The sequence below is a fragment of the Streptomyces sp. NPDC016469 genome, assembly GCF_040632905.1.
GTDB lineage: Bacteria > Actinomycetota > Actinomycetes > Streptomycetales > Streptomycetaceae > Streptomyces.
On record NZ_JBEYCQ010000016.1, the window covers coordinates 154,677 to 200,568 of the forward strand.

At 69.6% G+C, this 45,892-nt stretch carries 40 protein-coding genes and 1 riboswitch; of the genes, 21 read left to right on the forward strand and 19 right to left on the reverse strand.

The genetic code is table 11. The features are described 5' to 3' along the window. The first annotated feature begins 19 nt into the window (after positions 1-19). Positions 20-904: a Cof-type HAD-IIB family hydrolase gene (locus tag ABZ565_RS20155; RefSeq protein ID WP_361028340.1), complete on the forward strand. Its 885-nt coding sequence runs from the start codon at positions 20-22 to the stop codon at positions 902-904. A gap of 64 nt (positions 905-968) precedes the next feature. On the opposite strand, the gene ABZ565_RS20160 is transcribed toward ABZ565_RS20155, so the two are convergent. The 5 genes from ABZ565_RS20160 to hisC all read right to left on the reverse strand — a co-directional run bounded on the left by ABZ565_RS20160 (position 969) and on the right by hisC (position 10,214). After that, entirely contained in the window at positions 969-2,645 is a 1,677-nt protein-coding gene (locus tag ABZ565_RS20160; RefSeq protein ID WP_361028343.1) for a GAF domain-containing protein, read from the reverse strand. Between the two features lie 88 nt (positions 2,646-2,733). Further along, a complete protein-coding gene (cydD, locus tag ABZ565_RS20165; RefSeq protein WP_361028346.1) occupies positions 2,734-6,324 on the reverse strand; it encodes a thiol reductant ABC exporter subunit CydD in 3,591 nt (1,196 codons plus the stop codon). Between the two features lie 45 nt (positions 6,325-6,369). Beyond that, positions 6,370-7,371, reverse strand: coding sequence for a cytochrome d ubiquinol oxidase subunit II (cydB, locus tag ABZ565_RS20170; RefSeq protein ID WP_361028349.1), 1,002 nt, complete (start codon positions 7,369-7,371; stop codon positions 6,370-6,372). A gap of 16 nt (positions 7,372-7,387) precedes the next feature. Beyond that, positions 7,388-8,896 (reverse strand): cytochrome ubiquinol oxidase subunit I, encoded by a 1,509-nt coding sequence (locus ABZ565_RS20175; RefSeq protein WP_361028352.1) that lies wholly within the window; start codon positions 8,894-8,896, stop codon positions 7,388-7,390. Positions 8,897-9,134: 238 nt separating this feature from the next. Further along, a complete protein-coding gene (gene hisC / locus ABZ565_RS20180) occupies positions 9,135-10,214 on the reverse strand; it encodes a histidinol-phosphate transaminase (RefSeq protein ID WP_361028356.1) in 1,080 nt (359 codons plus the stop codon). A gap of 371 nt (positions 10,215-10,585) precedes the next feature. On the opposite strand from hisC, the gene ABZ565_RS20185 reads away from it, so the two are divergent. The 3 genes from ABZ565_RS20185 to ABZ565_RS20195 all read left to right on the forward strand — a co-directional run bounded on the left by ABZ565_RS20185 (position 10,586) and on the right by ABZ565_RS20195 (position 13,927). Then, complete coding sequence (locus ABZ565_RS20185; protein ID WP_164399310.1) at positions 10,586-11,698, forward strand: LacI family DNA-binding transcriptional regulator; 1,113 nt, start codon at positions 10,586-10,588, stop codon at positions 11,696-11,698. 175 nt (positions 11,699-11,873) lie between these two features. After that, positions 11,874-12,932: a metallophosphoesterase gene (locus ABZ565_RS20190; protein WP_361028360.1), complete on the forward strand. Its 1,059-nt coding sequence runs from the start codon at positions 11,874-11,876 to the stop codon at positions 12,930-12,932. A gap of 182 nt (positions 12,933-13,114) precedes the next feature. Further along, entirely contained in the window at positions 13,115-13,927 is an 813-nt protein-coding gene (locus tag ABZ565_RS20195; RefSeq protein WP_361028363.1) for a hypothetical protein, read from the forward strand. 55 nt (positions 13,928-13,982) lie between these two features. On the opposite strand, the gene thiC is transcribed toward ABZ565_RS20195, so the two are convergent. Next, complete coding sequence (gene thiC, locus ABZ565_RS20200; RefSeq protein ID WP_361028366.1) at positions 13,983-15,776, reverse strand: phosphomethylpyrimidine synthase ThiC; 1,794 nt, start codon at positions 15,774-15,776, stop codon at positions 13,983-13,985. After that, positions 15,769-15,902, reverse strand: a riboswitch (TPP riboswitch). Its footprint overlaps the gene before it by 8 nt. 70 nt (positions 15,903-15,972) lie before the next feature. Between thiC and ABZ565_RS20205 the strand changes: the two genes are divergently transcribed. Next, positions 15,973-17,295: a YibE/F family protein gene (locus tag ABZ565_RS20205; RefSeq protein WP_361028369.1), complete on the forward strand. Its 1,323-nt coding sequence runs from the start codon at positions 15,973-15,975 to the stop codon at positions 17,293-17,295. A 79-nt stretch (positions 17,296-17,374) separates the two neighbouring features. On the opposite strand, the gene ABZ565_RS20210 is transcribed toward ABZ565_RS20205, so the two are convergent. The 4 genes from ABZ565_RS20210 to ABZ565_RS20225 form a co-directional block, all read right to left on the reverse strand. Further along, the gene (locus tag ABZ565_RS20210; RefSeq protein ID WP_018101854.1) at positions 17,375-17,812 is read right to left on the reverse strand and encodes an SsgA family sporulation/cell division regulator; all 438 of its coding nucleotides are present in this window, start codon (positions 17,810-17,812) and stop codon (positions 17,375-17,377) included. Positions 17,813-17,913: 101 nt separating this feature from the next. Continuing rightward, entirely contained in the window at positions 17,914-18,684 is a 771-nt protein-coding gene (locus ABZ565_RS20215) for a helix-turn-helix domain-containing protein (protein ID WP_361028372.1), read from the reverse strand. A gap of 240 nt (positions 18,685-18,924) precedes the next feature. Beyond that, positions 18,925-19,140, reverse strand: a complete 216-nt coding sequence (locus tag ABZ565_RS20220) for a DUF5326 family protein (protein ID WP_361028375.1) — start codon at positions 19,138-19,140, stop codon at positions 18,925-18,927. Positions 19,141-19,269: 129 nt separating this feature from the next. Beyond that, the gene (locus ABZ565_RS20225) at positions 19,270-19,587 is read right to left on the reverse strand and encodes a cupin domain-containing protein (protein WP_361028378.1); all 318 of its coding nucleotides are present in this window, start codon (positions 19,585-19,587) and stop codon (positions 19,270-19,272) included. Between the two features lie 68 nt (positions 19,588-19,655). Between ABZ565_RS20225 and ABZ565_RS20230 the strand changes: the two genes are divergently transcribed. The 5 genes from ABZ565_RS20230 (at position 19,656) to ABZ565_RS20250 (ending at position 24,022) form a co-directional block, all read left to right on the forward strand. Then, entirely contained in the window at positions 19,656-20,033 is a 378-nt protein-coding gene (locus tag ABZ565_RS20230) for a phage holin family protein (protein WP_143617536.1), read from the forward strand. An 86-nt stretch (positions 20,034-20,119) separates the two neighbouring features. Further along, the gene (locus tag ABZ565_RS20235) at positions 20,120-21,250 is read left to right on the forward strand and encodes a cystathionine gamma-lyase (protein ID WP_361028381.1); all 1,131 of its coding nucleotides are present in this window, start codon (positions 20,120-20,122) and stop codon (positions 21,248-21,250) included. Between the two features lie 220 nt (positions 21,251-21,470). Beyond that, the gene (locus ABZ565_RS20240; protein WP_361028384.1) at positions 21,471-22,367 is read left to right on the forward strand and encodes a LysR family transcriptional regulator; all 897 of its coding nucleotides are present in this window, start codon (positions 21,471-21,473) and stop codon (positions 22,365-22,367) included. 63 nt (positions 22,368-22,430) lie between these two features. Then, positions 22,431-22,910 carry an NUDIX hydrolase gene (locus tag ABZ565_RS20245; protein WP_073966680.1) on the forward strand — a complete coding sequence of 160 codons (480 nt, stop codon included), beginning with the start codon at positions 22,431-22,433 and terminating at the stop codon, positions 22,908-22,910. Positions 22,911-23,137: 227 nt separating this feature from the next. Beyond that, on the forward strand, positions 23,138-24,022 hold the full coding sequence (locus ABZ565_RS20250) for a GNAT family N-acetyltransferase (RefSeq protein ID WP_361028387.1): 885 nt from the start codon (positions 23,138-23,140) through the stop codon (positions 24,020-24,022). An 11-nt stretch (positions 24,023-24,033) separates the two neighbouring features. On the opposite strand, the gene ABZ565_RS20255 is transcribed toward ABZ565_RS20250, so the two are convergent. Continuing rightward, positions 24,034-25,245, reverse strand: coding sequence for an MFS transporter (locus ABZ565_RS20255; protein ID WP_361028390.1), 1,212 nt, complete (start codon positions 25,243-25,245; stop codon positions 24,034-24,036). Between the two features lie 137 nt (positions 25,246-25,382). Here ABZ565_RS20255 and ABZ565_RS20260 point away from each other — a divergent pair, with 137 nt between their 5' ends. The 3 genes from ABZ565_RS20260 to ABZ565_RS20270 are packed head-to-tail and all read left to right on the forward strand — an operon-like array spanning position 25,383 to position 27,539. Further along, positions 25,383-25,844 (forward strand): MarR family transcriptional regulator, encoded by a 462-nt coding sequence (locus ABZ565_RS20260; protein ID WP_361028393.1) that lies wholly within the window; start codon positions 25,383-25,385, stop codon positions 25,842-25,844. A gap of 49 nt (positions 25,845-25,893) precedes the next feature. Continuing rightward, positions 25,894-26,346, forward strand: coding sequence for a GNAT family N-acetyltransferase (locus ABZ565_RS20265; RefSeq protein ID WP_361028396.1), 453 nt, complete (start codon positions 25,894-25,896; stop codon positions 26,344-26,346). 29 nt (positions 26,347-26,375) lie between these two features. Further along, positions 26,376-27,539 (forward strand): winged helix DNA-binding domain-containing protein, encoded by a 1,164-nt coding sequence (locus ABZ565_RS20270; RefSeq protein ID WP_361028399.1) that lies wholly within the window; start codon positions 26,376-26,378, stop codon positions 27,537-27,539. 54 nt (positions 27,540-27,593) lie between these two features. Here ABZ565_RS20270 and ABZ565_RS20275 read toward each other — a convergent pair whose 3' ends face one another. Both ABZ565_RS20275 and dnaB read right to left on the reverse strand, forming a co-directional pair. Beyond that, entirely contained in the window at positions 27,594-28,976 is a 1,383-nt protein-coding gene (locus ABZ565_RS20275) for a serine hydrolase domain-containing protein (protein ID WP_361028402.1), read from the reverse strand. 58 nt (positions 28,977-29,034) lie between these two features. Further along, a complete protein-coding gene (dnaB, locus tag ABZ565_RS20280) occupies positions 29,035-30,495 on the reverse strand; it encodes a replicative DNA helicase (protein WP_361028469.1) in 1,461 nt (486 codons plus the stop codon). A gap of 477 nt (positions 30,496-30,972) precedes the next feature. On the opposite strand from dnaB, the gene ABZ565_RS20285 reads away from it, so the two are divergent. Continuing rightward, a complete protein-coding gene (locus ABZ565_RS20285; RefSeq protein ID WP_361028405.1) occupies positions 30,973-32,310 on the forward strand; it encodes an MATE family efflux transporter in 1,338 nt (445 codons plus the stop codon). 86 nt (positions 32,311-32,396) lie between these two features. Here the strand turns inward: ABZ565_RS20285 and rplI are convergent, their stop codons facing one another. The 4 genes from rplI to rpsF form a co-directional block, all read right to left on the reverse strand. Beyond that, on the reverse strand, positions 32,397-32,843 hold the full coding sequence (rplI, locus tag ABZ565_RS20290; RefSeq protein ID WP_143617560.1) for a 50S ribosomal protein L9: 447 nt from the start codon (positions 32,841-32,843) through the stop codon (positions 32,397-32,399). An 18-nt stretch (positions 32,844-32,861) separates the two neighbouring features. Further along, a complete protein-coding gene (rpsR, locus tag ABZ565_RS20295) occupies positions 32,862-33,098 on the reverse strand; it encodes a 30S ribosomal protein S18 (RefSeq protein ID WP_003967857.1) in 237 nt (78 codons plus the stop codon). A 43-nt stretch (positions 33,099-33,141) separates the two neighbouring features. Then, positions 33,142-33,738 (reverse strand): single-stranded DNA-binding protein, encoded by a 597-nt coding sequence (locus ABZ565_RS20300; RefSeq protein ID WP_361028408.1) that lies wholly within the window; start codon positions 33,736-33,738, stop codon positions 33,142-33,144. Between the two features lie 71 nt (positions 33,739-33,809). Continuing rightward, entirely contained in the window at positions 33,810-34,100 is a 291-nt protein-coding gene (gene rpsF, locus ABZ565_RS20305; protein ID WP_018101872.1) for a 30S ribosomal protein S6, read from the reverse strand. A gap of 278 nt (positions 34,101-34,378) precedes the next feature. On the opposite strand from rpsF, the gene ABZ565_RS20310 reads away from it, so the two are divergent. The 3 genes from ABZ565_RS20310 to ABZ565_RS20320 all read left to right on the forward strand — a co-directional run bounded on the left by ABZ565_RS20310 (position 34,379) and on the right by ABZ565_RS20320 (position 37,112). Next, complete coding sequence (locus tag ABZ565_RS20310; protein ID WP_361028411.1) at positions 34,379-34,693, forward strand: hypothetical protein; 315 nt, start codon at positions 34,379-34,381, stop codon at positions 34,691-34,693. A 162-nt stretch (positions 34,694-34,855) separates the two neighbouring features. Next, the gene (locus ABZ565_RS20315) at positions 34,856-35,974 is read left to right on the forward strand and encodes a peptidoglycan bridge formation glycyltransferase FemA/FemB family protein (RefSeq protein ID WP_361028414.1); all 1,119 of its coding nucleotides are present in this window, start codon (positions 34,856-34,858) and stop codon (positions 35,972-35,974) included. Between the two features lie 106 nt (positions 35,975-36,080). Next, positions 36,081-37,112, forward strand: coding sequence for an alanine racemase (locus ABZ565_RS20320; protein WP_361028417.1), 1,032 nt, complete (start codon positions 36,081-36,083; stop codon positions 37,110-37,112). Between the two features lie 20 nt (positions 37,113-37,132). Here ABZ565_RS20320 and ABZ565_RS20325 read toward each other — a convergent pair whose 3' ends face one another. Continuing rightward, positions 37,133-38,635, reverse strand: a complete 1,503-nt coding sequence (locus ABZ565_RS20325; RefSeq protein WP_361028420.1) for a glycosyltransferase 87 family protein — start codon at positions 38,633-38,635, stop codon at positions 37,133-37,135. A gap of 134 nt (positions 38,636-38,769) precedes the next feature. Next, positions 38,770-41,529, reverse strand: a complete 2,760-nt coding sequence (locus ABZ565_RS20330) for a transglycosylase domain-containing protein (protein ID WP_361028423.1) — start codon at positions 41,527-41,529, stop codon at positions 38,770-38,772. Positions 41,530-41,916: 387 nt separating this feature from the next. Between ABZ565_RS20330 and ABZ565_RS20335 the strand changes: the two genes are divergently transcribed. From ABZ565_RS20335 to ABZ565_RS20350, 4 genes are all read left to right on the forward strand, one after another. Next, the gene (locus ABZ565_RS20335) at positions 41,917-42,621 is read left to right on the forward strand and encodes a PadR family transcriptional regulator (RefSeq protein WP_361028426.1); all 705 of its coding nucleotides are present in this window, start codon (positions 41,917-41,919) and stop codon (positions 42,619-42,621) included. A 62-nt stretch (positions 42,622-42,683) separates the two neighbouring features. Next, on the forward strand, positions 42,684-43,766 hold the full coding sequence (locus ABZ565_RS20340; RefSeq protein WP_361028429.1) for an inositol-3-phosphate synthase: 1,083 nt from the start codon (positions 42,684-42,686) through the stop codon (positions 43,764-43,766). A 114-nt stretch (positions 43,767-43,880) separates the two neighbouring features. Continuing rightward, positions 43,881-45,146 (forward strand): MFS transporter, encoded by a 1,266-nt coding sequence (locus ABZ565_RS20345; RefSeq protein WP_361028432.1) that lies wholly within the window; start codon positions 43,881-43,883, stop codon positions 45,144-45,146. A 44-nt stretch (positions 45,147-45,190) separates the two neighbouring features. Further along, entirely contained in the window at positions 45,191-45,751 is a 561-nt protein-coding gene (locus tag ABZ565_RS20350) for a hypothetical protein (protein ID WP_361028435.1), read from the forward strand. Positions 45,752-45,892 lie beyond the last annotated feature (141 nt).

The window sequence follows — 45,892 nt, forward strand, 5'->3', positions numbered from 1 at the left end:
CGCACGCCCGTGCGTTCCCATGCGCGAGAATGTACGGGTGACCACCGTTATCGAGCAGTCCGCGCCTGTCGCTCCCCGGCTGATCGCCACGGATCTGGACGGCACTCTTCTGCGCGACGACAAGACCGTCTCGGACCGCACCGTCCGGGCGCTCGCCGCCGCCGAGGAGGCGGGGGTCGAGGTCTTCTTCGTCACCGGCCGCCCCGCCCGCTGGATGGACGTCGTCAGCGCCCACGTCCACGGACACGGTCTGGCGATCTGCGCCAACGGCGCGGCCGTCGCCGACCTGCATGCCGGTGGACGGCTGATGAAGGTCCGGGGACTCGAGCGCGAGACGGCCCTCGATGTCGTCCACACGCTGCGCGGCGCCGCGCCCGGCACGTCCTTCGCCGTCGAGCTGGCCACCGGCATCCACTACGAGCCGGCCTATCCGCCCTTCCACCTCGACCCGGGTGCCACCGTCGCGGTCGCGGAGAAACTGCTGCACGAGGAGGTCCCGGGCGACGGCGTGCCCGTGCTGAAGCTGCTCGCCCGGCACGGCGAGCTGGACCCGGACGAGTTCCTGGCGCTGGCCCGGGCAGCCGCCGGTGAGCGGGCCACCTTCACCCGGTCCAGCCCCACCGCGCTCATCGAGATCAGCGGGCCGGGCGTCTCCAAGGCCAGCACCCTGGAACTCTGCTGCGCCGAGCGCGGCATCACGGCCGCGGAGGTCGTCGCCTTCGGCGACATGCCCAACGACGTGGAGATGCTGAGCTGGGCCGGCACCTCGTACGCCATGGGCAACGCCCACCCGGCCGCCCTTGCCGCCGCGTCCGGCCGTACGGTCACCAACAACGAGGACGGCGTGGCCGTGGTCATCGAGCGCATCCTCGCCGAACGAGCGGGAAGCCTCGCAGGACGTTGAGCCCGGCCGGGGCTCGATCGAGGCCGGGCCCGAGGCCCGGCCTCGCGTGAAGCCTCGCAGCAGTTCACAGCGGTGCCTGCCACACCACCGTCGTACCGCCGCCGCCCTCCCCGATCCCCTGCTCGAACCAGCTGGCCCCGCCCAGCGACTCCGCCCGCCGGGCCAGGTTCCGCAGTCCGCTGCGGCGCCCGCCCTCCGGCATGCCCACCCCGTCGTCGGCTACCGAGAGCCGCACCGCGTCCCGCCCGTCGTCCAGCGTGACGGTCGCGTCCACGACCACCTCGATGCGCGCCGCGCCGGCGTGCCGGAAGGCGTTGGACAGCGCCTCCCGCAGCGCCGCGATCAGGTTCTTCGCCGTCAGCTCGCCGACCAGGGAGTCGACCGCCCCGAGGAAGCGGTGGGACGGCTTGAACCCCAGGGGCACGGCGGCCATGTTGATCTCGCGCAGGACCCGGGTGCGCAGGCCGGACGGCGCCTCCGCCGGTTCCTGCTGGAGCGCGAAGATCGCGGTCCTGATCTCCTGGATGGTCACGTCCAGCTCGTCCACCGCCCGGCCGACCCCGGTCCGCACCTCCGGCACGTCCGACCGCCGCTGCGCGCTTTCCAGCATCATCCCGGTCGCGAACAGCCGCTGGATGACCAGATCGTGCAGGTCGCGGGCGATGCGGTCGCGGTCCTCGTAGACCGCGAGGCGTTCCCGGTCGCGCTGGGCGTCGGCCATCATCAGGGCCAGCGCGGCCTGAGAGGCGAACTGGGTGGCCAGCGTCCGTTCCGTCTCCGTGAAGGGCCGGTCGCCCCTGGCCCTGGGCATGGCCAGCGCGCCCAGCACCCGGCCCCCGCTGTGCAGAGGCAGCAGCATGCTCGGCCCGAACGGATCCGCCAGCCTGGTGATCAGGCGGGTATCGGTGGCCGAGTCGTCCACGAAAACCGCCTCGCCGCTCAGGAGCATGCCCACCACAGGGCTCTGGGCCGGAATGATCACCCCGAGCGAATCGGTCGGATCGTCCGCCGAGACGGCGACGATCTCCAGGCCGCCGCCCTCGCTGGGCAGCAGCACGATGCCGGCGGCGGCACCCGCGAGACGGCGGGCCTGCTCCGCGACGACCGCGAGCGCGTCGTCGGCGTCGCTGCCGGAGAGGAGCGCGGTCGTCACGGCGACCGAGCCGTCGATCCACCGCTCGCGCTGCCGGGCCGCCTCGTACAGCCGCGCGTTGCCGATGGCGATCCCGGCCTCCGTCGCCAGTACCCGCACCAGGTGCAGGTCGTAGTCGCTGAACTCGCCGCCGCCGTCCTTCTCGGCGAGATACAGATTGCCGAAGATTTCGCCCTGGACCCTGATCGGAACGCCGAGGAACGTGCGCATCAGCGGATGGCCGGGCGGAAATCCGGCGAACCTCGGATCGGTGGTCAGGTCCGCGAGGCGCAGTGGGCGGGGGTCGTGGATGAGGGCGCCGAGCAGCCCCCGCTGCCCGTCGGGCCGTCGGCCGATCTCGTGCGCCACCGGGTCGGGGACCCCATAGGTGACGAAGTCGGAGAGCCCTTCACCCTCCTCGTCCACCACTCCGATCGCGGCGTAGCGGGCGTGGGCCAGCTCCGCCGCCGTCTCGCAGATCCGGTCGAGCGTGGAATGCAGTTCGAGGCCCGTCCCCACGGAGCGCATGGCTTCCAGCAGGCGCGGCACCTGGGCGGTGAGCTCGGTGGACAGGCCCTGCAGGCTCCTGGCGGGATCCTCCTCAGACATACCGCGAGCCTAATTAGTCACATTTGCCCTGGAAAGTCGGAATCGAGCGCACTCCGCCCGGAAGCGGAGGCCCATGGCCGGGCGATTCCTAGGAGCGGGCCCCCGCAACCGCTTCCGGTTGCCCGGCGACGCTCTCACGCTCCCGGGCCAGCATCCGGCGCAGCGGCCCGTCGACCGAGGCCAGTACGTCGTAAGGGCCCCGCTGCACGATCCCGCCCGCCTCCAGGACCACCACCTCGTCCACGGCGTCGAGACCGGCGAGCCGGTGCGTGATCAGGACCGTCGTACGCCCCAGGGTCGCCGCCAGCAGGTCCGCCGTCAGGGCGTCCGCGGTCGGCAGGTCCAGGTGCTCGGCGGGCTCGTCCAGCACGAGGACGGGGAAGTCGGCGAGCAGGGCCCGGGCCAGCGCGAGCCGCTGACGCTGTCCGCCGGAGAGGCGGGTGCCGTGCTCCCCGACAAGGGTGTCCAGCCCGTCCGGCAGTCCGTCCGCCCAGTCGAGCAGGCGGGCCCGGGCCAGGGCGTCGCGCAGTTCCGGCTCGGTCGCGGCGGGGCGGGCGAGCCGCAGGTTCTCCCGCAGCGAGCTGTCGAAGATGTGGGCGTCCTGGGCGCACAGCCCGACGGACCTCCGCACGGTGTCCCCGTCCAGCGCCGAGGCGTCCACGCCGCCGAGCCGGTAGGTGCCCGCCCGCGCGTCCAGGAAGCGCAGCAGCACCTGGGCCAGCGTGGTCTTGCCGGACCCGGAGGGTCCCACGACGGCGATCCGGCGGCCCGCCTCAAGCGTGAGGTCCACGGAGGCGAGCGCGTCGTGGGCCATGTCCGCGTACCGCGCCGACAGCCCGCGCACCTCCAGCGGGAACGGGCTCGTCGGCGTCGCGGCCGGTGCTTCGGGCTCCTGAACGGGCACGGGGGCGTCCAGCACCTCGTACACGCGCTCCGCGCTCCGCCTGACCCGCTGGCGGTACTGGGCGGCGAGCGGCAGACCGGTCACGGCCTCGAAGGCGGCCAGTGGGGTGAGGACGACGACGGCGAGTTCCACACCGGCGAGCCGGCCGTCCGCCACCGCCGGAAGCGCGACCAGGGCGGCGGCCACCACGGTCAGGCCGGCGATCAGAGCGGTGAGGCCGCCCCCGAGCGCGGTCGCGGTCGCCGCACGCGACGCGATCCGGGTGAGGACGGCATCGGCCGCGCGGGTGCGGGCCGCACGTCCCGGCAGAGCGCCCGCCACGGTCAGCTCCGCCGTTCCGCCCAGCAGATCGGTGATCCGGATGGCCAGATCGGCACGGGCGGGGGCCAGCCTCCCTTCCGCACGCCGCGCGCAGGCACCGCTGACGAGCGGGACCCCGACGCCCGCCAACAGCAGCCCCACAGCCAGGACCAGACCCGCCTGGGGGAGCAGCCAGCCGGTGAAGCCGACGGTCGCGGCGCCCACGAGGACGGCGGTGCCGACGGGCAGCAGCCACCGCAGCCAGTAGTCCTGGAGCGCGTCCACGTCCGCCACCAGCCGCGAGAGCAGATCCCCGCGCCGGGCGCCGCGCAGGCCGCCCGGCGCGATGCGCTCCAGGCCGCGGTACACGGCGACGCGCAGTTCGGCGAGCATCCGCAGGACCGCGTCGTGCGAGACGAGGCGCTCGGCGTAACGGAAGACCGCCCGGCCGATACCGAAGGCACGGGTGGCCGTCACCGCGACCATCAGATAGAGGACGGGCGGCTGCTCGGACGCCCGGGATATCAGCCAGCCGGAGACCGCCATGAGCCCGACGGCGGACCCCAGGGCGAGGCTCCCCAGCAGCAGCGCGAGCCCGAACCGGGCGCGTTGGGCGCCTGCGGCGTCCCGGACCCGGGTCAGCACGTGCCTGCGCGCCGACGAGGTCTCCGCGGGTGCTTCGGCTGCGGGCGCCGGCTCGATCGGCAGGACGTCGCTGGGCAGGCTCGCGGAACTGGGCGCACTCGCGCGGCTGGGCACGCTCGCGGGACTCGGCACGCTCGCAGGACTCGGCACGCTCGCAGGGCTCGGCAGCGCAACAGGGGCTTCCGACGCGAGGGCGGCCGGTGCCGTCAGCGTCACCACCCGGTCCGCGACCGACAGCAGCGCCGGCCGGTGCACCACCAGCAGCACGGTCCGGCCCGCGGCCAGCCTCCGTACGGCCTCGACGATGCCCGCCTCCGTCTCACCGTCCAGGCTCGCCGTCGGCTCGTCGAGGAGCAGCACCGGCCGGTCGGCGAGGAAAGCCCGGGCGAGCGCGATCCGCTGCCGCTGACCCGCGGAGAGGCCGGCGCCGTCCTCACCGAGCACCGTGCGGTCGCCGTCCGGGAGCGCTCGTACGAACTCGTAGGCCCCCGCGTCGCGCAGCGCCGCCGTCACCGCGCTGTCGTCGGCGGCGGGCCGGGCGAGCCTCACGTTCTCCGCGATGGTGCCCGCGAAGAGATGGGGGCGCTGCGGCACCCAGGCGATGCGCTCCCGCCAGCATTCGAGGGAGACGTCCGCCAGATCGGTGGAGTCGACCCGCACCCTGCCCTCGTCGGGGGCCGTGAAGCCCAGCACCACGTTCAGCAGGGTGGACTTGCCGACACCGCTCGGGCCGACCAGCGCAACTGTCTCCCCCTCCTCGACGGTGAGCCAGGTGGTGGCGAGCGAGGGCTCGGAGCGCCCCTCGTGCCGCACCGTCACCCCCTCCAGCTCCAGCCGCAGCGATGCGGGGACTTCCCCCGTACCGCTCGGTCGGGGTTCCGTCTCCAGGACCGCGAAGACCTCTTCCGCTGCCGAAAGACCCTCGGCGGCCGCGTGGAACTGCGCCCCCACCTGTCGGATGGGCAGGTATGCCTCGGGCGCGAGGATCAGCACCAGCAGCCCGGTGTAGAGGTCGAGTTCACCGTGCACGAGCCGCATGCCGATGGTGACCGCGACGAGCGCCACCGAGAGGGTGGCGAGGAGTTCGAGGGCGAAGGACGACAGGAAGGCGATCCGCAGGGTGCGCAGGGTTGCCTGGCGGTACTGCGAAGTGATCCGGCGGATGGATTCGGCCTGGGCCTTCGCCCGGCCGAACACCTTCAGCGTCGGCAGCCCGGCCACCACATCGAGGAAGTGACCGGAGAGCCGGGAGAGCAGCTGCCACTGACGGTCCATGCGCGACTGGGTAGCCCAGCCGATCAGGATCATGAAGAGCGGGATGAGCGGCAGCGTGACCACGATGATCGCCGCCGATACCCAGTCCTCGGTGACAACCCTGGCCAGCACGGCCGCCGGTACGACCACCGCGAGACCCAACTGCGGCAGATACCGCGCGAAGTAGTCGTCCAGCGCGTCGATCCCCCGGGTGGCCAGGGTCACCAGCGAGCCGGTGCGCTGCCCGCCCAGCCAGTCCGGCCCCAGCTCCGCGGCCCGGTCGAGCAACCGCCGACGCAGTTCGGACTTGACGGCCGCACCGGCCCGGTGGGCGGCCAGCTCGGTGAGCCAGGCGACCAGGGCCCGCCCGAGCGCGACCGCCGCGAGCAGCAGGAGCGGGGTGCGCAGCCCGCCCGTTGTGAGCCCGTCCTCGAAGCCGCCCACCACGATCTCGGCGATGAGCATGGCCTGCGCGATGACCAGCGCCGCCCCGGCCAGGCCGAGAACCACCACGGCCACCATGAACAGGCGTGTGGCGCGGGCGTGGCGGAGCAGGCGCGGGTCGATCGGTTTCACGTGAAACATCCCTTGCGGCTCGGCTCGGTCAGCGGACTCACTGCGTCAGTGCGCTTCGGCGATGTGCTGGGTGCCGATCCGCTTGCGAAACACCCAGTACGTCCACCCCTGGTAGAGCAGTACGACCGGGGTGGCGATGCCGGCGCACCAGGTCATGATCTTCAGCGTGTAGGGGCTGGACGAGGCGTTGGTCACCGTGAGGCTCCAGGCGTCGTTCAGCGAGGACGGCATGACGTTCGGGAAGAGCGTCAGGAACAACATCGCGACCGTCGCCGCGATGGCCACACCGGAGAGCGCGAACGACCACCCCTCACGGCCGGCCGCGATCATCGCTATCGCGCCGACCAGCGCCGCCGCGGCGACGACCATCGCGATCAGGCTCCGCCCGTCCCCGTTGTCGTTCTGGGTCCAGACGAGGAAGGCGAGCGCGAGCACGGCCGTGACGGCGCCCAGCTTCAGCGCCAGCCCGCGCGCCCGGGCCCGGATGTCACCGACCGTCTTCAGCCCGGCGAACACCGCGCCGTGGAAGGTGAAGAGGGTGAGGGTGACCAGACCGCCGAGGAGCGCGTAGGGGTTCAGCAGGTCCAGGACGCTGCCCGTGTACTCCATGTGCGCGTCGATCTTCACGCCGCGCACGATGTTGCCGAAGGCCACGCCCCACAGCACGGCGGGTATCAGCGAGGCCCAGAAGATCGCGTGCTCCCAGTTCGTCTGCCACTTCTCCTCGGGCCGCTTCGCCCGGTATTCGAAGGCGACGCCGCGCACGATCAGGCAGAGCAGGATGAGAAGCAGCGGCAGGTAGAAGCCGGAGAACAGGGTGGCGTACCACTCGGGGAACGCGGCGAAGGTCGCTCCGCCGGCGCTGAGCAGCCAGACCTCATTGCCGTCCCAGACCGGGCCGATGGTGTTGATCAGGACCCGCCGTTCCTTGCGGTCCCGGGCCAGCAGCTTGGTCAGGACGCCGATCCCGAAGTCGAAGCCCTCCAGGAAGAAGTAGCCGGTCCACAGGACGGCGATGAGCACGAACCAGACGTCGTGGAGTTCCATTTCTCGGCTCCCGCTCTCAGTAGGAGAAGGCCATGGGCCGGTCGGCGTCTTCGTGGTCGCCGCCGATCCGGGTGGGCGGGTTGAGGTCGTCGTCCGTGAGCTCCGGCGGTCCGGCCTTGATGTACTTCAGGAGGAGCCGGACCTCGATGACGGCGAGCACCGCGTACAGCACGGTGAAGACGATCAGCGAGGTCAGCACCTCGCCCTGGGAGACACCGGGGGAGACGGCGTCACGGGTTCGGAGGACGCCGTAGACGACCCAGGGCTGCCGGCCCATCTCGGTGAAGATCCAGCCCCAGGAGTTGGCGATCAGCGGGAAGAGCAGGGTCCACAGGGCGACGATCCAGTAGCACCGGGTGAGGCGCGGGCTCAGAGCCTTCGTCTTGAAGAGGACCAGATGCGGCACCTCGTCCTCACCCGTGCGCATCGCCTCGGGCAGCATGAACTTCTTCCGGGTGAGCCACAGGCCGAGGATGCCGAGGCCGAACGAGGCCATGCCGAAGCCGATCATCCACCGGAAGCTCCAGAAGGCGACCGGGATGTTGGGCCGGTAGTCACCAGGCCCAAAGCGTTCCTGCTCCGCCTTGTTGATGTCGTTGATGCCCGGCACGTACGAGTGGAAGTCGTCGTCGGCGAGGAAGGACAGCACCCCGGGTACGGATATCTCGACCGAGTTGTGGCCCTTGCTGACGTCTCCGTAGGCGAAGATCGAGAAGGGCGCGGCGTGCTGCCCGTCCCACAGCGCCTCGGCCGCCGCCATCTTCATCGGCTGCTGCTTGAACATCACCTTGCCGAGCTGGTCACCGCTGACGGCGGTGAGCAGGCCGGAGATCACCACGGTGATCAGGCCCAGCCGCAGCGAGGTCCGCATCACCGGGATGTGCTTCTTGCGGGCCAGGTGGAAGGCCGCGATGCCGACCATGAACGCGCCACCGACGAGGAAGGCGGCCGTGATGGTGTGGAAGAACTGGGTCAGCGCGGTGTTCTGCGTGAGCACGTGCCAGAAGTCGGTGAGCTCGGCACGTCCGCGTTCCTTGTTGATGCGGTAGCCGACCGGGTGCTGCATCCAGGAGTTGGCCGCCAGGATGAAGTAGGCGGAGAGGACGGTGCCGAGGGACACCATCCAGATGCAGGCGAGGTGGATCTTCTTCGGAAGCTTGTCCCAGCCGAAGATCCACAGGCCGATGAAGGTGGATTCGAAGAAGAACGCGATCAGGGCCTCGAACGCGAGCGGAGCCCCGAAGATGTCTCCGACGAACCGCGAGTAGTCGGACCAGTTCATCCCGAACTGGAACTCCTGGACGATGCCGGTGACGACACCCATGGCGATGTTGATCAGGAAGAGCTTTCCCCAGAACTTGGTGGCCCTGAGGTACTTCTCCTTGTTCGTTCGCACCCAGGCGGTCTGCAGGCCGGCGGTGAGCGCCGCGAGAGAGATCGTCAGAGGAACGAAGAGGAAGTGGTAGACGGTCGTCGTACCGAACTGCCATCGCGCCAGGGTCTCCGGCGCCAGAGCTAGCTCCACGTCGTCTTCTCCTTACGTCACCGCCGCCGCAGCGGCGATTTGTCCGTGAAATCCGAGGGATCACGGGAGGAAGCAGGACACGCTTGTGAACGCGTTCACATTCACAAGCAATTATGGCGCACACACTTTCGGGGCCTTCGCCCGGGGGTCCCCTGTCACCTGCCGGCCTCGCGCCGGGCATACGAAAGGGCCCCGCACCTCTCACGAGATACGGGGCCCGGTCGCCGGACGGTGCCGGCTACAGCTCCTGGCGGAACGACTCCGTCACCTTCAGGAACAGGTCGTTCGCCTCGCTCTCACCGATCGTCACGCGCACACCCTCGCCCGCGAACGGCCGGACCACCACACCGGCCTTCTCGCAGGCCGCCGCGAAGTCCAGAGTGCGGTCGCCCAGCCGCAGCCAGACGAAGTTCGCCTGCGACGCGGGCACCGTCCAGCCCTGCCGCGCCAGAGCCTCGGAGACCCGGTCCCGCTCGCACACCAGCGAGCCGACCCGGCCGAGCAGCTCGTCCTCGGCGCGCAGCGAGGCCACCGCCGCGTCCTGGGCGAGCTGGCTGACGCCGAACGGCACCGCCGTCTTGCGCAGCGCGGCCGCCACCGGCTCATGGGCCACCGCGAAGCCGACCCGCAGCCCCGCGAGCCCGTACGCCTTGGAGAACGTCCGCAGCACCGCCACGTTGGGGCGGTCCCGGTAGATCTCAATGCCGTCGGGGACCTCGGTGTCCCGGATGAACTCCTTGTACGCCTCGTCCAGCACCACGAGCACATCGCCCGGCACCCGGTCGAGGAATCGTTCCAGCTCGGCCCTGCGCACGACGGTGCCGGTCGGGTTGTTCGGGTTGCAGACGAAGATCAGCCGCGTCCGGTCGGTGATCGCCTCCGCCATCGCGTCCAGGTCGTGCACTTCACCGTCGGTCAGCGGCACCTTGACCGAGGTCGCGCCGCTGACCTGCGTGATGATCGGGTACGCCTCGAAGGAACGCCAGGCGTAGATCACCTCGTCGCCCGGGCCGGAGGTCGCCTGCAACAGCTGCTGGGCCACGCCGACCGAACCGGTGCCGGTGGCCAGATGCGACACGGGCACGCCGAACCGGTCGGACAGCTCGTTCATCAGACCGGTGCAGGCCATGTCCGGGTAGCGGTTGAAGTGCTCAGCGGCCGCGAGCGCGCTCTCCATCACCCCCGGAAGCGGCGGATACGGGTTCTCGTTGGAGGAGAGCTTGAAGGCGGCCGGTCCGTCCGCCGATGCCGGTTTGCCCGGAACATAGGCGGGAACGCCATCCAGCTCGGCGCGCAGCTTGGGGCTCGTCTCGCTCACCGCGGGTCCTCCTCGACCATCCGTACACATCAATACTGCTCACCTTATGAGGATTGAGCGCCGCTGCGAACGGGTGGACAGCGGATTCGTCCGGTGAACCCCGGAATGAGGGGGAGCGTGACCGGCAGTGGCGCGCGCCGGTGGCTCACTCCGTGGCGCGCGTCCCTCGAAAAGGTGAGTTGAGACCTCCTCGAGACCTCTGCCCCCCGGCAGGTCCATCCGGTCGGACACATGACACATGACGGTAGGCCCCACCAACAGCCTTGCTTCACAAGGCGTTTGGCGCCCAATGACCTTGCAGAAACGTGCCTGTCAACGCGTGAATATGCGACCGGGCCAATTCCCCGCCCGCCCCCTACTATCGGCTCGCCATGACAGCAGCAGGGAAGCACCAGGTGAGCCGGACGGAGACCCCCCGGCGCGGCGGCAGGCAGGGACGTGCCGGAATCCGGGATGTGGCCGCCGCAGCCGGCGTCTCCATCACGACCGTCTCCGACGCGCTCAACGGCAAGGGCAGGCTCCCGGACGCCACCCGCCGCCATGTCCGCGAGGTCGCAGAGCGCCTGGGCTATCGCCCTTCCGCGGCGGCCCGCACGCTCCGTACCGGCAAGTCCGGCCTCATCGGCCTGACCGTGACGACGTACGGGGATGAACCTTTCACCTTCACCGAGTTCGCGTACTTCGCGGAAATGGCGAGGGCGGCCACCTCCGCGGCCCTCGCCCGCGGCTACGCCCTGGTCATCCTGCCGGCCACTTCGCGCCACGACGTCTGGTCCAACGTGGCACTCGACGGCACCGTCGTCATCGATCCGTCGGACCAGGACCCGGTCGTCTCCGAACTGGTCCGCCAGGGGCTGCCCGTCGTCTCCGACGGCCGCCCCGCCGGGTCGCTGCCCGTCACCGCCTGGGTGGACAACGACCACCGGGCCGCCGTGCTCGACCTCCTCGACCATCTCGCCGCCGCCGGGGCCCGCCGCATCGGCCTGCTCACCGGCACCACCACCGACACGTACACCCGGCTCTCCACCACCGCCTACCTGCACTGGTGCGAGCGCGTGGGCCAGGATCCGGTCTACGAGTCCTATCCCGCCCACGACCCGTGCGCGGGAGCGGTGGCCGCCGACCGGCTGCTGGCCCGTCCGGACCGCCCCGACGCCGTCTACGGGCTCTTCGACCCCAACGGCACGGATCTGCTGGCGGCCGCCCGCCGCTACGGCCTGCGCGTTCCGGAGGACCTGCTCCTCGTCTGCTGCAGCGAATCCACGGTGTACGCGACGACCGAACCGCCCATCACGACGCTCTCGCTGAAGCCGCGGAGGATCGGCACGGCGGTCGTCCAGCTGCTCATCGACGCCATCGAGGGCATCGACCAGGACGGTCCGGTGGAACGGGTGGTGCCGACGGAGCTCATCGTCCGGACGTCCTCGCAACGCCGCCCGCCCCGCACCACGGTCAGTGCGCCGCGTTCCCCGGCAGGGGACTGATCATCCCAATTGGGACCAATCGACCGACGAACCTGGCATCCGGAAGGATTCACCACCCCGGGTGCGTCCCAGAGCACGATCTGCATTCCTATGATGGGCGCACGACACCGCGGACCAACCCGACCAGCAGGGCCCGTCAGGTGTACGGCGGCGCGACGGTGGTGTGGAGGGGTCGATGACACAGGGGGCCGGTCAGGAACCCGTGGTGCGGACGGCGACGTTGCGTGACTTCCGCGTGCCGCCCTATGCGCAGTCCCCCGCACCGCCCGCGTCTCCGCACCCGGGGAACGCCTTCCCCGAGGGCGAGACGCCGGAGGGGTACACCCCGACGGCGCGCGATCTTCCCGTCATCAGCGTCGACAAACCCGCCCAGGTGCAGCCCGTGCCCGAACCGCGCCCCGCCGCCGATCCGGGCCTCGGCCCCCTCTACGTGGTCGGTGACGTCCACGGCTACCTGGACGAGCTGCTCGCCGCCCTCGCCGAGCAGGGCCTGATCGACTCCGAAGGCCGATGGGCGGCGGGCAACGCGCGCCTCTGGTTCCTCGGCGACTTCACCGACCGGGGCCCCGACGGCATCGGCGTCATCGACCTCGTCATGCGGCTCTCCGCCGAGGCGGCGGCCGCCGGCGGCTACTGCAAGGCCCTGATGGGCAACCACGAACTGCTGCTCATCGGCGCCAAGCGGTTCGGCGACACCCCGGTGAACTCCGGCGCGGGAACCGCCACCTTCCAGGCCGCCTGGCTGCTCAACGGCGGGCAGAAGACGGACATGGAGCGCCTCCAGGACGTCCATCTCCAGTGGATGTCCCGGCTCGACGCCGTCGTCGAGGAGGACGGGCACCTCCTGATGCACTCGGACACCACGGCGTACCTCGACTACGGCTCCACCATCGAGGACGTCAACGACACGGTGCACGCCATCCTCACGCGTAACGACGCCGACGAGTGCTGGGACCTGTTCCGCAAGCTCACCAAGCGGTTCGCCTTCCGCGACGACTCGGGCGCCCAAGCCGTCCAGGAGCTGATGGCGGCCTACGGCGGCCGGCGCGTCGTCCATGGTCACAGCCCCATCCCGTACCTGACCGGCGAGGTCGGCTCCGAGGACGGCGAGGACGGCGCCGGGCCGCAGGTCGACGGGCCGCATGTGTACGCGGACGGGCTCGCCATCGCCATGGACGGCGGGGTGACCATGGCCGGAAAGCTACTGGTCGTCCAACTCCCCCTGCATGACTGACGCCCTGCGGGGAAGACGCGTCCCGGGCCGACCACGCCGAGTACGGGGGCTATTTCCGTAAACCCTCTGTCACCCCGTGCCGTGCGCGCTCTACCATCGGCGTATCAGTAGCAGGCTCTCCTCCGTTTCCGCCCGAACTGCCCGGACCCAGCGGGCACACAGGCCCGACGGAGCATCGGGGGATGCAGATGAACAGCGCTCCGCACCTGCTGACCGAGGACCGGCCCGAGTACGAACGGCTCCTCGACGACGCACTGCGTCACGCACACGAACGACCGGAGCTGGCCGCCGTCGGCGAACGCCTCAACGCCGCCCAGCTGCGCACCATGGCGCTGGCCGCCGTCGCCCTGATCACCGCCACGGCCACCGCCGAGTACGAGCAGTACGTGAAGGCCCGCGACGAAGCACGCGCCTCCGCCCGGGACGCGGCTTCCGGCACAGCCCCGGACGGCCTCGGCCAGTCGGGGGCCGGCATAGGAGCGGTCGTCACCGTCCTGGCGCCGATGCTGGCGGGCACGGCGGCGGCCATATTCCTGCTGGCCGGCTACCTCCTGAAGATGCTGGAACCACCACCGGCGTTCGCCGGCCCCATGGTGGACGCGGGCTGGTTCTTCGCCGCCGTCACGGCCGCCGCCATCCTCGTCGCGGCCATCGGCCTGCTCATCGCCGCCCTGCGCAACGGCTCGACGTCCCTGCCGGCCAGGGAAGCCCGCGAGCAACTGCCCGACGAGGTGACCCTCGCCAAGGACGCCTGGCGGCAGGCGCTGCTGGAGCGGGGCATCGTGCCCTTCCTGCGCGACGCCCTCACCGAACCCGGCACCGGCCCCGCGCTCCCCGCCCCGCAGCGCCCGACGGGCCGCCTCCCCAAGATCGGCTACAGCAGGCCCGACTTCGCCGGCCCGGCCGAGGGCCCGGCGGCAGCGCCCCGCCCCACGTACAGCAGCCCGGACTTCACCAGCCCCGACTTCGGCGGTCCCGAGCACGAGCTGGACTGACCGCCACGGCCCCGGCGGAAGGCGCCGGAGCCGTGCGCGACCGGTCCGTGCCGGGTCAGTCGGCCAGCGGCAGATAGACACGGTTCCCGCCCGCCGCGAATTCACGCGACTTGCGGAGCATCCCTTCGGCGACCTCCTCGGCCGTCGCCTCCGTGCCGTCCGCGCCGCCGAACTGCTCGGTGATGCTGTGACTGATCTTCATCGAACAGAACTTCGGACCGCACATCGAGCAGAAGTGCGCCGTCTTCGCGGGCTCGGCCGGCAGGGTCTCGTCGTGGAACTCCCGCGCCGTGTCCGGGTCGAGCGCCAGGTTGAACTGGTCCTCCCAGCGGAATTCGAACCGAGCATCGGAGAGCGCGTCGTCCCACTCCTGCGCGCCCGGATGCCCCTTGGCCAGATCGGCGGCATGGGCCGCGATCTTGTACGTGATGACCCCGGTCTTCACATCGTCCCGGTTCGGCAGCCCCAGGTGCTCCTTGGGCGTCACGTAGCAGAGCATCGCCGTGCCCCACCAGGCGATCATCGCGGCTCCGATGCCCGAGGTGATGTGGTCGTACGCCGGCGCGATGTCGGTGGTCAGCGGGCCGAGCGTGTAGAACGGCGCCTCCTCGCAGATCTCCTGCTGAAGGTCGATGTTCTCCTTGATCTTGTGCATCGGGACATGTCCCGGCCCCTCGATCATGGTCTGCACGCCGAACCGCTTGGCGACCGTGTTCAGTTCGCCCAATGTGCGCAGTTCGGCGAACTGGGCCTCGTCGTTGGCGTCCGCGATCGACCCTGGGCGCAGCCCGTCGCCCAGTGAGTACGTCACGTCGTACGCGGCGAGGATCTCGCAGAGCTCCTCGAAGTGCTCGTACAGGAACGACTCCTTGTGGTGCGCCAGGCACCACGCCGCCATGATCGAGCCGCCCCGGGAGACGATTCCGGTCTTGCGCCGGGCGGTCAGCGGCACGTACGGCAGGCGTACGCCGGCGTGCACCGTCATGTAGTCCACGCCCTGCTCGGCCTGCTCGATGACGGTGTCCTTGTAGATCTCCCAGGTCAGTTCCTCGGCCCGCCCGTCGACCTTCTCAAGGGCCTGGTAGAGAGGGACGGTTCCGATCGGTACGGGTGAATTGCGAAGAACCCACTCACGGGTGGTGTGGATGTTGCGGCCGGTGGAAAGGTCCATGACCGTGTCCGCGCCCCACCGGGTCGCCCACGTCATCTTGTCCACCTCCTCCTCGATGGAGGACGTCACCGCGGAGTTGCCGATGTTGGCATTGACCTTCACCAGGAACCGCTTGCCGATGATCATCGGCTCGGTCTCCGGGTGGTTGACGTTGGCGGGCAGCACCGCGCGGCCGGCCGCGATCTCCTCGCGCACCACCTCCGCCGCCACGTTCTCGCGGACGGCGACGTACTCCATCTCCGGGGTGATCTCTCCCCTGCGGGCGTACGCGAGCTGGGTGACGGGCCGGCCGTCCCGGCTCCGCCGCGGGCGGCGCGGCCGACCGGGGAACACCGCGTCCAGATTGCGCAGCCCGCCCCTCGGCGAGGTGTGCCTGAGCCCGTCGTCCTCGGGGCGGGCGGGGCGGCCCGCGTACTCCTCGGTATCGCTGCGGGCGATGATCCAGTTCTCCCGGAGCGGTGCGAGACCGCGCCGGACGTCCGTCTCGGCCGCGGGGTCGGTGTAGGGCCCGGACGTGTCGTACAGCGTCACGTCCTTGCCGTTGGTCAGGTGCACCTGGCGGACCGGCACCCGGAGGTCGGGGCGCGGCCCCTGGACGTATCCCTTGTGCCAGCCGATGGACTTCCCGGCCTCGTCGCTCTGATCGAAGGCAGGCGTGCGTGTGTCCGATGTGGTCATGAGACCTACTCCCTACGCCGGCATTACCCGGTAACAGGTTCGGCGGTCGGCGCAGCGTCTCCCGTACGGTCGTACGGCGGTCAGCGCCCTCTCAGCCCGGTGCTCCGAGCTCCCGCGTGTGCAAAGGTGCCACCACGCTAGCCCCCGGACGGGCGACCTGAACAGAGGGCCCCTTCCTTCTTGCGATGATCGGCCGGTGACGCCCCCTCATCACGACCCAGAACCGCAGGGCCATCAGCACACGCACAGCCATGGCCCGGCCGCACCCGTCTCCGCCCATCTGCGCAAGGTGATCGCCGCCGTACTGATCCCCTTCGCGACCGCCGTACTCGTCGGTCTCGTGGCGCTCTGGCCGGGTGGTGCGCCGGCGCACGAACGGACCGGTGTCGGCTTCGACCGGCAGACCCAGCAGGGAAAGGTGGTGAGCGTCGTCGAGGTCGACTGCAAGGATGTGAACGCCGCCCAGCTTCCCGTCAGCGGCGAGACCCAACCCCCCGAGGGGCGGCCGGCGTCCGGCGCCGTCTGCGAGAAGGCCACCGTCGAGGTCACCAGCGGCCCCGACACGGGGCGCCGGTTCGTCGAGGTCGTGCAGCCGGACGCACCGAGGCAACTGCGGGAGGGCCAGGGGGTGGTGGTGGCGTACGCCCCCGACGCGCCCCATGACCTCCAGTACTCCGTGACGGACGTGAACCGGAAGTTCCCCTTGTATCTGCTGGCCGGGATCTTCGCCCTCGCGGTGGTCCTCGTGGGCAGAATGCGCGGGGTCATGGCCCTGGTGGCGCTCGCCCTGTCATTCGCCGTACTGACCCTGTTCATCCTTCCGGCCATACTGCAGGGCTCGAATCCGCTGCTGGTGGCGGTCGTCGGGGCCGGAGCGATCATGCTGATCGCGCTCTACATCTGCCACGGGCCGACCGCCCGGACCTCCGTCGCCGTCATCGGCACCCTGATCTCACTGCTCCTGATCGGGCTGCTCGGCTCGCTCTTCATCGGCTGGGCGAGCCTGAGCGGGAACACCGACGACAACACCGGCCTCATCCACGGCCTGTATCCGCACATCGACATGAGCGGACTGCTGCTGGCCGGCGTCATCATCGGCTCCCTGGGAGTGCTCGACGACGTCACGGTCACCCAGACCTCGGCGGTGTGGGAGCTGCGCCGGGCGAACCCCACCATGAGTGCGAAGCAGCTCTACCGGGCAGGGATCAGAATCGGCCGCGATCACATCGCCTCCGTGGTCAATACCCTGGTACTCGCCTATGCGGGCGCCGCGCTGCCTCTCCTGCTGCTCTTCACGGTCGCGCAGAGCAGTGTGGGGACGGTCGCCAACAGCGAGCTGGTGGCGGAGGAGATCGTGCGCACCCTCGTCGGCTCGATCGGACTGGTCGCCTCGGTGCCGGTGACGACAGCGCTCGCGGCGCTGGTCGTCTCCGCGGACCGCACGGGGGTCGGCGCGGAAGCCGGGGCTTCGGCACCCGTGCGGAGCGGCCGGGGCCGACGACGGCGGGCGCGGTCGTGACCGGAGCACACAGCGTGATTCACCCGATCGGCAGGTGTCGTGTTCGAGTGGCAAGGCGCCCTCCGGGCCGCGGACCGCTTCAGCCCGCGTTCTGCTCTTCGGCCAGAATGCGCCCCAGCGCCTCCTCCAAGTTGCCGTCGAAGTCACCCAGCGTGCACTCCTGTCCGAGGGGCACCAGCTTGTCCGTACGGTCGAGGAAGGCGACAAGAGGTGCCGTGCCCGCCCGGAAGAGCGCACGGTCGGCGCCCACCTGCAGCCGGATGTGGACATCGCACAGCCCTTCCGGCTCGGTCGGCGCAATGTGGACATCGCCGTCACCACTGGGGCTGTTGAGGCCGTCGAGCAGCAGCTCACGGCCGAAGGCCCAGGTGACGGGGGCGTCGCCGGGCAGATGGAAGGTCATCCGGATCGCGTACGGATCGCACACTTCGTACCGGAGCTCCACCGGGATACGGAATGAGAGCTCCTCGGAGACGAGGAAGCTCATCATGACCTCAGCTTGAACCGACTCGCGCATCGTTCAACCCCGCAGTAGATGAATCTGGCCAGGAATGATCCCCCATGGCCCTATTGACGCCATCGTGGTGCACGCGATAGCAGATCACAAGGAGTGATTTTTCAGATACTGATAGAGAACACGAACGAACGCAAGAGGCTCGACACTTCACCGCGTAGTCGTTCGACTGCGGGCAGCAACCGATCTTCCTCGTGGAGGGGGACCGAAATGGCCATCGCGGCGGCGGTGAATCCGGCCGTGATCGGGATGGCCGCGCAGACGGTCCCGAGCGCGTACTCCTGTCGCTCGATGACCGGTTCCGTACGCTCCAGCGACCGCAGCCGGGTGAGGAACGCCGCACGATCGCGCACCGAGTACCGGGTCAGCGGGCGCACCGGGTGCCGGTCCAGGTGGTCCTCGCGGGCCTTCTCGTCCAGCCGGCTCAGCAGACACTGTCCGATCGCGTGCGCGTGCCCGGTCTCGCGAAACGCCGCCCACTCGTCGACCGCCGGCCGCTCGGGGGTGTCCGCCACGGCGAGGAGCTCGATCTCGCCCTCACGGTAGATGGCGCAGTACACCGGGGCTCCGACGATGTCCCGCCAGCGGCCCAGCGAACGGGCCATGATGCTGCGGCGGTTCTGAGCGGCGCGGTCGCCCATCAGCCGTTCGGCGGCGGCGCCGAAGTGGAAGACGCCGTTCTCCCGGCGCAGATACCCCTCATGGGTCAGGGTCCGCAGCAAGTGGTAGGCGGTGGGGAGGGGAAGCCCCGCTTCCCTCGCGAGCTGTTTGGCCGGGGCCCCGTCGCGATGGGTGCCCACAGCCTCCAGCAGCCTCAGCGCCCGCTGTACCGACCCGATGAGCGTCGGAACAGCCGTACTCGATGCCGTGGTCAACGGTCACCCCCAGGCGTGGTGACGGGCGGTCAGCCCGCCCGTGGGGGCCGCCCCCACAGGTCTGCCACGGACCTGGGGGTCCAGAGGCCGGATCCCGTACAAACCACTGGTCGGGGTGGTGACTTACGGTGTTTTCCCAGGCGGTGGCAGAGGACTGTCACTGTATCGGCCGCCCTGTGACCGGGTGCCGATTCGCCTTTCCCTTAGCTCAGCTGGGCTAATCCCCCGTCGGGCGTGCGGTCACCAGCCGTTTCGGGAGGAGGAGGACATGAACTTCCGTACGACGAAGACGAGCCCGCCGACCAGGATCACGAAGATCAGGATCTTGAAGAGCAGACCGACGACGAACGCGACCAGGCTGGCGATCAGACCACCGAACACGACGATCGCGACCACGGGCACCGCGATCCACTTCACCCACCAGGGCATCCCAGCGAATATCTCCCGCACGGCCATCGTCCTTACCTCGTCTCTGTGAGTTCCTGCTTCGATGCTAGAGGCGAAAGACGGCCGCCGGACCCCGGGAAGCCCTTGTCCTCCCCTGATCGATCCCTTAGGGAACCCTGGGAAACACCGGCTGCGGACTCATCCCTCGGGTGGCGAGAAGACCACCATCACGCGCAGGTCCTCAGTGATGTGGTGGAACTTGTGGGCCGTGCCTGCGGGTACGTACACGACACTCCCTCTTCCCACCTGTGTCGTTTCCATGCCGACGGTGATCGACGCGCGACCGCTGACCACGAAGTAGACCTCGTCCTGGCTGTGCGGCTGCTGCGGATCGAGGTCGCCGGCATCCAGGGCGTACAGACCCACCGACATGTTCCGCTCGCGGAGGAACTGCAGGTACGCGCCATCGTTGGCGGCCCGCTCCGCCTCCAGTTCGTCCAGCCTGAATGCCTTCATGGACCGTCCGCACCTCGCCTCTCCCCAGCCGGTGTCCGCCACCGATCATGTCTGCCACGATCAGACACATGAAGAATTTCGTAGTCAAGACGATCGCCAACGCGGGTGCGCTGGCCGTGGCCATCTGGCTGGTCCAGGACATCACGCTGACCGGCGGCAGCACCGGCCGCAAGGCCCTGACCCTGATCCTCGTCGCGCTGGTCTTCGGCCTGGTCAACGTCGTGGTCAAGCCGATCGTGAAGCTGCTCACCCTGCCCCTCTTCATCCTCACGCTGGGCCTGATCACCCTCGTGGTGAACGCTCTGATGCTGCTGCTCACCTCGTGGCTGGCCGGAGTGCTCGACCTGAGCTTCCACGTCGACGGCTTCTGGACCGCCGTCCTCGGCGGCCTGATCGTCTCCATCGTGTCCTGGGCGCTGAACGTCGTCCTCCCGGACGAGGACTGATCCGCCCGGCGGGAAGCGACCCGCGTCCACCTGAGACAGTGCGACCAGGACCGGTAGCCGGCCGGGGAGAGAAGCGAGGAGAAACCATGAGCACCAAGGGCGACGGAACGCGTGCGGTACGCGCGGGACTGCCGGAACCGCAGCAGTACGAGCCCACCCTCCCCGGGCCGGTCTTCGCCGCGCACTACCACCTGTCCGGTGAGCCGACCGGCCCCTACACCTACGGCCGGGACGGCAACCCCACGTGGACCCGTCTCGAACAGGCCATCGGGGAACTCGAAGCACCGGGCGAGGACGTGCAGACGACCGTCTTCGCCTCCGGAATGGCGGCGATCTCGGCCGTCCTGCTCTCCCAGGCGCGCAGTGGCGACGTCGTCGTCCTTCCCGACGACGGCTATCAGGCACTCCCCCTGCTGCGCGAGCAACTGGAGGCGTACGGGGTCGAGGTGCGGACCGCGCCGACCGGCGGCGACGCCCAGCTCGCCGTACTGGAGGGCGCGAAGCTCCTGTGGCTGGAGACGCCCTCCAACCCGGGCCTCGACGTCTGCGACGTGCGGCGCCTCGTCGAAGCCGCGCACGCCGGCGGCACGCTGGTCGCCGTCGACAACACCCTCGCGACCCCGCTCGGCCAGCGTCCCCTGGAGCTGGGTGCCGACTTCTCGGTGGCCAGTGACACCAAGGGCATGACGGGCCACGGCGACCTGCTGCTCGGCCATGTGACCTGCCGCGACGCCGAGCTCACGGCCGGAGTGCGGCGCTGGCGCAAGATCGCCGGCGCGATCCCCGGCCCGATGGAGGCATGGCTCGCGCACCGCTCGCTGGCCACGCTGGAGCTGCGGATCGAGCGGCAGTGCGGCAACGCCCTGGCGCTCGCCGAGGCTCTCTCCAAGCACCAGGCCGTGTCCGGGCTGCGCTACCCCGGCCTGCCCACCGACCCCTCGTACGCGAACGCGGTACGCCAGATGCGGCGCTTCGGCTCCGTGGTGTCGTTCGAGCTCGGCGACCGGGGGACCGCGGAGCGCTTCCTGGCCTCCCTGCGGCTGGTCGAGGACGCCACCAGCTTCGGAGGCGTACGCTCCACCGCCGAGCGGCGGGGCCGCTGGGGCGGCGACGCGGTACCGGAAGGCTTCATCCGCTTCTCCGTCGGCGCCGAGAACACCGCCGACCTGTTGGCCGATGTCGAACAGGCGCTGGGCGCGGCCACCGCCGGGAGCTGAGCCCGACGCCTCCGTCGTGCGGTACGGCGGTCCGAGCCTCCCCCCTCGTGGCTCGGACCGCCCGGCCCTTTGCGTTCTCCGCGTGAAGAACCGCCTCGACAAGGCTAGTTGACTCTGCGTCAGTGTCCAATCACAGTAGCGGCAGCGACCTATCGACATATTTATGGTTGTCCGGGGTCCAATCGGATGCGTCACTGCGTGAGGGTGAAAGGGACGAGACGTGGATCTGGCCCTGCTGCGCACCTTCGTCACTGTTCACCGAGCCGGCTCGTTCACTCGCGCCGCCGCTCTCCTCGGCCTCTCGCAGCCCGCCGTGACCTCCCAGATACGCACCCTGGAACGGCAGCTGGGCCGCCCGCTGTTCCTCCGCAGGGCCCGGGGAGTGACCCCGACGACGATCGGCGACGAACTCGCGCACCGGGCCGCTCCCCATCTGGACGCACTGATCGAGATCGCCGAGACCGACCTCGATGAGGAGTCGGGCGTACGGACCCTGCATCTGGCGGGCCCACCGGAGTTCCTCTCCCTGCGCCTCCTGCCCGCGCTCACACCATTGATCGCCCAGGGCCTCGCGCTGCGCGGTTCGTTCTCCGCCGACACGGACGAGACCCTGGAGGGGCTGGCCGCCGGTCACCACGACCTGGCCGTCGTGACGGCACGGCCGCGCGGGGAACTGCTCACCGCCACCCCGCTCTGCGACGAGGAGCACGTCCTGGTCGCCGCCCCGCGCTGGGCCGGACGGCTGGGGCCGGGCACACTTCGGCGCAACGGTCCCGTGGTCCTGGAGCAGCTGCCCGTGGTGGAGGTTCACGAGAGCCTGCCGCTGGTCTCCCGTTACTGGGCCGCCGTCTTCGACAGTGCGCCCGCGGCCGCCGGCGCCGTCATCGCCCCGGACCTGCGGGCGGTCCTGGAATGCGCGGCCGCCGGCGCCGGGCTTGCCGTGCTGCCGCGCTATCTGTGCGAGGGCGCGTTGGAACGCGGCGAGGTGGTGGCGCTTCTCGACCCCCCGGTCCCGCCCCTGCGCACCTACTTCCTGGCCGCGCGGACCGGCACGCTCGCGCTTCCGCATCTCGCCCGGGCGCACGAGTGGCTGCTGCGGGCGGCGGCCGACTGGTGACCTCAGGAGCGCCCGACAGCGCCCTGGTGTTTCAGAAGGGGTCCCGTGGGCCACGCTTCTGCCATGACCGAACGTCCTGTGGTCAAGCGCACCGCACGCGCCATCCTGCTCGACGGCGACGACCTCATCCTCATCAAGCGCACCAAGCCCGGGGTGGACCCGTACTGGCTCACGCCGGGTGGCGGGGTCGAGCCCGAGGACGCCACCGTTGTCGACGCCCTGCACCGTGAAGTGGACGAGGAGCTGGGCGCCAAGATCACCGATGTGGTGCCCTGCTTCGTCGACACCGTGGAACACATCGAGGAGGGCGGGGTGAAGGGCGTCAAGGTCCAGCATTTCTTCGTCTGCCGCCTCGACTCCATGGACCTGTCGCTGCGCCACGGCCCCGAGATCGACGCCCCCTGCGGCGAGTACGACGTCGTACGCGTGCCCTTCAGCCGGGTCGGCATCGCCGCGGTGCACCTCGTGCCGCTGTCGTTGCGGCACTATCTGGACGGCAATATCGAGGGGGTCCGGGCCTTGCACGCCGCCGACCTGGGCTGACGCGCCGACCGGCCGTGCGACGTAGGGCTCGCCCGGTACCGGCGGCTTCGGACCGTGCGGGCTCTCGCCCCGCGCAGGCGGGCTCGGGCGCTGCCGGCTCTCGCACTGCCGGTGTTTCACGTGAAACGGTGCGCGGCCAAGGCCCGGGCTCGCTATTTCGCTGCTTGGCCCGGCCAGTTCCGGTAAAGCGGTGGACGGGCGATCAACGGTCGGAGAGCCTGGCCCGTATGCCCAGCTCATTGCCCCGCCCGCTGTCCGATCTCCCCATCCGGCGCCTCACCCGGGACGACTTGGTCGCCTGCGCCGATCTCAGCGAGGACCGGGGCTGGCCGCGCGACGAGGAGCGCTGGACGCTGCTGCTCGCCGCCGGCACGGGCTACGGCATCGATGACCCCGGCAGCAAGGGCCTGATGGCGAGCTGCATGGTGGTCTCCTACGGCCCCGAGATGGCCGCCGTCGGCATGCTGCTGGTTGCCGGGCGCCATGCCCGACGCGGGGTCGGCCGGTATCTGATGCAGCGGGTGATCGAGGCCGCCGGGGATACCCCGCTGAGCCTCCACGCGACAGCATCGGGCCGCCCCCTCTACGAAGAGCTCGGATTCGCACCGATGGGACGCACCGTCCGCCTGAGTGGGGCCTTCCGGCCGACTGCGGCAGCTTGCCCGGAGCCCATCGGCGGCCCGGAGACCGTCATCCGGTCTGCCTCCGCCCATGATCTGCGGGCCGTGGTGGGGCTGGACTCGGCCGTCTTCGGACTCGACCGCACGCATCTGCTGACCCGGCTCCCGACGTTCGCCGATCACTTGCGGGTCGCCGAGGAGAACGGGGAACTGACCGGGTTCGCCGCGCTCTCCCCGAGCGCGGCGAACCATGCCGTCGGGCCGCTGATCGCCAAGGACACCTCGACGGCGAAGCTCCTCATGGCCTCGCTGGCCGAGGCGACGGACCGGCCGCTGCGCGTGGACGTGGACGCCCGTCATGAGGATCTGCTGGACTGGCTCGGGCGCTGTGGACTGACGTCGAGCTCGGAGACCACCGTCATGTCGCTCGGCGGGCGGCAGTACGCGGACTGGCCCCGGTACTTCGCGCCCTTCAGCCTGGCCACGGGCTGACCCCTCCGGAATCAGCCCCGAGGCTCGGGGACCGCTTCCGGCTCGGGGGCGTGGGTGGCGACGAGGCGGCTCGGTGCGGTCGTACGGCGCTCCAGCGCGCTGGAGACGAAGGCGAGGACCAGAGCTGACGCGGCGAGCGCTGCTCCGACCCAGTTGGGCGCGGTGTAGCCGAACCCGGCACCGATGACGATCCCCCCGAGCCAGGCCGCGAGCGCGTTGCCGAGGTTGAAGGCACCGATATTCATCGCGGAGGCCAGCGTCGGGGCGTCCACCGCCTGGTCGAGCACCCGCTTCTGGAGCGGAGGCACGGTCGCGAAGCCGAAGGCACCGATCAGGACGAGGGTGACCGCCGCCGCGACCTTGTTGTGGGCGGTCAGGGTGAAGAGGGCCAGGGCCAGGGCGAGGCCGCTCAGCGACACGGAGAGCATGAGCGTGGGGCGGCGGTCGGCGTACCTGCCGCCGGCCAGGTTCCCGCCGACCATGCCGAGGCCGAAGAGGACCAGTAGCCAGGTGACGGCGGAGGCCGAGTATCCGGCGGTGTCCGTCATCATCGGCGTGATGTAGGTGATCGCCGCGAAGACGCCGCCGAATCCGAGGACCGTCATCGCCATGGCGAGCAGGACCTGCACATTGCGGAAGGCTGCGATTTCCTGCCGCAGCCTGACACCCTCGGCGCGGGGCTGTTCCGGAACGAGCCGGGCAACGCCGAGCAGCCCGAGGACGCCCAGCGCGGCGACGAGCATGAACGTGACCCGCCAGCCGGCGTGCTGCCCGATGTAGGTGCCCACCGGCACCCCGACGACGTTGGCGACGGTGAGCCCGGTGAACATCAGGGCGATGGCGCCCGCCTTCTTCTGCGGGGCGACCAGATCGGCCGCCACGACCGCTCCGATACCGAAGAACGCACCGTGGGCGAGCGAGGCGATCACACGGCCGATGACCATCACTTCGAAGACGGGGGCGGCTGCGGTGACCACATTGCCGACGATGAACAGGCCCATGAGGATCATCAGCATCCGCTTGCGGCTGACCTTCGTACCGAGAGCGGTCATCAGCGGCGCCCCGAGCACGACGCCGAGCGCGTAGCCCGTGGCCAGGAAGCCCGCGGCCGGGATGGACACCTGGAACTCGGCGGCCACCTCGGGAAGCAGCCCCATGACTACGAACTCGGTGGTCCCGATACCGAATGCCCCGATGGCCAGGGCGAGAAGTGCGAGCGGCATGGGTTCCCTTCCCAGACGATTGCTACTGCGGCTTACAGGCGTAGACAATAATTGCAGACGCTCTTTAATTGCAAACGCCGACTATTGCAGCCGTCAGCTACTCTGGACGTAAGCAGCTCCGGCACGGAGGAGAGACCATGACAGCCACGGACCCGGCCCTGACCGCCCTCTCCCAGGGCTGGATCGCGCTGTCCCTGCTCCACGGCAAGATCGAGACCCGCATCGAACGGGCCTTGCAGAGTGGCCACGACCTGAGCGTGCGCGAGTACTCCCTGCTGGAGGTGCTCAGCCGACAGCACAGCGGCCCGGGTGGGCACCTTCAGATGAAGCAGGTAGCGGACGCCGTAGGGCTCAGCCAGAGCGCCACCACGCGCCTGGTCACCCGCCTCGAAGACCGGGGGCTGCTGACCCGGTATCTCTGCGACACCGACCGCCGCGGCATCTACACCGACGTCACCCCCGATGGGCTCACCCTGCTTGCCGAGGCCCGGCCCACCAATGACCGCGCCCTGCGTGTCGCGCTCGACGAGGCCGCCGAGGACCCCGAACTGGCCCCGCTCGTCCGGGCCGTCGAGGAACTGAAGGCAGTTCCCGCATAGGGCCCGAACGACCGGCCCCAGCCCCTGTCGACTGCGTAGGCTGCGGCGCATGAGTGATCTGGAGATACGCCGCGCGACGGCTGACGATCTGGCCGAGGTCGTGGCCCTGCTCGCCGACGACCCGCTGGGCGCCCTGCGCGAGTCACCGGATGATCTCGCGCCCTATCGGGCGGCGCTCCGGCGGCTGGCCGCCGATCCGCATCAGCACATGATGGTCGCCGTGCGCGAGGAGCGTGTCGTCGGGACCCTGCAGCTGACGGTGATTCCGGGGCTGTCCCGACGCGGTTCGACCCGGTCCGTGATCGAGGGCGTCCGCATCCACGCGGACGAACGGGGAAGCGGCCTCGGCACCCGGCTGATCCAGTGGGCGGTGGACGAGTCCCGCCGCCAGGGCTGCCAGCTGGTGCAGCTCACCTCCGACGTGTCCCGCACCGACGCGCATCGCTTCTACGAACGGCTGGGGTTCATCGCCAGCCATGTGGGCTTCAAGCTCGCCCTGTGACCTGCCTGCCGCGTTCCCGAGGAGCCGACGTGCAACGCATCAGTGACGAACAGCGGTGTATCCGCATCGCCCGCCGCCATTTACTGACCCCCGGTGAGCGGGTGTCATCACCCGTCGCTGTGGCCGACGCCCTCGTCGCGCTCCACGCGACCGACGCGGCCACCGTCTTCCTCTCGGCCTGCGCCAGGCTCGCCGAGCCCGCCATCGCCGAGGTGGAGCGGTCTCTCTACGAAGACGTCTCCCTGGTGCGGATGCTCTCCATGCGCAACACCCTCTTCGTCGTGTCCGGCGAGATGGCCCCGCACGTCGAGGCGGCGAACGCGCGCGCTGTGGCCGCCAAGGAGCGTCGCAATCTGCTCAAGCATCTCCGCGAGGACGGCAACGGCCTGGACGAGCGCTGGCTCGAAGAGACCGAGAGGAGCGCCCTCGCCTTTCTGGACGGCAGCGGCCCGGTCTCGGGCAGCGAACTCGCCGCCGGTGTGCCCGCCCTCCGCACCAAGATCACCGTCTTCCCCGGGAAGAAGCAGGAAACGGTCCAGGGCGTCGCGACCCGGGTGATCCGGGTGCTGGCCGCCGAGGGCAGGATCCGCAGGGACCGGCCTCGGGGCTCCTGGACCTCCAGCCAGTTCCGCTGGGCCCCGGCCCGCCCACGGCCGGTGGAGGAGACCGCTCCGGCCCAGGCGGAACTGGCCCTGCGCTGGCTCCGGGCGTACGGTCCGGGCACCGAGGCCGACCTGAAATGGTGGACCGGCTGGGGCACCCGCGAAGTCCGTACCGCCCTCTCGGCGATCGGAGCCGTGGAGGTACGGCTCGACAACGGGGCTTCGGCCTGGGTCGCCCCCGGAGACACGGAGCCCGAGCCCGTCCAAGCACCCTGGGCGGCCCTGCTGCCCGCGCTCGACCCGAGCGGCATGGGCTGGGCGGACCGCGGCTTCCATCTGCCGGCCGAGCACCGGGCAGCCCTCTTCGACCGCTCGGGCAACATCGGCCCCACGGTGTGGTGGGACGGCCGGATCGTGGGTGGCTGGGCCCAGCGTGGCGACGGTGAGCTGACCTGGCGGCTGCTGACCGATCCGGGCCGGGAGGCCACGGCTGCGATCGAGACCGAAGCGGCCCGGCTGACGGGCTGGGTGGGGGAAGCCCGGATCACCCCGCGCTTCCGGACCCCGCTGGAAAGGGAGTTGACGGCCTGAGCGGCTGTGCTGCCCGTTTCACGTGAAACGGGCAGCACCTCTTCCGGGCCGCGCTCAGTCCCCCAGACCGCGCCACCCCTCCTCGTCCACACCACCGGGCACAACTGCTGCGGGGTCGTAGGGCTCACGCGTGAAGACGAAGGACCCCAGATCGAGGTGGCTCACGCTGCCGTCCGCGTTCCGCACGATCCGCAGCGTCTCCCCCGCGTAGTAACCGTCCAGGCCCACCCAGGTGCCGTCGGGGCGCGCGCTGAAGCGGGCACCCCGGCCCTGTCCGTTCACCGGCCGCAGCTCCAGCCCGCGACCGGCGGTCAGCGTCAGGATGTTGGGGCGCGTGGCCCAATACCACGGCCCGGTCAGGGCGAGGAGTTCCGCGTCCACCTCGGGCAGCGGGCGCCATGGCTCAGGGATGCGCGGCTCGGCCTCGGCGACGATGTCCACAAGGTCGGCGGCGACCTCGCCGATCGCGACCCCGGAAGTCGCGTTGACGAGCACCACGGCAGCCACGTCATCCTCGGTGCTGACCCAGAGGGCTGCCAGGAATCCGGGAAGAGAGCCCGTGTGCCCGATGAAGGTACGGCCCTTGCGCCGGACCAGTTGCAGTCCCAGGCCGTAGTGATCGACCCACTCACCGGGCGCGGGGGCGGCCGACGGCTGCTTCATCTCCTCCACCGAAGCTGCGCCGAGCACCCGGTCGTCGCCCTCGGCGAGGAAGGCCGCGAAGCGGAGCAGATCCGCTGTCGTGGACCAGAGCTGTCCGGCGGGTGCCATGAGGCCCAGGTCCTCCGCCGGTTCGGGAAGCAGGGCGTCCGCCCAGGGATGCACCGCCCAGCCGCCGGCGTGCGGAGCCTGTGGAAGCGAACTGGTCCGACGCATACCGAGGGGTTCCAGCACCTCGCGGCGCAGCACCTCCTCCCAGGACGCCCCGCGCACGGCCTCGACCAGCGAACCGAGCAGCGTATAGCCCGGGTTGGAGTAGTGGTGCCGATTGCCGGGCGGGTGCATCGCGACCTGCTCATCGAGCACGTCCGCGAGCGTGGGCCGCAGGCTGCCGGGGGTCCGCTCCCACCAGGGCGCGGTCGTCTCGGCTCCGAGCCCCGCACTGTGGCCGAGCAGCTGATGAACGGTCACGTCGCCCGCACCGGTCCCGGGCAGGTGTTTCTCCAGCGGATCCGCCAGGTCGAGCAGCCCTTCGTCACGCAGCCGCATCACCAGGACGGCGGTGAAGGTCTTGGTCAGGGAACCAACCCTGAACTGCGTGTCGGAATCCGGGGCGTGACCGTCGACACAGCTGCGGGCTCCCTCCCAGACCACCTGCCCCTGCCGTTGTACGGCGGCGACCAGAGAGGGGGTACGCCCTTCGGCCTGAGCCGTGGCGACGCGGTGCAGCAAGGCTCGCCGGGTACCGGGAAGCAACTGTTCAGCTGGAGAAGTCATCGTCAACAACTACCGCCCGCACCGGCGTATGGCGACTCCATTTCCCGGTCTGTGCCGGTCAGGTCTGCGCCATGTCCACGAAGCGGGAGTAGTGGCCCTGGAAGGCGACGGTGATCGTCGCCGTGGGGCCGTTTCGGTGCTTGGCCACGATCAGGTCCGCCTCGCCGGCGCGCGGCGACTCCTTCTCGTAGGCGTCCTCGCGGTGCAGCAGGATCACCATGTCGGCGTCCTGCTCGATGGAGCCGGACTCACGGAGATCGGAGACCATTGGCTTCTTGTCCGTGCGCTGCTCGGGGCCACGGTTCAGCTGGGAGAGCGCGATGACCGGCAGCTGTAGCTCCTTGGCCAGAAGCTTGAGGTTTCGCGACATGTCGGAGACCTCCTGCTGGCGGCTCTCGGCGCGCTTCGAACCGCCGGACTGCATCAGCTGGAGGTAGTCGATGACCACCAGTTTGAGGTCGTTGCGCTGCTTGAGGCGACGGCACTTCGCCCGGATCTCCATCATGGAGAGGTTGGGGGAGTCGTCGATGTAGAGCGGGGCCGCGGAGACGTCCGGCATCCGCCGGGCCAGCCGCGTCCAGTCCTCGTCGGTCATCGTGCCGGAACGCATGTGGTGCAGGGCCACCCGTGCTTCGGCGGACAGCAGACGCATCGCGATCTCGTTCCGCCCCATTTCCAGGGAGAAGATCACGCTGGGCATGTTGCTCTTGATCGAGCAGGCACGGGCGAAGTCCAGCGCGAGGGTCGACTTACCCATCGCGGGACGGGCCGCGATGACGACCATCTGACCCGGGTGCAGACCGTTGGTCAGTGCGTCGAGGTCGGTGAACCCGGTGGGCACGCCCGTCATCTCGCCACTGCGGGAGCCGATCGCCTCGATCTCGTCCAGGGCGCCTTCCATGATGTCGCCGAGCGGCAGGTAGTCCTCACTGGTCCGCTGCTCGGTGACGGCGTAGATTTCCGCCTGGGCCGAGTTCACGATGTCGTCGACATCACCGTCGGCCGCGTATCCCATCTGCGTGATCTTCGTACCGGCTTCTACGAGCCGCCGCAGGACCGCGCGTTCGTGGACGATCTCCGCGTAGTACGAGGCGTTGGCAGCCGTCGGCACCGACTGGACCAGGGTGTGCAGATACGGGGGCCCGCCCACCTTGGTGATCTCGCCGCGCTTGACCAGCTCGGCTGCCACGGTGATCGGGTCGGCGGGCTCGCCCTTGGCGTAAAGGTCGAGGATCGCCTGATAGACGGTCTCGTGCGCGGGACGGTAGAAGTCGTGGCCCTTGATGATCTCCACGACGTCGGCGATGGCGTCCTTGGACAGGAGCATGCCTCCGAGCACGGACTGCTCCGCGTCCAGATCCTGGGGCGGGACCCGCTCGAAGCCCGCGGAACCGCCTTCCCAGTCGTGTGACTCCCGGCCGCGGTCGTGGCGGTCGCCCCGGTCCCGGTCCTCGCCCCTGCGCTGGCGGGATACGGGCAGCCGGTCACCGGGTCCGGTGTCCGCCCAGGGGTCGTCCAAGGGTTCGGGAATGCTCACCCGGCCACCTCCTCCCGTCCGCTCCGCGGACCTAGCCGTGCTCCTCTTTCTTACGGCACGGCACCGACAAACAAGACCCCCGACTCCGGTTCCGGTGTGTCGAGTTCTGCGGTGTCGCAGAGCCGAAACAGGGTGGGGGCGCCGGACTACGGTAGGCGGCGCGGCACCGTCAGCCAATCTGGTTATCCACAGGCCCTGTGGACGAGCGGGCAGATGCTGTGGAGAACCCCCCGGAACCTGTGCACGGACCGGGGGACAGCACTGTGGACAAACTCATAGAGCAGCTGCAAACACCCCCGTGACCTGGCCTTTTCCCGTCCACCGGCTGTGGGGGAGAAAAAGTTGGACGGCCGGGGCGAGATCATCGAGTGTCCGGCACAAGAGTTACCCACAGGCAAGCAAATGTAAGGACCCACCGCTGATTGCATCTGTTACCTGTGGAAGATTAGATTGGCTGCCATGATCCAGCCACCGGGTACCCCGTCTTCTCGCCGCCGACGGCACGACCGCGAGATCATCGCGCTCGCCGTCCCGGCCTTCGGCGCGCTCGTGGCCGAGCCGCTGTTCGTGATGGTCGACAGTGCGATCGTCGGTCATCTCGGCACCCCGCAGCTGGCCGGACTGGCGGTCGCCGCCGCCCTTCTGACGACCGCGGTGAGCATCTTCGTCTTCCTCGCGTACGCCACCACCGCTGCGGTCGCCCGACGAGTGGGCGCCGGCGATCTCGCCTCCGCGATCCGGCAGGGCATGGACGGCATCTGGCTGGCCCTCCTGCTCGGTGTCGCCGTCATCGCCCTGACGCTCCCCCTCGCCCCCTGGCTCACCGAGGTCTTCGGCGCCTCCTCCACCGCGGCGCCCCACGCGATCACCTATCTCCGGATCTCCAGCCTCGGCATCCCCGCGATGCTGGTGGTGATGGCCGCGACCGGCGTGCTCCGCGGTCTCCAGGACACCCGCACCCCGCTCTACGTCGCCATCGGCGGTTTCGCCGCCAACGCGGCCCTCAACGCCGGCCTCGTCTACGGCGCCGGTCTGGGCATTGCCGGATCGGCCTGGGGCACCGTCATCGCCCAGCTCGCGATGGCGGCCGCGTATCTGGTCGTCGTCGTCCGGGGCGCCCGACGCCACGGCGCGTCCCTGCGCCCCGACGCCGCAGGCATCAGAGCCTGCGCCCAGGCAGGTGCACCCCTCCTGATCCGGACGCTGTCGCTGCGGGCCGTTCTGCTCATCGCCACGGCGGTCGCCGCCCGGCTCGGCGACACCGATATCGCCGCCCACCAGATCATCCTCTCCCTGTGGAGCCTGATGGCCTTCGCCCTCGACGCCATCGCCATCGCCGGACAGGCCATCATCGGGCGCTACCTGGGCGCGGACAACGCGCAGGGCGCACGCGAGGCGTGCCGCCGGATGGTCGAGTGGGGAATCGCGTCCGGTGTGGTCCTGGGCGTGCTGATCGTCCTGGCCCGCCCCTTGTTCGTCCCCTTGTTCACCAGCGACACGGCGGTCCGGGACGCCCTGCTGCCCGCCCTCCTGGTCGTGGCGGCCACCCAGCCGATCGCCGGCGTCGTCTTCGTCCTGGACGGCGTACTGATGGGCGCCGGCGACGGGCCGTACCTGGCCTGGGCCATGCTCGTTACCCTGGCCGTCTTCGCCCCCGCGGCCCTCCTGGTGCCCACCCTGGGCGGCGGGCTCGGCGCCCTGTGGGGCGCGATGACGCTAATGATGATCGTGCGGATGGCGACGCTCTGGCTCCGTACCCGCTCCGGAAAGTGGCTGGTCACCGGCGCAACCCGCTGACCGACCCGCCATGTTTCACGTGAAACGGCGAAGGGCCGCACCCCGGAGGGTGCGGCCCTTCACTGTTCTGCTGAGGTGCGGCCCAATCAGGCAGCAACGACCTCGACGCCGAGCTTCGCAGCGACCTCGGGGTGCAGACGCACGGACACCTGGTGCCCGCCGAGCGTCTTGATCGGCGAACCGAGCTCGACGCGACGCTTGTCGACGTCCGGACCACCGGCAGCCTTGATCGCCGAGGCGATGTCGGCCGGGGTGACGGAGCCGAAGAGGCGGCCGGCGTCGCCGGAGCGAACGGCCAGACGGACCTTCACGGCCTCCAGCTTGGCCTTGACCTCGTTGGCCTGCTCGATCGTGGCGATCTCGTGGATCTTGCGGGCGCGGCGGATCTGCGCCACGTCCTTCTCGCCACCCTTGGTCCAGCGGATGGCAAAGCCACGCGGAACCAGGTAATTACGGGCGTACCCGTCCTTGACGTCCACGACGTCGCCCGCAGCACCGAGGCCGGTGACCTCGTGGGTGAGGATGATCTTCATGATTCGGTCACCCTTCCCTTATCGCGCGGTGGACGTGTAGGGCAGCAGCGCCATCTCACGGCTGTTCTTGACTGCCGTGGCGACGTCACGCTGGTGCTGCGTGCAGTTGCCGGTGACGCGGCGGGCACGGATCTTGCCGCGGTCGGAAATGAACTTCCGCAGCATGTTCGTGTCCTTGTAGTCCACGTACTGGGTCTTGTCCTTGCAGAACGCGCAGACCTTCTTCTTAGGCTTGCGCACAGGCGGCTTCGCCATGGTGTTTCTCCTGTGTGATCAAGAAGTGGGGGTACGAGCTTCCCTAGAAGGGGGGCTCGTCCGAGTAGCCGCCGCCGGAACCGCCGGAGCTTCCGCCCCAGCCGCCTCCGCCTTGCTGCTGGCCGCCCTGGCCGCCGGCCGGAGCGCTGGTGGCCCACGGGTCGTCGGCGGGAGCACCGCCGCCGCCCTGCTGGCCACCACCGGGACCGCCGCCCCAGTTGCCGCCGCCCTGCTGGCCGCCGCCGTATCCACCCTGACCGCCCTGGCCACCACGACCGGTGGTCTTGGTGACCTTGGCGGTGGCGTTCTTGAGACTGGGGCCGACTTCCTCGACATCCAGCTCGTAGACCGTGCGCTTGACGCCCTCGCGGTCTTCGTACGACCGCTGCTTCAGCCGGCCCTGCACGACAACGCGCATGCCTCGCGTGAGCGACTCGGCGACGTTCTCCGCCGCCTGCCGCCAGACCGAGCAGGTGAGGAACAGGCCTTCGCCGTCCTTCCACTCATTGGTCTGCCGGTCGAAGATGCGGGGAGTGGACGCGACACGGAACTTCGCGACCGCCGCACCGGACGGGGTGAAGCGCAGCTCGGGGTCGTCGACGAGATTGCCGACGACCGTGATGACGGTCTCGCCTGCCATGGGTGAACCTCTCGGCGGGGATTTCTTGGCTGCTTGCTGCTACTCGGACCCGATGACCGCTGAGCCGAAGCTCAGTGGATCTCGGGACGGAGGACCTTGGTCCGGAGGACCGACTCGTTCAGGTTCATCTGGCGGTCGAGCTCCTTGACGACCGCAGGCTCGGCCTGCAGGTCGATGACCGAGTAGATGCCCTCGGGCTTCTTCTTGATCTCGTAAGCGAGACGACGACGGCCCCAGGTGTCGACCTTCTCAACCTTTCCTTCGCCCTCACGGACGACGGAGAGGAAGTTCTCGATCAGCGGGGAGACTGCTCGCTCCTCGAGATCGGGGTCGAGGATGACCATCACCTCGTAGTGACGCATGTGGAACCCACCTCCTTTGGACTCAGCGGCCACGGTCGTTCCGTGGCAGGAGGGTCGTGATGCGTTGAGCAACGGTGCCCGAGTAAAACAGCCCCCACTGACAGCGCCCTCGGTGACGAGGGGGCTGACCGTGCTGGCCTGGGCAGACACCGGTGCAGACCGACCAGAGTACCCGCAGACCACCTTCCGGTTGAAATCCAGTGGTCAGGGGACGCAATCTGTACACATCGGGTGTGAGCGGCGCCACGACGCGCCGCATGTCGGCCAGGAGGTACTCCATGGCACACGTAACGCGGACCCGCCCCTCCGTCTCCCTCTTCGCCACGGACGGCAGGCCCCATCCGCTGCAGGACGCGCTCGTGCTGGTCACGCTCGTCCTCGGCGCCCTCGCCTTCATCTCGGCGATGTTCCACAACCTGCACCTGCTCAGCTCGTGGGCGGGCCTCATCGGGATCCTCACGGGGGCGTACGGCCAGTACATCTCCGTCACCACGCGCGAGAGGTTCCCACTGATCATCGGCATGGGTGCGTCCGCCCTCGGGTTCTTCCTCGGCATGGCCCACGGCGGACTCTTCGGCGGCGTGATCGGCTGACCTCCCGGGTCCGGCCCGGGCGGCCCCGCCACCGGACGGGGCCGCCCGGTCACGCGTACAGGTACACGGGGCCAGACCGCTCGCTTCACGGCCACAGTAGGCTTCGGCGCGAGAGCCGGAGCCCCTGACCGATGGGGACACACCTGCCGAGGAGCGCCCCGCATGAGCCTGACCCTGAGGACCATCAGCCGAGAGCAACATCTGGCGTACATCCAGAGTCTGCCCGCGGCCAGTCACATGCAGGTCCCCGCATGGGCGGATGTGAAGGCCGAGTGGCGCTCGGAGAGCCTGGGCTGGTTCGACAAGACCGGCCAGCTCGTCGGCGCGGGCCTGGTGCTCTACCGGCAGCTCCCCAAGATCAAGCGCTACCTGGCATACCTGCCCGAAGGCCCGGTCATCAACTGGTACGCCCCGAACCTGAGCGACTGGCTGCAGCCGATGCTGGCGCACCTCAAGCAGCAGGGTGCCTTCTCCGTGAAGATGGGCCCGCCGGTGGTCATCCGCCGCTGGGACGCCGCCGCCATCAAGGCCGGCATCCAGGACCCGGACGTGAAGCGCCTGCGCGACGTCGAGGCCACGCACATCGAGCCGCGCGCCTTCGAGGTCGCCGACCGGCTGCGGAAGATGGGCTGGCAGCAGGGCGAGGACGGCGGCGCCGGCTTCGGTGACGTACAGCCCCGCTACGTCTTCCAGGTGCCACTGGCGAACCGCTCGCTGGAGGACGTCCACAAGGGCTTCAACCAGCTCTGGCGACGCAACATCAAGAAGGCCGAGAAGGCCGGTGTCGAGGTCGTCCAGGGCAGCTACGCGGAGCTCTCCGAGTGGCAGCGGCTGTACGAGATCACGGCGGAGCGCGACCGCTTCCGCCCGCGCCCGCTCGGCTACTTCCAGCGCATGTGGACGGCCCTCAACAGCGAGGACCCCAACCGGATGAGGCTCTACTTCGCCCGTCACGAGGGTGAGAACGTCGCGGCGGCCACCATGCTGATCGTCGGCGGACACGTCTGGTACTCCTACGGTGCCTCGGCCAACCACAAGCGCGAGGTCCGCCCGTCGAACGCCATGCAGTGGCGGATGCTGCGCGACGCATACGCCATGGGCGCCACCGTCTACGACCTGCGCGGCATCTCCGACTCGCTGGACGAGACCGACCACCTCTTCGGTCTGATCCAGTTCAAGGTCGGCACCGGCGGCCAGGCGGCGGAATACCTCGGCGAGTGGGACTTCCCGCTCAACAAGCTCCTCCACAAGGCGCTCGACATCTACATGTCACGCCGCTGATCCGAGCCCCACAGCTGACGAAACCGGCTCCATTGGTTTCAATGGGGCCTGAACACGCTTCTCCTCCCTGATCCACCGCAGCCACCAGAAGGGTTCCGGACCGGCCATGGCGCTCTCCCTGTACGTCGACACCGCGCGCTGGCGGGCGCACCAGAAATCCGTGATCGACCAGTTCCCCGGCATCGTGCCGGTCTGCAAGGGCAACGGATACGGCTTCGGTCACGAGCGGCTGGCCGACGAGGCGATCCGCTTCGGGTCCGACATCCTCGCGGTCGGCACCACTTACGAGGCAGCCCGGATCAAGGACTGGTTCAGCGGTGACCTGCTGGTCCTCACGCCGTTCCGGCGCGGTGAGGAACCGGTGCCGCTGCCCGACCGCGTCGTACGGTCCGTGTCCTCCGTCGACGGGGTGCACGCCCTGGTGGGCGCCCGGGTCGTCATCGAGTGCATGAGCTCCATGAAGCGCCACGGCGTCAAGGAGGAGGAGCTCGGGCAGCTGCACGCGGCCATCGAGGACGTACGCCTCGAAGGCTTCGCCCTCCACCTGCCGCTGGACCGTACGGACGGGTCGGACGCCGTCGAAGAAGTCATCGCGTGGATGGACCGCCTGCGGGCGGCCCGGCTGCCGCTGCACACGATGTTCGTCAGCCATCTGCGCGCCGACGAGCTCGCCCGGCTGCAGCAGCAGTTCCCGCAGACCCGGTTCCGCGCCCGCATCGGCACCCGGCTCTGGCTGGGGGACCACGAGGCCACCGAGTACCGGGGTGCCGTGCTCGACGTCACCCGCGTCGCCAAGGGCGACCGGTTCGGCTACCGGCAGCAGAAGGCCGCGTCCGACGGATGGCTGGTCGTCGTCGCCGGGGGCACCTCGCACGGTGTGGGCCTGGAGGCGCCGAAGGCCCTGCACGGCGTGATGCCGCGCGCCAAGGGTGTCGCCCGGGCGGGCCTGGCCACCGTGAACCGCAACCTGTCCCCGTTCGTCTGGGCGGGCAAGCAGCGCTGGTTCGCCGAACCGCCGCACATGCAGGTGTCGATCCTGTTCGTGCCCTCGGACGCCGAGGAGCCCCGGGTGGGCGACGAGCTGGTGGCCCACCTGCGTCACACGACCACGCAGTACGACCGCATCGTCGAACGCTGAGTCCCGCGCGCCCGCCCCGCTCAGTCGGCGGCGGGCGTGCCGGCCGTGCCCCATTCCACCCGCGGCCCGGACGCCGCGGGCAAAGCCTCCCGGCGGGCGGCACCGACCTCGACCAGGTGGGACAGTACGAACACGTCCTCGGCCCCGTCGAGCACCCCGCCCGACGGATCCTCCGAGCCGTCGCGCCGTACCCCGTCGCGCTCCGGCATCAGGATGTCCCGTACGACGAGGGCGCACAGGTACAGCGTGCCCAGCAGATGGAGCACGATCGCCAGCTGGTAGCCCTCCGTCGGCAGCCCCTGGTGCTTGTCCCCGCTCGTCGTGTAGGCGAGGTACAACCAGATCCCGAGGAAGTACAGGACCTCGCACGTCTGCCAGATCAGGAAGTCCCGCCAGCGGGGCCTGGCCAGCGCGGCGAGGGGGATCAGCCACAGGACGTACTGCGGGGAGTAGACCTTGTTGACGAGGATGAACACCGCGACGACGAGGAACGCGAGCTGGGCGAACCGCGGCCTGCGCGGTGCCGTCAGGGTCAGGACGCCGATCGCGGCGCACAGGCCGATGGTGGTCACCGTCGAGACGGTGTTGACCGTGCCGACATCGATGGACTCACCGGTGCGCTGCGTGATGACCAGCCAGAACGACCCGAAGTCGATGCCGCGTTCCTCGCTGAAGGTGTAGAACTTCTTCCACCCCTCGGGCGCGAAGACCATGATCGGCAGATTGACCACCAGCCAGGAACCGGCCGCGCCCAGCACCGCCGCTCCGAGCTCCCGCCACTTCCCCGCCCGCCAGCACAGGACGAACGCGGGCCCCAGCAGCAGGACCGGGTAGAGCTTCGCGGCCGTCGCGAGGCCGATGAGGATGCCGAACGCCAGCGGGCGGCTCCGGGACCACATGAGCATCGCCCCGGCGGTGAGAGCCACGGCCAACAGGTCCCAGTTGATCGTGGCGGTGAGCGCGAAGGCGGGCGCGAGCGCCATCAGCAGGCCGTCCCAGGGGCGCAGCCGGTGCGTACGGGCGACGCAGACGGCGATCACGGCGGTGCAGATCATCAGCATCCCCGCGTTGACCAGCCAGTACGCCTGCTCCTGCTCCTGGATGGAGCCGCCCGGCGTCAGCCACGCCGCGACCTGCATGAACACCCCGGTGAGGACGGGGTACTCCAGGAACTGCATGTCCCCGGGCAGCCGGTCGAAGTACGGCACGAGTCCGTCGGCGAAGCCGCGCCCCGAGTACAGGTGCGGGATGTCCGAGTAGCACGCGTGCGTGTACTGGGAGCCGGCTCCCCTGAACCACGCCCAGTTGTAGCAGGGCAGCTTCTGCACCATGCCGAGCGCGAACATCCCGATGGCCACCAGGGCGATCGCCCCCACAGGGGTGAGTGCGGCGGTGCCGAGCCGCGACCATCGCCCCGACCTCCCGCCGATCAGCTCGCTCCCGGCCGCCGCGACCTCGTCCCGGTGCGTGGGCCGCACGACGGGCCGTTCCTGGTGCACGCTCGTGTCCTCTGCGCTTGGCATGCCGCACATCCTGCCGTACGGCGCTGTGGAAAGGACGAGGGCCGCCGCACCGGGGTGCCGCGGCCCTCATCTCCTGTCGGGATCACCTCGTGCCGGACTGTGTGCCGGGCGCGAGGCGCACTGCGTACCGGGCTCTACCCGGTCGTGCCACCCCACCAGTTGTTGTTCCCGGTGCTGTTGTTTCCGGTGCTGTTGGAGTTGCCCTCCGTGGCGCCGTTGTTGGTTCCGCCGGTGGTGGTGCCCCCGTCCGTACCGTCGTCGCCGCCGGTCGTGCCGGTGTCCGTGCCGCCGTCGTTGCCCTGGGTCGTGCCCGTGTCCGTGCCGCCGTCGTTGCCCTGGACCGTGCCCGCGTTGGCGCCGCCGTTGTTCTGGCAGTTCCAGCCCCACGTACCGCAGCTGTCGGTGGGGTCGGGGGTCGGGACGTCGGGCGTGGGGGTCGGCGTGGGGGTCGGGGTCGGCTTCGTCGTCTCGGTCTCGGTCGGTGTCGGCGTGGGCGTCGGCGAGGGCTTCTTGGACGCGCCGCCGCCGTAGACCTTGTCCCCGATGGGCTCCGCCTTGGGGAAGGGCTCCGCCTTCTCGTTCTTCATGGCCTCGGCCATGTAGTCGTGCCAGACCTGGGCGGGGAAGGAGGCGCCGTGGATCTTGTCCTTGCCGCCGGTGCCGTACATCTTCTCGAACCCACGGTCCGTGTTCTTCTCGTCGTCGTCCAGCCGGTACATGCTGATCGCCGTCGACAGCTGCGGCGTGTAGCCCACGAACCACGCCGACAGGTTGTCGTCGGTCGTACCCGTCTTGCCCGCGACCTCACGGCCGGGGAGCTGGGCGGACGTACCGGTCCCCTTCGCGACGACGTTCTTGAGCACGTCCGTGACGTTGTCGGCGATGGCGCTGTCGAAGGCGCTCTTGGTGACTTCCTTGTGCTGGTATGCCGGCCTCCCGCGCTTCTTCACCTCGGTGACGGAGAACGGATCGCGCTGCTGGCCCCGGGCCGCGAAGGTGGCGTATGCGCCGGCCATGCTCGTCGCGCTGGGCGAGGACGTACCGATCGAGAAGGACGGCACGCTGGCGTCCGCCATGTACTGGTCGTCCTTCAGACCGGCCGCGATGGCCGCCTTCTTCACCTTGTCCGTGCCGACGTCCATACCCAGCTGCACATAGGGGGAGTTGGCGGACCACTGCATGGCCTCACGCAGGGTGATGTTGCCGTACGACTCGTGGTCGTCGTTGGTCTGCAGCCACTCCTTGCCCTGCTTGTCGGTCCAGACGTCGCCGTTGTACTTCCTGATCTTCAGCTTGTTGGCGCCGTTGTAGATGCTGAGCGGCGAGACCTTCGTACGCTGCGACTCGTCCTGGTCCGGGCCGCCGGACGGGTCCCGCTTGCCGTACTCCATGGCGGCCGCCAGCACGAAGGGCTTGAAGGTCGAGCCGACCGCGGCGCCGGTGGGGTCGGCGTTGCTCTGGAAGTGCTTGGTCGCGTCCTCACCGCCGTAGATCGCCTGGATCGCACCGGTCTTGGGGTCGACCGACGAACCGCCGAACTGCACGTGGGTGTCATACAGCGGGCGCTTCTTGGGGTCGATGTTCTCCTTGTAGACCCGCTTGACGGCCTTGCTGAGCTGGTCGACCTTCTTCTTGTCGAAGGTCGTGTGGATCTCGTAGCCGCCCTGGTCAAGCATGTCCTTGGTGATGTCGGTGCGCTCGAAGATCTCGGCCTTGGCGGTGTTGACGAGGTAGCCGATCTGGCCGCCCAGCTGCGCGCTCCGCTTCGGCTTGTCGGGCGTCGGGAACTCCGTGTACTTGTTCCGCTCCTCCTGCGTCATCCGGCCGTCCTTCACCTCCTCGTCAAGGATCCACTTCCAGCGCTTCGTCGCGCGGGCGAGGTTCTTCTCCGCGGTCGCCTGCACCGGGTCGACCTCCGGCGCACCGGCCGGGTCGTAGTAGCTGGCGCCCTTGAGGAGACTGGCCAGGAAGGCGCACTGGCTCGGGTCCAGGTCCTTGGCGTCCTTGCCGTAGTACGTACGGGCCGCGGCCTGAATGCCGGAGGCGCCGCGGCCGTAGTACGAGACGTTCAGGTACCCGGCCATGACGTCCTTCTTCTTCATCTCGCTACCGACCTTGAGCGTGATGAAGAGTTCCTCGAACTTGCGGCTGAGGGTCTGCTCCTGGGACAGCCGCGAGTTCTTGACGTACTGCTGGGTGATCGTCGATCCGCCCTGGGTCTCGCCGCCCTTGGCCATGTTGAAGACGGCGCGGGCGATACCCATGGGGTCGATGCCGTGGTCGCTGTCGAAGGACTTGTTCTCGGCGGAGATGACGGCGTTGCGCATCGCCTCGGGGATCTGCGCGTAGTCGATGACCTGACGGTTGACCTCACCGCCGGTGGCCACCATCTGGGTGCCGTCGCTCCAGAAGTAGACGTTGTTCTCCGCCTTGGCGGCGGCCTGGATCTCCGGCTTCGCGACCATCGCGTACGCGAGACCGGCGAGGCCCATCAGCAGGCCGAGGAAGCCGATGCACAGGCTGGACACCAGCTTCCACGACGGAACCCAGCGGCGCAGGCCCTGGCGGCCGGCTCGCGGATAGTCGATGAACCGCTTCTTGCCGGGGCGCCGGCCACCGCGCCCGCGGCCCTCGTGCTCGTCGTCCCCGCCACCGCGGCGCCGTCCACCACCGCCGTCGGAACCGCCACGGCCTCCGCCGCCGCGCTGGGCCGCCCGTCTGGCGGCCGCGCGACCGGCGTAGGGAGCCTCCTCGCCGTGCGGGCCGGAAGGTGAGGCTGAAGTTACTCCGCGTGACGGTGCTGCGCGGCGTCCTGAGGACTGCTGGGCGGCTCGTCGGGCCGCGGCACGTCCGCCACCTTGCGGTTGCGACGTCTTGCGACGGTGCTCGCTCATCGAACGACTACTCCTCGGGCAGGCGAGAGCGCCTGGAAGCGGCAGGTGAGATCCGGTCCCCCGAATGACGGGCCAGCCCGGCGACAGGCTCGCCCGCAGTGCATCCGGATGGCCCGCGAGCACTGACGCACGCGCGCGTCTCGCGGTTCCCGGTGGTCTGCATGCCGCACAGACTACGCACGGTCAAAACCCTCCTGGGACCGAACTTCACCCCAAATAACGCAAGTCGGTTCCTACGAATTGGCGATGTGACGCCGCTCACTGAGGCTGCCCTTGTCGGCTTCGCCCGTCCGATCTATCGTGCTGATGTATCGAGTCGATACATCAGCTCGGTACATCGACCCGGTACAAGGGACCGTGAGAGCACTCGGAGAAGGAGGGGCGAGGTTGAGCAGACGTTCCGGCATCCTCGAGTTCGCCGTCCTCGGACTGCTCCGCGAATCCCCAATGCACGGCTATGAGCTGCGCAAACGCCTCAACACCTCGTTGGGCATCTTCCGTGCCTTCAGTTACGGGACGCTCTACCCCTGCCTCAAGACGCTGGTCGCCAGCGGCTGGTTGATCGAGGAACCGGGGACGGCTCCGGCAGAGGCGGCACCCGGCTCCGGCCGGCCCGTCGCTCCCGCCTCGTCCCTGGCGGGGCGCCGCGCCAAGATCGTCTACCGATTGACGGCCGAAGGTAAGGAGCACTTCGAGGAGCTGCTCTCGCACACCGGCCCCGATTCCTGGGAGGACGAGCACTTCGCGGCTCGCTTCGCCTTCTTCGGGCAGACGGAGCACGACGTGCGAATGCGGGTGCTGGAAGGCCGTCGCAGCCGGCTGGAAGAGCGCTTGGAGAAGATGAGCGCCTCTCTGGCCCGCACCCGCGAGCGCCTCGACGACTACACACTTGAGCTGCAGCGACACGGCATGGAGTCCGTGGAGCGCGAAGTGCGCTGGCTGAACGAGCTCATCGAGAGCGAGCGGTCGGGACGGGATCAGCGACGATCCTCGCCCGAGGGCTCAGCTCAGCAGAAGACCGCAGGAGAGCCTGACGGCCTGCCCCGGCGGGGAGACAACCCGCCGGATCCGTCCGGCGACACCGCCAAGTGAGTTCACCGCAGATCCGCGGTGAACTCATCAGAAACATCCATTACACACAGGGAGCAACCGGAATGGGTTCGGTTCGCGTAGCCATCGTCGGCGTGGGCAACTGCGCCGCCTCGCTGGTCCAGGGCGTCGAGTACTACAAGGACGCCGATCCGGCCGGCAAGGTGCCCGGTCTGATGCACGTCCAGTTCGGCGACTACCACGTGCGGGACGTCGAGTTCGTCGCCGCCTTCGACGTCGACGCGAAGAAGGTCGGCCTGGACCTCTCGGACGCCATCGGCGCGAGCGAGAACAACACCATCAAGCTCTGCGACGTGCCGCACGCCGGTGTCACCGTCCAGCGCGGCCACACCCACGATGGTCTCGGCAAGTACTACCGCCAGACCATCGAGGAGTCGGCCGAGGCCCCGGTCGACATCGTCCAGGTCCTCAAGGACCGCGAGGTCGACGTCCTGGTCTGCTACCTCCCGGTGGGTTCCGAGGTGGCCGCGAAGTTCTACGCCCAGTGCGCCATCGACGCCAAGGTCGCGTTCGTCAACGCCCTCCCGGTCTTCATCGCCGGCACCAAGGAGTGGGCGGACAAGTTCACCGAGGCCGGTGTCCCGATCGTCGGCGACGACATCAAGTCGCAGGTCGGCGCCACCATCACGCACCGCGTGATGGCGAAGCTCTTCGAGGACCGGGGCGTCGTCCTGGACCGCACGATGCAGCTGAACGTCGGCGGCAACATGGACTTCAAGAACATGCTCGAGCGTGAGCGCCTGGAGTCCAAGAAGATCTCCAAGACGCAGGCCGTCACCTCACAGATCCGCGACCGCGACCTCGGTGCGGACAACGTCCACATCGGCCCGTCGGACTACGTGGCCTGGCTGGACGACCGCAAGTGGGCGTACGTGCGCCTCGAGGGCCGCGCCTTCGGTGACGTCCCGCTGAACCTGGAGTACAAGCTCGAGGTCTGGGACTCCCCGAACTCGGCCGGTGTCATCATCGACGCCGTCCGTGCCGCGAAGATCGCCAAGGACCGCGGCATCGGTGGCCCGATCCTCTCGGCGTCCTCCTACTTCATGAAGTCCCCGCCGGTCCAGTACTTCGACGACGAGGCCCGCGAGAACGTCGAGAAGTTCATCCGCGGCGAGGTCTCCAACTGACTCACGTGAGTCGGTCGGGCAGGTGAGGAACGGCAACGCATCTCGGCTGCCGCGCCCTTGAGGGCCCCTGGGCAATGCGCCCGGGGGCCCTCTGCGTGTGTGACCCTTGCTCCCATGCCCGTCGTGCGTGACCTGCGCGTCCTCCTGCGCCTTCGGAACTTCCGCCGCCTGCTGGCCGTGCGGATCCTGTCCCAGTCGGCCGACGGCGTCTATCAGGTGGCTCTGGCCACGCACGTGGTCTTCGCGCCGGAGAAGCAGGCGTCCGCCGGGGCGATCGCCTCCGCCATGGCCGTGCTCCTGCTCCCCTACTCGCTCGTCGGGCCCTTCGCAGGTGTGCTGCTGGACCGCTGGCCCCGGCGCAAGGTCTTCCTCTACGGCAACCTGCTGCGTTCCGCACTCGCCTGCTGCACCGCGCTCCTCATCATCGGGGCGGCTCCCGTCTGGCTCTTCTACGCCTCCGCGCTCTGCGTCACCGCGGTCAACCGCTTCGTCCTCGCCGGCCTCTCCGCCGTCCTGCCACGCGTCGTCGACCGGAAGCGGCTGGTGCTCGCCAACTCGCTGTCGCCGACCGCGGGAACACTCGCCGCGACGGCGGGCGGCGGACTCGCCTTTCTTGTACGGCTGCTGACGGCTTCGGACTCGGCCGTGGTCCTGTTCGGGGCGGCGCTCTACCTCACGTCGGCGCTGGCGGCGCTGAGCCTGGCGGCGGGTCTCCTCGGGCCGGACCGCGACACCGGCCGCATGTCACTACGGGCAGCGCTGGCCGCGGCGGCCGGCGGGCTCCTCGACGGACTACGGCACTTGCTGGAGCACCGGAGCGCGTCCCGGGCGCTGGCCGCGATGACGGTGATCCGGTTCTGCTACGGGGCGCTGACCGTCATGGTCCTGATGCTCTGCCGGTACGCCTGGACGGACAGCGAGGACGACGGTCTCGCCCTCCTCGGCCTGGCGGTGGTCGTCTCCGGTGCCGGGTTCTTCGCGGCGGCCGTACTGACCCCCTGGGCCGCGGGGCGGCTCGGGCGGCTCCGTTGGATGGTGGTGTGCGCCGGCACCGCCGCGGTCCTCGAACCGGCCCTGGGGCTGTGGTTCGCTCCGGCGCCGATGCTCGTCGCCGCGTTCGTCCTCGGACTCGTCACCCAGGGGGCGAAGATCGCCACGGACACCGTGGTGCAGACCGCCGTGGACGACGCCTACCGGGGCAGGGCCTTCTCGTTCTACGACGTGCTGTTCAACGTGGCCTTCGTTGCCGCGGCGGCGGTCGCCGCGCTGATGCTCCCGCCCGACGGGCGGTCCGCGGTGCTGGTGATCGGTGTGGCGGTGCTGTACGCAGGTTCTGCCCTGTGCCTTGCGCATTGGAGTCGGGGCGGTGACTTCCTATAGCGTGCCCGCGTCAAACAAGACGTACGAATCACGGGGGCATTCAGATGACTTACCCGCCGCAGCAGGGCAGCGGTCCCTACGGTCAGCAGCCGGCCCAGCCCTACCCGCCGCAGCAGGGCGGATACGGCTACCCGCCGCAACAGCCCCAGCAGGGGTGGGGCGGCCCGCAGCAGCCGCAGCAGGGGTGGGGGGCTCCCCAGCAGCCGCAGCAGCCCCAGGGCTGGGGTGCTCCTCCTCAGGGTCCTACGCAGCCCTCGGGCGGCAAGAAGCTCCTCGCGACGCGCAACATCATCATCATCGTCGTGGGCCTCGTCGTGCTCGGCGCGCTGAAGTTCGGCCTGGGCGACATGTTCGAGTCCGACGCCAAGGCCGCTTCGGTCGGGGACTGCCCGGAGAACAAGGGCACCAACTTCAACCCGGACATGGAGTCCGTCGACTGCGGCTCGTCCGCCGCCGAGTACAAGGTCGCCGAAGTGCACGACAACACGACCGACACGGATCTCTGCGACGCGGAGAAGTACTCCGCCTACACCGAGAGCTCGGGTCGTCGTAAGAGCCGGAGCAGTGTGGTGCTCTGCCTGACGCCGCTCAAGACGGCCAACTGAACCTCTGCAGCACCCCAGTACACCGATCGAGGCCGTTGTTTCACGTGAAACAACGGCCTCGGCGTATGCGTCGGCGCTCATGTTTCACGTGAGGACTCGGGACGCACCAGCAGCGGCCGGACGTTGGGATCAATACTGATG

Bases quoted from the DNA above. Each gene is read 5' to 3' on its own strand.
- ABZ565_RS20330 (WP_361028423.1), bottom strand. From the start codon at position 41,529: ATGAGCGAGCACCGTCGCAAGACGTCGCAACCGCAAGGTGGCGGACGT.
- ABZ565_RS20340 (WP_361028429.1), top strand. From the start codon at position 42,684: ATGGGTTCGGTTCGCGTAGCCATCGTCGGCGTGGGCAACTGCGCCGCC.
- ABZ565_RS20210 (WP_018101854.1), bottom strand. From the start codon at position 17,812: ATGCGCGAGTCGGTTCAAGCTGAGGTCATGATGAGCTTCCTCGTCTCC.
- ABZ565_RS20310 (WP_361028411.1), top strand. From the start codon at position 34,379: ATGGCACACGTAACGCGGACCCGCCCCTCCGTCTCCCTCTTCGCCACG.
- ABZ565_RS20325 (WP_361028420.1), bottom strand. From the start codon at position 38,635: ATGCCAAGCGCAGAGGACACGAGCGTGCACCAGGAACGGCCCGTCGTG.
- ABZ565_RS20300 (WP_361028408.1), bottom strand. From the start codon at position 33,738: ATGGCAGGCGAGACCGTCATCACGGTCGTCGGCAATCTCGTCGACGAC.
- ABZ565_RS20225 (WP_361028378.1), bottom strand. From the start codon at position 19,587: ATGAAGGCATTCAGGCTGGACGAACTGGAGGCGGAGCGGGCCGCCAAC.
- ABZ565_RS20275 (WP_361028402.1), bottom strand. From the start codon at position 28,976: ATGACTTCTCCAGCTGAACAGTTGCTTCCCGGTACCCGGCGAGCCTTG.
- ABZ565_RS20350 (WP_361028435.1), top strand. From the start codon at position 45,191: ATGACTTACCCGCCGCAGCAGGGCAGCGGTCCCTACGGTCAGCAGCCG.
- ABZ565_RS20195 (WP_361028363.1), top strand. From the start codon at position 13,115: ATGCAGATGAACAGCGCTCCGCACCTGCTGACCGAGGACCGGCCCGAG.
- cydB (WP_361028349.1), bottom strand. From the start codon at position 7,371: ATGGAACTCCACGACGTCTGGTTCGTGCTCATCGCCGTCCTGTGGACC.
- ABZ565_RS20185 (WP_164399310.1), top strand. From the start codon at position 10,586: ATGACAGCAGCAGGGAAGCACCAGGTGAGCCGGACGGAGACCCCCCGG.
- rplI (WP_143617560.1), bottom strand. From the start codon at position 32,843: ATGAAGATCATCCTCACCCACGAGGTCACCGGCCTCGGTGCTGCGGGC.
- ABZ565_RS20320 (WP_361028417.1), top strand. From the start codon at position 36,081: ATGGCGCTCTCCCTGTACGTCGACACCGCGCGCTGGCGGGCGCACCAG.
- ABZ565_RS20230 (WP_143617536.1), top strand. From the start codon at position 19,656: ATGAAGAATTTCGTAGTCAAGACGATCGCCAACGCGGGTGCGCTGGCC.
- ABZ565_RS20265 (WP_361028396.1), top strand. From the start codon at position 25,894: ATGAGTGATCTGGAGATACGCCGCGCGACGGCTGACGATCTGGCCGAG.
- ABZ565_RS20260 (WP_361028393.1), top strand. From the start codon at position 25,383: ATGACAGCCACGGACCCGGCCCTGACCGCCCTCTCCCAGGGCTGGATC.
- ABZ565_RS20255 (WP_361028390.1), bottom strand. From the start codon at position 25,245: ATGCCGCTCGCACTTCTCGCCCTGGCCATCGGGGCATTCGGTATCGGG.
- ABZ565_RS20220 (WP_361028375.1), bottom strand. From the start codon at position 19,140: ATGGCCGTGCGGGAGATATTCGCTGGGATGCCCTGGTGGGTGAAGTGG.
- rpsR (WP_003967857.1), bottom strand. From the start codon at position 33,098: ATGGCGAAGCCGCCTGTGCGCAAGCCTAAGAAGAAGGTCTGCGCGTTC.
- ABZ565_RS20345 (WP_361028432.1), top strand. From the start codon at position 43,881: ATGCCCGTCGTGCGTGACCTGCGCGTCCTCCTGCGCCTTCGGAACTTC.
- ABZ565_RS20250 (WP_361028387.1), top strand. From the start codon at position 23,138: ATGCCCAGCTCATTGCCCCGCCCGCTGTCCGATCTCCCCATCCGGCGC.
- ABZ565_RS20155 (WP_361028340.1), top strand. From the start codon at position 20: ATGCGCGAGAATGTACGGGTGACCACCGTTATCGAGCAGTCCGCGCCT.
- rpsF (WP_018101872.1), bottom strand. From the start codon at position 34,100: ATGCGTCACTACGAGGTGATGGTCATCCTCGACCCCGATCTCGAGGAG.
- ABZ565_RS20285 (WP_361028405.1), top strand. From the start codon at position 30,973: ATGATCCAGCCACCGGGTACCCCGTCTTCTCGCCGCCGACGGCACGAC.
- thiC (WP_361028366.1), bottom strand. From the start codon at position 15,776: ATGACCACATCGGACACACGCACGCCTGCCTTCGATCAGAGCGACGAG.
- ABZ565_RS20315 (WP_361028414.1), top strand. From the start codon at position 34,856: ATGAGCCTGACCCTGAGGACCATCAGCCGAGAGCAACATCTGGCGTAC.
- ABZ565_RS20190 (WP_361028360.1), top strand. From the start codon at position 11,874: ATGACACAGGGGGCCGGTCAGGAACCCGTGGTGCGGACGGCGACGTTG.
- ABZ565_RS20160 (WP_361028343.1), bottom strand. From the start codon at position 2,645: ATGTCTGAGGAGGATCCCGCCAGGAGCCTGCAGGGCCTGTCCACCGAG.
- ABZ565_RS20245 (WP_073966680.1), top strand. From the start codon at position 22,431: ATGACCGAACGTCCTGTGGTCAAGCGCACCGCACGCGCCATCCTGCTC.
- ABZ565_RS20235 (WP_361028381.1), top strand. From the start codon at position 20,120: ATGAGCACCAAGGGCGACGGAACGCGTGCGGTACGCGCGGGACTGCCG.